The sequence below is a fragment of the Nocardia abscessus genome (assembly GCF_015477775.1).
Lineage (GTDB): Bacteria > Actinomycetota > Actinomycetes > Mycobacteriales > Mycobacteriaceae > Nocardia > Nocardia abscessus_A.
The window spans coordinates 115,344-171,219 of the sequence record NZ_JADLQO010000007.1 but is presented as its reverse complement, the minus strand read 5'-3'; the positions used below and the strand labels follow the sequence as shown (position 1 = coordinate 171,219).

Here is a 55,876-nt window from a genome sequence, read left to right as displayed (position 1 = left end):
CCCGGGTCGAGGCGGCCGGCGCCGATCTGGGTGGCCAGCCAGGTCAGATCGGCGGAGAAATCGGTGGCAGGATCTGCGAACAGGAAGAACGTGCGGATGGACCGGTCGTGCCGTCCGTCGGTGGCGACCAGCGCGTCGGGTGGGAAAACCGCGTCGGTGTCCGATGATCGACCAACGCTGACCAACGTGCCACCGGCCTGCACGGCGGCGAAGGCATCGACCAGTTGCTGTCCGCCGACGTTGTCGAGCACCGCGTACACGGGCCGGTCCACGCCGCCCGGATCGGTGTGGACCTCGTGCGCTCCCAACGACCGCAGGCCGTCCGACTGCGCGGGGTTCCGGCTGATCGCGACCACCTCGGCTCCGGCGCGAGCGGCCAGTTGCACCGCGTAGCGGCCGACGCCCCCGGACGCACCGGTGATCATCACCCGCCGACCCAGCAGCTGACCCATGCGGCGCAACACATGTAGTGCGCTCAGCCCGGCGACCGGGACGGTGCTGACGGCGGCGAAGTCGGCATCCTCGGGCACGATGCCGAGCCGAGTGGCCGAGACCGCCCGCTGCTCGGCCCAGCCCCCCGCTCCGCCGAGGGTGACCACCCTGGTCCCCTCGGCGGGCCCGGTTCCGTCGGCAGCCGCTTTCACGACCACGCCCGCCGCGTCCCAGCCGATCACCGTGCCGTCCGGTGTCCGAGGGCTGGTGGCGCCCTTGACCTCGCCATAGTTCAGCGAGACCGCCTCCACTCGCACCAGCGCCTCGCCCGGACCCGGTTCCGGTTCGGGCACCTCGGCCAGTGCGAGGTGCGCGGGGGCGGTGTGGTCGACAACAAGTGCACGCACAGTCAGATCTCCTCTCAAACGCCACAGTGTGGCAGTTGCTCCAGTGAAGCATATGCACTCTTTGTGCAAGAGGGCTAGTCTGAGTTCATGCCGATCGCCGACCGACCCGCGACGCTGCGCGAACGCAAGAAGCTGCGCACCCACCAGGCGTTGGCCGATACCGCTGTCGCACTGTTCAGCGAGCGCGGATTCGATAACACCCCGCTCGACGCGCTGCTGGACGCGGTGGAGGTCTCGCGGCGGACGTTCTTTCGCAACTTTCGTTCCAAGGAGGACGTGACACTCACCGCCGTCAAGCAGCTGTGGAGCGCTTACCTGGAGGTCCTGGACGAAACCGAGAAGTCCGGCCCGGTGACCGATGTCTTCCGCGACGCCATGCTGACCACCCTCGACCGCATGGACGCCGACTGGTACCGCCGCTTCCCCCGCACGCTCGAGCTGATCGAACAGTCCCCGGCCCTCAACGGGCACACGTTGCGCCACTGCGCCGAAATCCAGACCGAGATCACCCAGCGCCTCGGCACTCCCGGCAGTCTCGAACTGCGGCTGGTCATCGAATTCTGTGTGGCCACCTGGCGGTGCGCATTGGATGAGTGGCGACCCCGCTACGCTCCCGACGAACTCGCCGAGGCGACACGGCGGGCCTTCGCCGCCATGGACACCAGCCTGCACTTGCAGGTGTAGGCCGCCGCATCCTGGCCCCGTCACCTGGCACGCGGCCCGCAATGCGAGCGCGTGGCATCGAATCCGCCGATCACGCGTCCGGCCGGTTGCCGCACGCTGACCGCAGCGCGGTCGACAACCGAATCGAGCTAGAGGCCGCCGAGGCCGGACAGGGTTTCGAAGCCCAGATCGAGGCCACGCCACAGCGCATCGATCTCGGCGGTGACGGCCGACGCCGAGGCGGGATCCTGCAGGGCCAACCCGTTTCCGAAGATGATCACATTGGCCCCCGCGTCGGCCAGGCGCAGCAGTGGGCCGGTCCCGGCGCCTGGGCCGAGCACCAGGTCCAAGCCCTCGCCGAGGAAGTAGAAGCGCCACAGCGGCCCGAGGTCGCCGCCGTAGACCACCTTGGTCTGCTCGACGATCAGGGCGCCCTGCTGGGCGATCGCGTCGACGATGCGGAAATAGTCGGCCGCGTTGGCGGCAGTGCTGCCGACCGCCGCGACGGAATACGACAAATCGACGGTCAGATGCGCGTTGTAACCGGCCATCGCGACCCGGGCGGGGGACAGTTCGCAGCGGCGGGTGAGGTCGAAGTAGTGCGCCCAGTGCGGCTCGGCGGGCGCGCCGGTGAATTCGGCGTGCACGGTGCGCAGGAATCGCGACAGCAACTCGAGACTGATCCGGTGTGCCCATTCCGGGTCGTCGAACGACGCGGGGTCGCGCTGGAGCGGAAGCACGGCGGCTCGTTCGACCGCGTCGAGTCCGAGAGAGAACACACCGCGCTGATCCCGGTGGCCGACCAGGATCTCGGTGATCCGCCGGTGCCGGTCGACGGCCTGCTCCAGCCGCCGCAGCGACGAACCGGTCAGCGACCCGGTGTCGGACAGTTCTACGATCGCGGCTGTTTCGGCCGGTGCCAACGGTGTTGCGCAGGCCGCGCCGACCGGCGTCGCCGAAGCGGTCGCCGCAAAGGGGAGCGCGGCGAGGAATACCGCCGCAATCAGCGTCAGTATCGGAAGAGGACGCCGCGCAGAAGTGCTCGGCGCGAGGATGGCTGCCATGCTGGCTCCGGAGGTCGTGGAATCGCGTTCCGCGCCGGTACAGCCCGTCGTTGGGTGCGCTCGGCGACGCGCCGCCGCCGGTAAGGCGGTGGCACAAGGCGGGATTCGAGCCTAACCGAGCCGATCGCGGCCCGCAGCGCGGCCTCGGCGGTCAGCGTGTGGCGAAGCAGGAGCCCGAGGGCGCACCCGGCAGGCAGACCTCGGCGATGGCGGAGATGAGCAGCCATGCGCCGACTGCCAGCGAACCGACGGCGATGGTGCCGAACACCAGAACCCACAGGAGGCCGGGCAGCCGGGTGAGCCGGGCGAGCTGATCGGCGTCGGAGTCCACGTCGTGATAGCGGGCGCGCTGCTGCCGGGAACGGCCCCTTTGCAGTTCGATCACCGGACGCGTCCCGGCGAAAAGCAGGAACCACGCGCCCAGATAGGCGAATCCCGCTTGCAGCGTGTCGGTTCCGAACCAGGAGACGACGAAGACTACCGCGCCGAGACCGAGCACGGTGATGGCGCCGTAGATATTCCTGATCTTGATCAGCACCGCGGCGAGCAGGGCGATGGCCGTCCAGAGCATCAGCGTGATCCGGCTCGCGCCCAGCAGGGCGGCGAATCCGAGACCGAGCAGCGCCGGTGCCGGATAACCCGCCATCGTGGTGAGGATCATCCCGAGCCCGTAGGGTTTCCCGCTCGACACCGTGAGCCCCGAAGTGTCCGAATGCAATCGGATGCTGTTGAGCTTGCGGCCGGTGAGCAGCGCGACCATGGCGTGGCCGCCTTCGTGCGCGATGGTGACGATATTGCGGGTGAACCGCCAGATGGGTGTGTATCCCACCAGCACGAGCGCCGCCACCGCGGCCGCCGCCACCAGCCACCACGGCGGTTGCGCCTGCGTCGTCGTCAGACGATCGGCGATGGAAGCACCGCGCTCGAAGAATTCCGCTCTGTCCACCGCCGCACCTTAACCGCCCGCGCGCGACCACGCTCGCGGCCCGCGTTCCCGCTGCCGGTACCCGGCGCGGCAGGCGTCCGGCCCTCAGCTCTTGCGCAGGATTCCTTCGATGTTGCCGAAAACGCCGGAGGTGCTGTACGACATCGAGCCATCCGGTTGCAAGGTGACGGTCGAGGTGGAGCCGTTGTCGAAGCAGCCGGGGGAGTTGCCGGAGAGCCGCGCGACGAAGGACAGCTCGGTCTCGGCGGCGGCGGTGAGGGTTTCCGCCCGTTCGCAGCGCTGACCGCGCAGTTTGCCGGTGTTCGACGACTGGGCGATTTCCTCGCCGACGGCGCCGTCTCGGATGGTCAGCACGATGTCGAACGACGCCAAGGTGTCGCGGGCGACGCCTTTCCATTCGCCGAGGAAAGCCTCCGGAACACTGGTATCGGACGGGCTGCTGCTGGTGGTCGGATTCGTCTCATCGGCCTGCGCGGCGGCTGTCGTCGAAGGATCGTCGCTGGTTTGGGTGGTCTGTGTGATCGCCTCGGTCGAACCGTCGTTCTTCAGCTGGGCGCCGACCACGAACGCCGCGACGGCGACTGCGACGCAGACGACAAGTGCGCCTGCGATGAGCAGGGCGCGGCCTGGGCGGCGCGGCGGTGCAGCGGCGACCGAACCGAACCGGGGCGAACCCTGGTGCGTGGGTGGATACGTCTGTTGTCCCGTGAACGCGGGAGACGGCTGCGGCGAGCCCGGATGCCGTATCTGCGTGGGCACCGATCGTCCGTGGTCGTGCTGCGGGCTCGGAGGTGCGCTGGGAAGGGCCATCGTGTCGGCGGTGCGCCCCGGATCGGCGAATGCGGGGTGGTCTCGGCGGGGGAACGAGCCGGAGTCCAGGTTCAGCAACTCGACCGCGCGGCGGCTGACCTCCTCGACCACCGGGGCGGGCAACCAGCCGCCGCGCTCGGGGATGCCGAGTGCGGTGAGCTGGGTGAGCAGCTGGTCCGGAGTCGGGCGCGCCGCGGGGTCCTTGGTCAGACAGGCCGCCAGCAGGGGACGCAGTCGCTGCGGCACGTCGTCGAGTTGCGGCTCCTCGTACACCACCCGCCACAGCATCTGCACCGCGTCGCCGACGCCGAACGGTCCGTGGCCGGTCGCCGCGAACACGAGAACCCCGCCCAGGGCGAAGACGTCGACGGGCGGGCCGACCGGATCGCCGGTCACCTGCTCGGGACACATGAATCCCGGTGAGCCGATGACCTTTCCGGTGGTGGTGAGCTTGCTGTCATCGATCGCGCGCGCGATGCCGAAATCGATCACCTTCGGACCGTCGAGGGCCAGCAGGACGTTGGACGGCTTGAGGTCGCGGTGCACCACTCCGGCCCGATGCACGGCAGCCACTGCCTCGATCAGCCCGTGCGCCAGTACGACCAGCGCGTTCTCCGTGAACGGCCCGTACCGCTCGACGGCGTCGTCCAGCGCGAATCCGGCCACGTAACCGGTGGCCAGCCACGGCGGATCGGCGTCGACGTCGGCGTCGAGCACCGGTGCGGTGAACTGACCGCCGACCCGGCGCGCGGCGGCCACCTCGCGCCGGAAGCGCTGGCGGAATTCCACGTCGATCATGTCCGGACGGATGACCTTGACCGCGACGGTGCGCCCGCCCGCGTTCCGTCCGAGATAGACCCGGCCCATGCCACCCGCGCCGAGCACGCCGAGCAGACGGTAGTCACCGATCCGCGCCGGATCGTTCGTGCCGAGCGGTTGCATCGCGCAGCTGGCTCCCTTCCGATGGCGCCGACCGGATGGCGACGACCCTCCGAGAGGCTACCGATCGGGCGTGTTCGTGTCCGGGCCGCCCGCTGCCTCCGCTAACCAGCCATGCTCGGCACCGGTGCGGGCTGCTCCCGCCGCGCCCGCCTGGCCAGTAGATACGCCGCGATCGCCGCGGGAATGTTCATCAGGACCCCGTACACCGCGCCGGGCACGGCCATGGTGTCGTTGTGCAGCACCGAAGCGGCGACGGCGATCGCGAGCGCCGCGTTGTGCACGCCGATCTCCATGGCCGAGGCGATCGCCTGACCGGTTTCCACCCGCAACAGCCTGGGCAGGAAGTAGCCGATCGCCAGACTGAGCACGGCGAAAGACAGACAGATCGAGGCCAGCTTCCCGATGTGCTCGGTCAGCGTGTCCAGGTTCGAGCCCACCCCGGCCGCGATCACCAGCGCGAGCACCACGACGGAGAGGATCTTCACCGCGCCGCGCATCCGGCGCGACCACTCCGGGAACCGCCGGCGCACCACCATGCCGATCGCGACCGGCACGAGCACGATGGCGAACACCTGGGCGAACTTCTCCGGCCGCAGCCCGACCGAACCCTCGTCTTCCAGGAACAAGGCATAGGACAGCGCCACCACCACCGGCATCGTGAACACCGCGAGCACCGAATTGATCGCGGTGAGCGTGATGTTGAGCGCCACATTGCCTCCGGCGATGTGACTGAACAGGTTCGCCGACGCTCCGCCCGGCGACGCGGCGAGCAACAGCATGCCCGCGGCCAGCGCGCCTTCGAGTCCGAACAGGTAGATCATGCCCAGGCACAGCGCGGGAAGCACGATCATCTGGCACACCAGCGCGATCACCGCCGCTCTCGGATACCGCAGGACGCGCGCGAAATCCGCTGTCGTCAGGGTCAATCCGAGGCCGAACATCACCAAGGCCAATGCCAGCGGCAGCAGTACCGCGAAAGCCGTTGCACCCATGTGGGTCTCCTCTCCGCCGAGCGGCCGGACCGGCCGATTCCCGGGGACCGACGTTATCGACTCGCGGCGAGGGTGGCCAGCCCTGCTCAGGCAGTGACGGTCACACCCCTGGCCGCCGACTCTCGTGCTTTCGTCAGCAGGCGCAGGGTGGTGACGGCGTCACGCGGGTCGACGGGGACGGGTGCGCCGTCGAGGAGCGCGGCGGCCATCGCGGAGTAGAACGCGGGGTAGGCGCCGGGCGCGGTCGGCACGGGGGCGAAGTCCGGTTCCGCGCCCAGCACGCCCCAACGCTCGGCATCGACTGTGCCCCAAGTCGAACCGTCGTCCGGGCGGCGACCGGACCGTAGCGCGTCCTCCTGCGGGTCCAGCCCGTAGGTGACGTACCCGGCCTCCGATCCGAGTACCCGGAAGCGCGGTCCCAGATGCGGGGCGACCGCGCTCATCCACAGGTGGGAGCGCACACCGCCGGTGTGGGTGAGCGCGACGAACGCGTCGTCGTCGGTGGTGATCCCCGCACGCCGCCGGTCCAGCTCGCAATACACCGAAGCCACGGGTCCGAACAGGGTCACGGCTTGGTCCACCAGGTGGCTGCCGAGGTCGAGCAGGATGCCCGCGCCCTCCTCGTCCGTGCCGATCTCCCGCCAGCCGCCCTTCGGCACCGGACGCCACCGCTCGAACCGCGATTCGAAACGCCGCACCCGGCCCAGCTTTCCGGTCTCGACGAGTTCGCGCAGGGTCCGGAAATCGCCGTCCCAGCGCCGGTTCTGGAAGACCGACAGCGCCAGGCCGGAACGCTCCGCGCGCGCGACGAGGTCCTCGGCGTCGTCCACCGAGACCGCGAACGGCTTGTCGACCACCACCGGCAGCCCGGCCTCGAGCGCCTGCCCGGCCAGCGGGGCGTGCGTGCTGTTGGGTGTCGCGATCACGACCAGATCGATGCCGCCCGGTGTGGCGAACAGTTCCTCGGCATGCGACACCACGCGCACGCCGGGATGTTCGGCGCGGGCTCGTTCGGCGCGTTCCGCCGAGGAGGTCACCACGGCCGCCACCCGCATCCGCGGTTGCGCGGCGATCAGCGGAGCGTGGAAGACCGACCCGGCCAAGCCGTAGCCGACAACGGCGACCTCGAGAATGCTCATGGCCCCGACGCTACCGCGCCGTCGACCGGCCCCGAGGTCGCTGCGAACAACGGCGACGACGAGGCCCCGCGACCGATGGTCGCTGCCCGACTAGTCGGTCCGGCGAACGCAGGTAGGTGTCAGGCCAGAGGGTTCGGGCACTGCCTAGCAGGCCGGACGTGTTCATCCCGGTATCGCGGGCGGCGCCCGCCCCCTCTATCGGACCGCTCAGCGCCGTGGTGCGGCGGAGTACTCCTGTTCGGGCCGTCCGGTGCTGCCGTAACGCAGGCTCATGCGTACCGTGCCGCCGGCCACGAGTGCGGCCAGGTAGCGCTGCGCGGTGGCGCGGGAGACGCCGATGGCACCGGCTACCTCGCCTGCGGACAAGGGGGTGCCCGCGTCGATGATCGCTTGCAGGACAGCCTCTTTGGTCGGTGAGGACACCGTTTGCGACGGGCTTGCGGTGACGGCGGGACGCAACGCGTGCAGCGCGGCGGACACCCGGGCGTTGTCGACCTGCGGCGCCGCGAGGATGCGCCGGTACCGGGCGTAGGCGGCCAGCCGGGCGGCCAGTTCGGTGTGCGGAAACGGCTTGACGAGGTAGGCCAGCGCGCCGGCCGCGATGGCGGCGCGCACGGCGTCGCTTTCCGTCGACGCGGTGAGCATCATCGCGTCGCAATGGATCTCCCGCACGAAATCTATGCCGGATCCGTCCGGCAGATAGACGTCCACCAGCGCCAGGTCTATCTGCTCCGTCGCGACCAGTTCCCGCGCGGCGGCGAGGGTGTTGGCGGTGCCCGCCACCGTGAAACCCGGGATGGACGCCGCGATTCCGGCGTGCAGGTTCGCCACTCGGAAGTCGTCGTCGACAACAAGTACGGTCAAGGTCGGCGCGGCCATGACACCTCGCTCTCCACGAGCACTCCGGGGATGCGGGCGATGAATTCCGCGCCGGTGAGCGGCGGCTCGCCCCCGCCGGGACTCGACAGGCGAACGTCGCCGCCGTGCGAGCGGGCGATCTGGCGGATCAGGGCGAGGCCGACCCCGCGCCCACCGGGGACGCCGCGGTCGTCGCGGGTGGAGACCCCTTCGGTGAACAGCGTGTCCACCAGGTCGGGTGCCACCCCGTCGCCGCTGTCGGCGACAGTGATGTGCAGCGTCGAATCCTCCTGCACCAGCTCGACTTCCACTTGGCGGACCGGCCGGTCCCGGGTGCGGACGGCCTCTATGGCGTTGTCCAGCAGGTTGCCGAGCACGGTGGTCACGTCCACCGGATCGGTGAGCCCGCCCTCGACCCAGGTGTTGGGCCCGAGCACGAGCTCGACGCCGTTCTCCCTGGCGTGCGCGGCCTTGGCGGCCAGGAACGCTTGCAGGTACGCATCGTGAATGGCGTCGATGCCCGGCGTCGCCGGACCGAGCGGACCAGCCCCGATCAGCTCGTCGGCCGACCGCGCCGCCTCGTCCACCCGCCCGCTGTGCAGCAGGCCGCTGATCAGGTGCATCTTGTTGGAGAACTCGTGGCGCTGCGCGCGCAGCACCGTGCTCATCGACTGCACCGCGTCCAGCTGGCGGGTCAGCGATTCCACGTCCGTGCGGTCGCGCACCGTGAGCACCGCGCCGAGATCGCGCCCGTCCCGGCTGACCCGGCGCGCCGACACGATGACGATGTTCGCGCCGACCGTCGCCGAGGCGGGTTGTTCGTCGAGGTCGCGGAATACTTCGAGCACCCGTGGCGTCAACCCGACCTCGTCCACCGGACGCCCGATGTCCGGGGCGATGCTCAGCAGTCTGCGCGCCTCGTCGCTGACGAAGGTGGTGCGCCAGGACGCGTCGACGGCGAGCACGCCGCCGCCGATGCCGTGCAGCACCGCGGCCTGGCTACGGACCAGTTCGGCCAGTTCGCCCGGTTCCAGTCCGAGCGTGAGCCCGCGCCACCGGCGGGCGAGCAGGGCCGATCCGGCGATGCCGACCAGCAGCGCCACCGCGACCAGCCCGCCCGCGGTGCGCAGATCGCCGAGCAGTTGATCGTGCACCGCGTCGGTGGCGATGCCCACGCTGACCGCGCCGACCACCCGGTCGGAATCGGGAGTCAGCACCGGAACCTTCGCGCGCACCGAGTCTCCGAGGGTGCCGCGTTCCTCGGTGATCGACTCGCGGCCCGCGAGCGCCTCGGACGGATCGGTGCTGACGTGCTCGGCGAGCCTGCCCGAGTCCGGATGGGCCAAGCGGACGCCCGCGTCGTCGGTGATCACCACGAACAGCGCATCGTTACGCCGCGTCGCCTCCACCGCGAGCCGCTCCAGCGGACCGGCGGCGAGTTCCTGGCGCACGCCGGGATCATCGGCGATCGCGCCGGGCGCGTATCCGGCCACTTCGGCGCGCACCACAGGATCGGCGGCGACGGTGCGTGCGACGGCCAGGGCGCGCTGGCCGTAGGCGTCGCGTAGCCGCTGATCACTGAGGTAGCCGAAGACCGCGAACGCGACCCCGAGCGTCAGCGCGACGACCAGGATCTGCGACAGCAGAACCTGGGTCCGCAACCGCACGGCCCGCGCGCCCTCAGTGGCCATGGGCGCAGCATAGGCGCAGAACACCGCGCACGGGAGCGTGAGCAGAATGCGCAAAACCTGCGAATCCCGCGTTTGTGGCGGTTGTGCGCACAAGCTCCGGCGTGTGACCGGGGCCACGTACGTTCGCCCTACCCGATCTCGCAGGAGTAGGAAGCAATGACGCAATCACTCATCGAGCTGCGGAGCGCGACCAAGCGCTTCCCCGGCACCGGCGGTGGCATCCACACCGCCGTGCGCAATTTGGACCTCGCGGTGCGTCCCGGCGAATTCGTCGCCGTCGTCGGCCCGACCGGATGTGGCAAGTCCACGACGTTGTCGCTGGTGTCCGGGCTGGAGCCGGCTTCGGCAGGACGGACGCTGGTGCGCGGCAAGGACGTCGAGGGCATTCCGGACGGCATCGGCTACATGTTCCAGCAGGACGCGGTGCTGCCGTGGAAGAGCGTGCTGGACAACGTCGCGCTCGGCCCGCGGCTGCGCGGCGCGTCGCGAGCCGAGGCCCGCGCGAAGGCGTCGGGGTGGGTGCGCACCGTCGGTCTGGCCGGTTTCGAGAGCTACTACCCGCATCAGCTGTCCGGCGGCATGCGCAAGCGCGTGGCACTGGCGCAGACGCTGGTCAACGAGCCGGAGATCCTGCTCATGGACGAGCCGTTCAGCGCGCTGGACGTGCAGACCCGTCAGCTCATGCAGGACGAACTGCTGCGGGTGTGGGCGGGCACCAACGCGGCGGTCATCTTCGTCACGCACGATCTGGAGGAGGCGATCGTGCTCGCCGACCGGGTGGTCGTCATGACCGCGAGCCCGGCCACCGTATGCGGGGACTTCACCGTCGGCTTGACGCGGCCGCGCAGCGTCGAGGACGTCCGGCTGACGACCGAGTTCCGCGACATCTACAAGGAAATCTGGGAAACGCTGCGCGACCAGGTCGAGGCGGCCCGCGCGAAAGGAGCCTCCCGTGTCGCATGACGTACTGGCGCCCGACGCCGTCACCACGCCCGTGGTGGAGAACGAGACCGAAGAGCAGATCCTGGCCAGGGTGCGGACCGCCGCGCGGCGCGCACGGGTGCGCACCTGGGGCCTGCGTGCCGCGCTGGTGGCGCTGTGGCTGGGCGCCTGGGAGCTCACCGCCACGGTGTGGATCGACCCCTTCTTCTACTCCAAGCCATCGCTGATCTGGGCGCGGTTGGTCGAATGGTTCACCGAGGGAACGCAGTTCGGCTCGATCTGGTTGCAGATCTACACCACCGTGCAGGAGGCCGTGCTCGGCTTCGTGATCGGCACGGTGGCCGGCGTCGTGCTGGGCGTGTTGCTCGGCCGCAGCCGGTACTGGGCCGAAGTGCTCGCACCGTTCATCAAGGCGCTCAACGCCGTTCCGCGCATCGTGCTGGCCTCGCTGTTCATCATCTGGTTCGGTCTCGGTCTGAGCTCGAAGGTCGCCACGGTGGTGGTGCTGGTGTTCTTCGCGGTGTTCTTCAACGCGTTCACCGGTGCGCGTGAGGTCGACGGCAACGTGATGAACAATGCCCGCATTCTCGGCGCGAGTCGCAGGCAAGTGCTGGTGTCGATCGTTCTGCCCAGCGCGACCACCTGGATCCTGTCCAGCCTGCACACCGCCTTCGGCTTCGCGCTGATCGGCGCCGTCGTGGGCGAATACGCGGGCGCCAGTAAAGGTTTGGGTCTGCTGATCAGCAACGCGCAGGGCACTTTCGACTCGGCGGGCATCTACGCGGGCATGATCATCATCACCGTGATCGCGTTGATCGCCGAGTGGGGGATCGGCGTGGCGGAGAACCGATTGCTGAAATGGCGTCCGTCGCAGACGACCTCGAACCACGGGATCTGATCATGAGGTATCGCAAGCACCTGGCCCTGGTGGCCGTCGCGATCACGGCCTTGCTGCTGGCCACCGGATGCCGGGACTCCCGCACCATCCCGATGGCCGACGGCCGCCCGCAGATCACGATCATGGTGGGCGGGCTGGAAAAGGTCATCTATCTGCCCGCCGTGCTCACCCGGCAACTCGGCTTCTTCGAGCGCAACGACATCGACGTCGAGCTGCTCGGTGAGCAGTCCGGCGCCACCGCCGAAACCGCGTTGCTCACCGGTGATGTGCAGGGTGTGGTCGGGTTCTACGACCACACCATCGACCTGCAGGCCAAGGACCAGTGCATCCGCTCGGTGGTGCAGATGTCCGATGTGCCGGGTGAGGTCGAGCTGGTGTCGAAGGCGGAAGCGGACATCACCTCGGTCGCCGACCTGCGCGGCAAGAAGCTGGGCGTGACCTCGCTCGGTTCCTCGACCGACTTCCTGACCCAGGCGCTCACGGGCCAGGAGGGCATGTCCACCGCCGATTACACCCGGGTGAAAGTCGGTGCCGGACAGACGTTCATCGCGGGCATGAATCACGACGGCATCGACGCGGGCATGACCACCGATCCGACCGTGGCGCAGATGGTGAATTCCGGCGATGCGCGGATCCTGGTCGACATGCGCACCGAGGCGGGCACTCGCGCCGCACTCGGCGGGCTGTACCCGGCGACGTCGCTGTACATGAACTGCGCGACGATCGACGCCCACCCGGACATCGTGCGCAAACTCGCCGCCGCGTTCGTGCAGACGCTGCAATGGATCCGGACGCACACGCCCGAGGAGATCGCCGAGAAGATGCCGCCGCAGTACGCGAGCGCGGGCAAGGACCTCTACGTCCAGTCGATCCGCGACTCCATCGGCATGTTCAACGGCGACGGGTTGATGAAACCCGAGGGCGCGCAGAACGTGCTGGACATTCTCGGCAAGTACTCGAAGAACGTGCGTCCCGTGCGCGATCGCATCGACCTTTCCGAGACCTACACCACGAAGTTCGTGGAGGAGGCGTTGCGCGCGCCGCGACAGTAGCGCGCGAGCCGTCGCCACGTCCGAGCCGCCCGGGACCCAGATGCTCCCGGGCGGCTCACGGCTGGATGCCGCTGGTGCTGTCCGGCCGGATCAGCGGGTGACCGGAGCAATGGTGGAGACCGGTGCGTGCGGGGGTCGACCCGCCGCATCAGACGGTGAGCGGGGAAGCGCCCGTCGCGGGGGCGCGAGCAGGGCGGCACGGCTTCTCAACTGTGGAGACACCGCACCATAGACCGACATGAGAGGTGCTCCCAATAGCTGTTGTACGCCAGGGCAACCGAGGTGCGCGTGCATCATCTGATCGGGGCCGGCGGGCTGGTGTGCTTCCTGCTGCTGGCCTGGTTGCCCAGCACCGACCGCCGCGCCGCCGCCGGACGGCTGCCGCGGATCGCTGTCCTGCTGATAGTGCAAGTCGCGCTCGGTTTCCTCCTGCTGAAAACCGGGATCGGGGCCACCGTGATCCGCGCGGTCAGCGACACCTTCGCCCACATCCTCGGCTACGCCGCCCAGGGGACGGGTTTCGTCTTCGGTGACCTGCCCAGCGTCGGCAGCAGCGGACCCGCATTCCTGTTCGCGGTGCTGATGCCGATCGTGCTCGTTTCCGCCTTGATCGGCATCTTGCAGCACCTGCGGGTGCTGCCGTGGATCATCAAGTGCCTCGGCCTGCTGCTGGCGTGGGTGAGCGGCTTCGGCAAGATCGAATCCTTCAACGCCGTCGCCTCCGCCATCCTCGGTCAATCCGAGGTGTTCATCTCGCTGCGCGCCATGCTCGACGACATCCCGCCGCAGCGGATGTACACGCTGGCGGCTTCGGCGATGTCGACGGTCTCCGCGGGCATCCTCGGCGCCTACATGCTGCTCATCGACCCGAAGTACGTGATCGCCGCCATCATGCTGAACATGCTGGGCGCCTTCGTGGTGTGCTCGTTGATCAACCCCTACGCGGTCACTGCCGCCGACGATGCCCGACTGCTCGGCGAGGAGATCGCCGACAGCCGCAAACCGCAATCGTTCTTCGAGATGCTCACCGAGTACATCCTGGTGGGTTTCAAGGTCGCCTTCACCGTCGCGGCCATGCTGATCGGATTCATCGCTCTGCTGGCCATGATCAACGGAATCTTCGCCGCGCTGTTCCACGGCACCACGTTCCAGGACGTGATGGGGCACGTCTTCGCACCCGGCGCGTGGCTGACCGGCGTCCCCTGGGACGAGGCGGCGGCCGCGGGCCGATTCATGGGCACCAAGCTGGTCTCCAACGAGGTGGTCGCCATGCAGGAACTGAACAGCGACAAGGCCGGACTGTCCGAGCGCACGGTCGCGATCGTGTCCACCTACCTGGTGTCGTTCGCGAACTTCTCCACGATCGCCATCGTCACCGGCGCCGTTCGCAGCCTCAGCGAAAAACAGGGCACCGTCATCGCACGCAACGGGCTTCGCTTGCTCTACGGCGCGACCTTGGTCAGCTTCCTGTCCGCCACCATCGTCGGCCTGCTCACCTAGTGCCCTGCTGACGTAGGGCACTGCTGACGTAGGCCCAGCTGACGTAGGCCCTGCTGACGTAGGGCCGCCGGCCGAGACCCGCGGCCCTCGCGGATTCTCGTGCCCGCGCCCATTCGGTTCACCTGTCCGGATCTGTGGGTTACGTGTCCTTGCGGACTCGTCCCGGCGGCTCGAGACTGGGTTCATGCAGGAAAGCGGTGACGTCGTGGTCGCGGTATCGGACGGGGTGCTGATGCTCGACGTCGCTGGGCCGGTGCAGGTGCTGCACTGGGCCGGGCGCCGGATTCGCTTCGCCTCGCCCGACGGAACTCCGGTGCGCACCGACGTCGGCGTACCGCTCGGTGTCGACGGTGCGCTGGGCGAGCTGAGCGGCTCGGTCGACACGCTGCTGGTGCCGGGATATCCACCGGAGGACGACGTTCCGGCCGCGCTGGTGGACGCGGTGCGCGCGGTCGGCGGCGCGGCGCGGCGGGTGGCCTCGGTGTGCACCGGCGCGTTCGTACTGGCCGAGGCCGGTTTGCTGGACGGGCGGCGCGCCACCACGCATTGGCTGGCGTGTGCCGCGCTGGCCCAGCGGTTTCCGCTCGTCCGGGTCGACGCCGACGCCATCTATCTGCGCGACGGCCCGATCATCACCTCCGCGGGAGTCACCGCCGGCATCGATATGGCCCTGGCGCTGGTGGAGGAGGAGCACGGCGCCGAACTCGCGCGCTCGCTGGCGAAACATCTCGTCGTGTTCCTGCACCGGCCCGGCGGCCAATCGCAGTTCAGCGTGCGCACGAGCATTCCGACGCCGCGCACCGACGGTCTGCGTCAGGTGGTCGACGCTGTGGTCGCCGATCTGTGCGCCGACCACAGCCTGGCGGCCATGGCCGCCCGCGCCGCACTGAGCGAACGCCATCTCAGCCGCCTGTTCCGGCAGGAGATCGGCATGACGCCGGGGCGCTACGTCAAGCAGGCCCGGCTGGAGGCCGCACAGGCACTGCTCGAATCCGGCGACGAGCCGATGACGGCGGTCGCCCGGCGCAGCGGATTCGGCTCCGAGGAGACGATGCGCCGCACCTTCCTCGACCTGCTCGGCACCTCGCCGAGCGACTACCGCAGGCGCTTCCGCGCGCCCGCGAGCTGATCGCACCCTTCACTCACCAGGAGTACGACCATGTCCATGTCCCGTCGTGCCGCGCTGGGCGCGGGCATCGCCGCGAGCGCATACGTCGTCGCATCGAAACCGGCTGCGGCGCAGAATGTTTCACTGAACTTTCCGTCTACCTCATTGGCGGACAGGGCGAATCGACTCATCACCGCCGAACTCTCCCCGATGCTGCGCAACCACAGCCTGCGCGGCTTCCTCTTCGGACGTGCGGTCGCCGAGCGGCAAGGCCTGCGGCCCGGCGCCGACTACGACGAAGAGACCATGTATCTCATCTGCGCACTGCACGACATCGGCTTGGCCGGCAGCGCGGGCGGCGAGCAGAGGTTCGAGATCGACGGCGCCGATCGCGCCGCGCGATTCCTCGAGGACAACGGCGTCACCGACACCAGGGTGGACACGATCTGGGACGCGATCGCCGCGCACACCTCCGGTTTCACCGACTCGCCGGTCTGGCGCCGCCGCAGGCCGCCGGAAACGTGGATCGCGGTGGACGGGATCGGCATCGACGTGGGCGGCGCCCCCGCCGACCTGCCGCCGGGCTTCGCCGACCTGGTGCACGCCGCGTATCCGCGGCTGGGCGGTAGCCGCGCGCTCGGCGCGGCGATCGAAGCCCAGGCCTTGGCCGATCCGCGGAAGGCGCCGCCCGCGAGCCTCGCCGGTGTGATCATCCAGCAGCGTCACCCCGAACTCCCGACGCTCACCTGGGACGCGATCGTGGCGATGAGCGGCTGGGGCGATTGACGGTTCAGCCGTCGGCTTCCTCGGTCGCCCGCAGTTCGGCCTTCCATTCCCGGAAGCCTTCCTCGGTGCGGCCGCGACGCCAGTACCCGGAGATCGATGCCGCCCACTCGGCCGGGACACCGCGATCCTTGCGGACATAGCGGCGCAGATCCTGCATGACCGACTTGGCTTCACCGTGGATGAACACCTGGACCTGGCCGGGCGCCCACGGTGCCGCGCGGACGGTTTCGGCGAGTAATTCACCCGGGGCCCGGATCCCACGGTGCAGCCAGGTCAGCTCGATGCCGTCCGGCTGCTTCACGGGCAGCTCGTCGTCCGGACCGGCGATTTCGACGAATGCGAGGCCGGTCGCTTCGGCGGGCATCGCCTCGAGTGCCGCGGCGATGGCGGGCAGCGCCGCCTCGTCACCGGCCAGCAGATGCCAGTCGGCGTCCGGACGCGGAGCGTAGGCGCCGCCGGGACCGTACAGGTCGATGGTCGCGCCCGGCTGAACCTCGGCGGCCCATGGTCCCGCGATGCCCTCCGCGCCGTGGAAGACGAAATCCACCGCGATCTCCTCGGCGACCGGGTCCACCGATCGGACGGTGTATGTACGCAGGACCTCGTTCCCGTCCTGCGGGAAGATGAACTTCACATAGGAGTCGGTGAACTCGCTGGGCCGGAACGCGGCGAAGCCGGGGCCGCCGAGGTGCACCCGGATCAGGTGCGGGGTGAGCCATTCGGTGCGCTGCACCGTGAGGGTGGTGCGAGGACGTGCCAAGAGAACCTCCGATAAAGATAATTAGGATTGCCTTACTTACCCTACCTGCGTTCGGCTCGAGCTGCGGGCAACCGCTGACGGCGTGCCGCCCTGGCGAAAAGATGACCACCATGACGCAGTCCGTGCCCACACCGACCCACGCCGTGCAGCAGCGTTACCGCGACCCGCAACCGGTCGAACCTGCGCAGTGGAACCAAGTTTTGCAGGTGCTGCACGAGCACCGCTCGGTGCGCCGCTACCTGTCCGACCCGGTGCCCGACGCCACCCTGCGTCTGCTGATCTCCGCGGCGCAGTCCGCGCCGACCTCGTCGAATCTGCAGGTCTGGAGCGTCATCGCGGTCCGTGACCCGCAGCGCAAGGCGCGTCTGGCCGCGCTGGCGGGCGATCAGGCCCACATCGTGCAGGCGCCGGTGCTGCTGGTCTGGACGGCCGATTTCGCCCGCCTGCGCCAGCTCGCCGCCGACCGGAGCGCGCCGCTCGAGGGCGCGGACTACCTCGAGTCGAGCTACGTCGGATTCATCGACGCCGCGCTCGCGGCGCAGAACGCGGTCGTGGCGGCGGAATCGCTCGGGCTCGGCACCGTCTACATCGGTGCCCTGCGCAACAAGCCGGAAGAGGTCGCCGCCGAGCTCGGCCTGCCGCCGCAGGTGTTCGCCGTCTTCGGTTTGGTGGTCGGCCACCCCGACCCCGCCGAGGACGCCCGGGTGAAGCCGCGCCTGCCGCAGGAGGCCGTTTTGCACCGGGAGACCTACGACCTCGCCGCGCAGCGGGCGCACGTGGCCGAGTACGAGACCCGGATCGCGGAATTCTATGCCGAGCAACAGCTCTCGCATTCCTGGACCGAGCGTGTGTTGGCCAGGCTGGCCTCTGCGGCGGCGCTGGGCGGCAGGCACCGGCTGCGCGAGTCGCTGACCAACCACGGTTTCCGGCTGCACTGACCCGCGGCTCAGGCCGCGACCTTCTCGGTGAGCAGTTCGAACGACCGGACGCGGTCGTCGATGTCGTAGACCAACGTGTTGATCATCAGCTCGTCTGCTCGGGTGCGGCGCAGCAGGTCCGCGAGCTGCGCGCGCACCGTTTCCGGCGAGCCGAGCAACTGCCCGGCCCGGCGCTGCCGGATGAAGGCGCGCTCGTGCTCGGACGGGCGGAACGCGACCGCGTCCTCCGGCGTGGCCAGGGCCTGCGGCGTGCCGCGCACCAGGTTCAGGAAGGCCAGGTCACGCGGACCGGCGAGGACCTCGGCGCGCTCGTCGGTGTCGGCGCAGATCGCCGCGAGCGCCACCATCGCGTGCGGGCGCTCCAGGCGTTCGGAGGGCCGGAAGTGCTCGCGGTAGAGCGCAAGCGCGGGTTCGGTGTTGTCGGGGCTGATGTGATGCGCGAAGGCGAACGGCAGCCCGAGCACGGCGGCGACCTGGGCGCTGTAGCCGCTGGAACCCAGCAGCCAGATGTCCGGCTCCTCGCCGCGGCCCGGCGTCGCGGCGATGCCGCCGGGATCGGACCCGCGGAAGTAGCCGAGCAGTGCGGCCAGTTCCTGCGGGAACGACTCCGCCGACAGGCCGTCGGCGGTCCGCCGCAGCGCGCGGGCGGTCGCCTGGTCGGTGCCGGGCGCGCGTCCGATGCCCAGGTCGATCCGTCCGGGATGCAGCGCGTGCAGGGTGCCGAACTGCTCGGCGACCACGAGCGGTGCGTGGTTGGGCAGCATCACCCCGCCGGAGCCGACCCGGATGGTGGAGGTGGCGGCCGCCAGGTGGGCCAGCAGCACGCTCGGCGCCGAACTGGCGATGCCGGGCATGTTGTGGTGTTCGGCCACCCAGAAGCGGTGGTAGCCCAAAGCCTCGGTGCGCCTGGCCAATTCGGTGGTCGCCTCGAGCCCCTCGCCGACGGTGCGGCCGGACTGCACCGGCGCGAGATCCAGTACGGACAGCGGGACGTCGATCATGAAGCTCCTCCAGAGTGCCGATCTCCAGTCCCAACGCCCGGCGTCCCCGGTGTATTTCGCCGGCCGCCTCAACCGCGCGCGATCGCGCGGAACACCTCGATGATCTCCTGCTCGTCCTGGGTGGTCCCGTGGTCGCTGAGCTTGACGATGACGGTGCCGCTGGGCGGGTCCACGTAGACGTACTGGCCGTAGACGCCGACAGCGGTGAGATCGGCGCCGTCCCCACCGGTCGGGTGCCACCACTGCGCGCCATAGGGCCAATCGCCCACCCGGTGCGGGGCCGGGGTGCGGATGCGTTCGACCCATTCGGGCGGCACGATCTGCGCGTCGCCCACACGGCCGCCGTCCAGCACCAGCTGGCCGATCTTGGCGAAGTCACGGGCCGTCGCGTTCAGGCAGCAGAACCCCTTCTCCTGGCCGCCGGCGTGATCGAGATTCCACAGCGCGTCGTCCTCGGCGCCGATCGGGGCCCAGAGGTCGCGCTCCAACAGCTCACTCAGCGGCAAGCCCTCGACTCGTGCCAGCGCCATGCCCAGCAGTTGGGTGTCGACGCTGCGGTATTCACCCGCGCTGCCCGGCGGGAACCGCAGGCTATGGTGGTCCCGGACGAATCCGGCGAGATCCTCGGTGAGATACATCCGTGCGGTGCCGGTCAGCGGCATGTACTTGTTGTAGTTCTCCGAGACGTCGACACCGGAGGCCATGTCCAGCAGGTCGCGGATGGTGACGGTGTCGTACGCGCCGCCGGTGGTCAGCTCGGGCAGGATCTGCACCAGGCGGTCGTGTTCGCCGAGCTTTCCCGCGGCGATGGCTCGACCGGCCAGCAGTGACACGATGGACTTCACCACCGACCACGAGGACTGGCGGGTGGTGGCCGTGACGCCGTCGCGGTACCACTCGTGCGTGCGTGCCCCGCCGCGCAGGACCAGGAACGAATTGGTGTGCGTGGTGTCGAGGAAATCGGAGATCGAGAGGTACGAGCCCTTCCACGGCACCCGGTCGGGCAGCGGCCGCGGCGCGAGCGGCAGGGGACGCGGGGTGGGGGAGGCGGCCACCGTACGGCTCTGGAACAGCGCGCCCTGCGCGGAGGGCGGGTCGGTCATGAGTCGCAGCAGCGTCGGCGGCGACGGGATGTTCAGGACCGCCGTCGTCGCGAACGCCGCACCGACCAGGACGGCGACGATCGCGAGCAGGACAACGGTGGTGCGGATCGCATAGCGTGCTGCTCGCGAGCGCCCGGCGGGCATTTCGGTCATGACACATGCTTTCGGTAGGGACCCGATGATGGCATGCCAGAACGCCCATCCGACAGGTGCGGGTGACCTCGGTGCGTGGCCCGGGCACCACGCGTCGCACCGGGGCGGTAGCGTGACGAGCTGATCCAGGCCGGACGTGCGATGATCCGACGTCGCGTGTTCGGCGCACCGGCCGGCGACCGGCGTCCTCGCGTGTCGCCGCCCAGCGAGGGGAAGGACCGCAGTATGACAGCCTCCGACCGTCACCTTCAGGACGCCGGACCGTCGGCTCCGGCGGACAGCGGCGACTCGGAAGGCTATGCCCGGGGCCTGAGCCCGCGCACCATTCAGATGATCGCCATCGGCGGCGCGATCGGCACGGGCCTGTTCTATGGCGCGGGCGGCGCGATCGAGCAAGCGGGCCCCGGCCTCATCCTGGCTTACCTGGCGGCGGGCCTGGCCATCTTCGTGATCATGCGAGCGCTCGGCGAACTGCTGACCTACCGGCCGACCTCGGGCAGCTTCGCCGAGTACGCGCACGAATTCCTCGGTCGCTTCGCCGGTTTCGTCACCGGCTGGTCGTACTGGGCGGTGTGGGTGGCCACCTGCATGGCCGAGATCACCGTGGCGGGCAAGTACGTGCAGTACTGGTTCGACATCCCGGCGTGGATCACCGCGCTGGTCGTGCTCGCGGTGATGTTCGCCGCCAACCTGATCTCGGTGCGGCTGTTCGGTGAGGGCGAGTTCTGGTTCTCCGCCATCAAGGTGACCGCGATCATCGGCATGATCCTGCTCGGCATCGGCGTGCTGCTGATCGGATTCGGCCACGCGCCGAATCCCACCGTCACCAACCTGTGGGCCGACGGCGGCGTTTTCCCCAACGGCCTCGGTCAGTCGCTGCTGGTGCTGCAGATCGTGCTGTTCGCCTACGTTGGCGTGGAATTGGTCGGCGTCACCGCCGGGGAGGCGCGCGAGCCCCGCACGACCCTGCGCAAGGCGATCAACACGCTCCCGTTCCGGATCGGCCTGTTCTACGTCGGCGCGCTCGTGGTGATCATGTCCGTGTCCAGCTGGCGCAACTTCCACGCGGGCAAGAGCCCGTTCGTGGAGGTCTTCCAGCAGATCGGCATCCCCGGCGCGGCGGGCATCGTGAATTTCGTGCTGCTCACCGCGGCGCTGTCGTCGTGCAACTCGGGGATCTACTCGACCGGCCGGATGCTGCGCACCTTGTCGCTGCGCGGCGAGGCGCCCGCCCGGCTGACCCGGCTGAGCGCGAACGCGGTGCCCTGGGTCGGGATCACCGCGTCGGCGGCGGCGATGGTGATCGGCGTGGTCGTCAACATCATCTCCCCGGACAAGGCCTTCGCCTACATCACCTCGGTGTCGACCATCGGCATCATCTTCGTCTGGGGCGTCATCCTGGTCTGCCACCTGCTCTACCGCGCCAAGGTCGCCCGGGGTGAACTCCCCGCGAGCGACTACCGGCTGCCCGCCGCGCCGTACACGACCGTCCTCGCGCTGGCCTTCCTGGGCTTGGTGGTCGTGCTGCTGCTGTTCACCGACAGCGGGCGCACGGCGATCGTCGTCGGGTTGGTGTGGGCGGTGCTGGTGTCGGCCGGGTACTTCGCGCTGAACAAACTCGGCAGTCCCGGCACGGCGAATGATTCCGCCATCAGGTGACGGTCGGTTCCCGCTAGGCGGCGAGGAAGAGCGCGGTGGCGCCGACCGCCTCCACCACGCCGTAGAACCAGGTGGGATAGAAAGCCGTTCGCTCGTCGAGCACGGCGGACACCACCCGGCCGATCGCCATGCCCGCCAGCGCCGCGCCGACGGTGACCATGATTCCGCCGCGCAGGAATCCGAGGTCGGCGGCGGCCACCGCGAGTACGGCGGCCATCGCCACGCCGAAGCCGCCGTAGACGGCGCGCACTTCGTAGCGGGCGCTCGGTTCGGTGAGCTGGATGCCGAAGGGCCGGATCAGCGCGGCGGGCGCCGCGAGCGCGTACGCACCCATGCCCAGGAAGAACACGCCGACGATCCCGCATAGAGCCTGTGCCACTGCGACCTCCGAGTTCCGGTTCGGTTGAGAAGCCTCAGCTTGCGCTACTTCCGGTGCCGGACGCTTCCGAAAACCCGCTGCGTCCGGTCGTGTCGTCCGATCCACCGGCTCTCGCCCGACCCAGCTCATTCCGGGCCGCCACGAGCGCCGGCCGGACCGAGGGTCAGTCGGTCGCCGCCCGCCGCGGCATCATGGCCGCGGCGAGGACCATGACGACGGCCATCGCCGCGATCGCGACGAAGACCAGATGTATCGCCGAGGCCAGCGCCTCGGGCAGTGGGTGATCGGTGTGACCCACCCGCGCGTTCACGATCGCGCCGAACACCGCGACGCCCACCGCGCTCCCGATCGAGCGCGCGAACATGTTGGCGGAGGTGACCACGCCCCGCTCGGTCCATTCGGCGCTGGTCTGCGCCGCGATCAGGGTCGGAGTGGCGACCAAGCCCATGCCGATGCCGATCACGAAGCACGCCGCGGCGACCTGCCACAGCGCCGAGTGCTGCGTGATCAGCAGTGTGCTCACGGCGCCGATCGCGGCCAGACCGCTGCCGAGCAGGGCGGTCGCGCGAAAGCCGAAGCGCAGGTACACCTTTCCGGCCTGAGAGGCGGCCAGCGGCCAGCCCAGTGTGAGTGCGCCGACCGTCAGGCCCGCGACCAGCGCGCCGGTGCCGAGTACACCCTGGGTGAACGTCGGCACATAGGAGGTCGCTCCCAGCACGACGGCGCCGATCAGCACCGACACCAGACTGCTGGCGATCACCACCCGGCGGGTGAACACCCACAGCGGCAGGATCGGATTCCGCGCCCTGCGTTCGACCAGTCCGAACAGCACCAGCAGGACCGCGCCGCCCGCGAAGATCCCGATGCCGGCGGGCGAGGACCATGCCCACGCCTGGCCGCCCTCGAGCAGTCCGAGGATCAACGCGCCCGCTCCGACCGCCAGCAGAGCCGCACCCAGGTAGTCGACGCTCTGTCTGCGCCGCGGGGCGCTCTCGGCGAAGTTGCGCACCAGCATCCATCCGGCCAGCGCGCACAGCGGCAGGTTGATCAGGAAGATCCAGCGCCAGCTGACGTACTCGGCGAACAGGCCGCCCAGCAGCGGACCCGCCACACTCGACATGGCCCACACGCTGGCCAGATAGCCCTGCACCCTGGCACGCTCCGCCAGCGTGTACAGGTCGCCCGCGATGGTCATCGTCATCGGCTGGATCGCTCCGGCGCCGATTCCCTGCACGGCGCGGAAGACGATCAGCCCGAGCATGCTGGTCGCGACGCCGCACAGCAGCGAACCCAGCGCGAACATCGCGATGCCGAAGAGGATCACGGGTTTGCGGCCCACGGTGTCGGCGAGCTTGCCGTAGATCGGTACCGTCACCGCTTGCGCCAGCAGATAGATGGAGAACAACCAGGGGAACTGCGCGAAGCCGCCGAGACTGCCGGTGATGGTGAGCACCGCCGTGGCGATCACCGTCGAATCGAGGGCAACCAGCGCGGTCGCCAGCATCAGCGAGCCGAGCACGGCGCCGCGCTCGGATCGGAGCCCTACCGACGCCGTCACAGTCTCGGTCGCCACCGCGGCCCCTCTCGTTCGCTTGTCTAACCACCTCGAACGACCGTATCCGCTCCCCGACTATTCCCGCATGGAAATTTTTCGGCTCTGGTCCGGACCGGAGAGGGGCTGCTCACCGAGGCGGCGGTCGGTGAGCAGCCCCAGACGGCGCACCGGCGCTGCCGTATCCCGCAGCGGCCGGTGCGCCGGGTCAGTGGGGCAGATCCGCCCCGGTGCGCGGCGGCCGCGTCGCGAGGACGGCGAGCTCGTCGTCGGTGAGCAGCCGGGAGCGGATGAGGAAGCGCACGCCTTCGGGTGCTTCCAGGGAGAATCCGCCGCCTCGGCCGGGAACCACGTCGACGGTGAGGTGGGTGTGGCGCCAATAGTCGTACTGGTCGGCGCTCATCCAGAACGGGGTGTCCGCCGCCAGGTGCCCGAGCAGCACGTCCGACGCACCGACCCGGAATTCGCCGCGCGGGTAACACATCGGTGAGCTTCCGTCGCAGCAGCCGCCGGACTGGTGGAACATGACCGGGCCGTGCTGGGCGATCAGCCGGTGCAGCAGTGTCTCCGCCGCTCCGGTGAGCTCGACGCGATGGACCGGACCGCTCATCAGAAGAATCCGAGCTTGTCCGGCGAGTAGCTGACCAGCAGGTTCTTGGTCTGCTGGTAGTGGTCGAGCATCATCCGGTGGTTCTCGCGCCCGATGCCGGACTTCTTGTACCCGCCGAACGCCGCGTGCGCGGGGTAGGCGTGGTAGCAGTTGGTCCAGACCCGGCCCGCCTTGATCTGGCGGCCCAATCGGTAGGCGGCGTTGATGTCGCGGGTCCACACGCCGGCGCCGAGTCCGTAGAGGGTGTCGTTGGCGATCTTCAGCGCCTCGTCGATGGAGTCGAAGGTGGTCACCGACACGACCGGTCCGAAGATCTCCTCTTGGAAGATGCGCATGTCGTTGCGGCCGGAGAAGATCGTCGGCTCGACGTAGTAGCCGTCGGGGAACTCCTGCACCTTGCGCGGACCGCCGCCGGTGAGCACCTCGGCGCCTTCCTGGCGGCCGATGTCGATGTAGGACAGGATCTTCTCGTACTGGTCGTTGCTGGCCTGGGCGCCGATCATGGTGGCGTCGTCGAGCGGGTTACCGCTGCGGATGGCTTTGGTGCGTTCGATGCACCGGGCGATGAACTCGTCGTAGATCGAGGAGTGGATCAGCGCGCGGGACGGACAGGTGCACACCTCGCCCTGGTTGAGCGCGAACATCACGAAACCCTCCACGGCCTTGTCGAGGAAGGCGTCGTCGGCGGCCATGATGTCGGGCAGGAAGATGTTGGGGCTCTTGCCGCCCAGCTCGAGGGTGACCGGGATGATGTTCTCGCTGGCGTACTGCATGATCAGCCTGCCGGTGGTGGTCTCGCCGGTGAAGGCGACCTTGGCCACGCGCGGGCTGGCGGCCAGTGGCTTGCCCGCCTCGACGCCGAAACCGTTGACCACGTTCAGCACTCCGGGCGGCAGCAGATCGGCGATCAGTTCGACGACCTTCAGGATCGATGCCGGGGTCTGCTCGGCGGGCTTGAGCACCACCGCGTTTCCCGCCGCCAGCGCGGGCGCGAGTTTCCAGGTGGCCATCAGGATCGGGAAGTTCCAGGGGATGATCTGCCCGACGACGCCGAGGGGTTCGTGGAAGTGGTAGGCGATGGTGTCGGCGTCGATTTCGCTGATACCGCCCTCCTGGGCACGGACCGCGCCGGCGAAGTAGCGGAAGTGATCGACCGCCAGCGGCAGGTCGGCGGCCAGCGTTTCCCGGACCGGCTTGCCGTTTTCCCAGGTTTCGGCCACCGCGAGCGCCTCGAGGTTGTCCTCGATCCGGTCGGCGATCTTGTTCAGGATGTTCGCCCGCTCGGCCGCCGACGTGGCGCCCCACGCGTCGGCGGCCTGGTGCGCGGCGTCCAAGGCGAGTTCGATGTCGGCGGCCGACGAGCGCGCCACCTCGCAGAAGGTCTGTCCGTCCACCGGGGAGGGATTCTCGAAGTAGCGGCCCTCGACCGGGGCGGTCCACGCACCGCCGATGAAATTGTCGTAGCGCGTGGCGAATTCGACGACGCTGCCCTCGGCTCCCGGCTTCGCGTAGCTCATGGCGGGTAACTCCTCGCTGGTTGCGGACGTGATGCGCACGGCGGATCGACCGTGACGCGGGTCACTATGCCGGGCGAGGGTTGACGAAACGTTGAGGCGCGCGGCGGCCGCGGCGCGACCACCGAACGCGCGAAGGTGAATTCAGTCGCGCAGCGCGCCGTGCAGCCGGGCGGCTGCGAGCGCGCGACGAGCGTCGCCCGCCGGGAGCAGGCGAAGCGCGTGTTCGTGCACCTCGACGTCGTGCGGTGCGCGCTCGCCGTAGCGCAGAGCGTGTTCGACGTTTCCGCTGGTCAGTACCGCGGTGCGCACGCCGACCGCCAGATATTCGCGCCACTGTACGATCCCCGGCGTGTCCGAGCCGGGTAGCAGCGGCCCGCGATACAGCTCGACCGCCGTGGCGGTGTCGCCCGCCTCGAGCGCGGTGAGCACGTCCACGGCGTCGCAGGACAGTGGGCTCACCAGCTGATAGACCCGGCTGGTGATGTCGCCGCCGGTGGCGCGGCGCAGGTGGGACATCTCCGACTTGAGCGTGCTCGTGCCGACCGGCCGGTCGCCGTACACCGCGAAGTGCAGGCGTTCATGGGTGAAGCCCTCGGGCTCCAGCGCCAGCAGAGCCAGGATCTCCAGTTGCCTGGGGCGCAAGCGAACGGGTGCGCCGTCGCGGATCAGGCGGCCCGCGCCGAGACAGGTCAGCCGGACTCCTGGTGCGGCCATGCGATGGTGCAGCTTGGCTTCGATGGCGCTGACCAGGGTACGGGCGGTGGACATGGCCAGTGGGTGGGCGCGGTCCCAGGTGGTGGACAGGTCCAGCACGCCGAGTTGGCGACCGCCCGCGGCGCGGATCGGCGCGCAGTAGCAGACCCAGCCGTGCAGGGCGGCGACCAGATGTTCGGCCGAGAAGACGGTGTGCGGTCGTTCGGTGCGCAGCGCCAGCGACAGCGCGTTCGTGCCCATGTGCGCCTCGTCCCAGCGACCGCCCGGCGCGAAGTTCACCTGTTCGGCCCGGCGGCGCATCACCGGACCGCCGTGCGACCAGAGAATGGTCCCGGTCTCGTCGGTGATCGCCGCGACGTAGCCCGCGCCCTCGGTGATGTCGCGCAACTGGTCGGTCAGCTCGGATACCGGTGTGCGCAAGGGGGATTCGGCCCAGCGGGCGGACACGTCGGCTTCGGCGAGGGGCGCGTGGTCGCGCGCCGGATCGACGGTGCGCAGCGACCGAAGCCACGATTGCGCGACCTCACTGCGCAGCGTGGAGTCACCCTGTGGTGCTCCGGTGGGTATCCATCGGGACCACTCTTGCTCCAGTGCAGCGCGTTGCTGCGAGAGGGAACTGCGCTGTGCCATCTCGTGGATCCTGTGTCTTCGCTCCGATCGTCTCCGTGCCTCCCCATCATGCCCCAGCGCGCGGGCGGACAGTTCGTTTCGGCGTGCCGTCCACGGGGCTGGACGACTCGCGGTGGAGCCGACGGTCGGATCGCCGCGTCTCCCTCGGTCGAGTGCCGCGCCGAGCGTGCACGCGCCCAGGGAATCCCGGCGATGCGACCGGCGATCGGTGTGCGGTCGTCCATCGGCGGCCGCACACCGGACCGGCCGATTACGGCGTGGAGAACCCGATCAGCGCACCGATGCCCGCCCCGATCGGAATGGTGACCAGCGCGCCGACTCCGCCGAGGAAGAAGCCGATCACGGCGCCGATCCCCGCGCCGATGAGTGCGCCGATGCCCGCGTTGTACTGCTTGCGGGCCAGTGTCTCGTCCTCACCGACGAACTGGGTGAGGCGCTCGGACGCCGCGGGCGCGTTCACCGGCGTCACCGTGAGGGTGCGGCCCGCGTCGGTGATCGCGGGCGCCAGACCGTGCGTCGCGCCCGCGGCCTGGAAGGCCAGGGGCAGGGTCGCGATGACCTGTCCCGTGCCGCTGCGCAGCTCGACCGCCCTGGCGTCGGCGGTCAACGCGAAGGTGCCCGCGTCGAGTGTGGTGATCACCCCGGTGCCGTCGGCGGCGGGCGCCGAGGTGAACCCGATGCCCTGCTCGACTCCGTGCACGCTGACCTGCGCGGGCGCGGCGGGCTGGGCGTGCGCGACACCCGTCGCGATTCCGGTGGCTCCGACCGCGAGTAGGGCGGTGGCGGCGAATCTGTTGACTCTCATCGTATTTCCCCACATAGTCGTGTCGGCCACGAGTGCCGACGAATCCCCAAGATGCCGGTTCTCGGCCCCACCCATTCTGGCCGCAGGGCTTTCCCGAAGCAATCGTTCTGCGAATTTCACGGAAAATCGGTGGCGTCACCGCAAATCGGACGGATGCGAATTCTTCTCGGGCAACATCTGTTTCAACCGACGATAGGTCCAGGTTGCAGACTGTGTGCTGATTCGCTCAGGGGCACTGCTGAATTCGGTCTGATGAACAGACAAATACTCCGAAACGCCCTGGGTGTGAAATCGGAACGCGACGAGTTCGTCGGCCGAGTGCTGCGAAGGTGCTGGGGTTCACTGCGACTCGGATGGGTGAAGGGGGGAGATGTCCTCCGCTCACGGAGTGTCCCGGCGCGTGCGCGCAATTCGAGGCCGCCACGGTGTTGCGCAGCCGCGGTTGCCATGGGCTGTTCGGTGTCGCTGGGACTGTTTCGCTTCGGCGGCAGGTGACCTCCGGATCCGCGCTGTACGCCGAAGCGCACGCGATCGCCGTGTCCTGGCGCGGAGCCGGAGATCACCTGGCCGACCGTCCGGAGCGCTCGTCCTCAGAGCGCGCTTCCGGTGCCCGGCAGCATCCAGACGATGCCGGGCCAGATGCCGAACGGGCTGCCCCAGAATCCGTACGGATTGCCCCAGCCGCCGTAACCACCGTAGCCGCCCCAGCCGCCGTAACCACCCCAGCCGCCGTAACCGCCGTAGCCATGCCTGCCCCACCCGCCGTGGCGGTGCCAGCCACCGTGGATCTCCTCGGCCTGACTCGTCTGCGCGACGGCCGGCTGCTGCGCCATCGCGGGCGCCGCGACAGCGGCGACGGGTGTGAGTGCGAGCGCGGCGACCATCGCCACGCGGACAACGGCTCGCCGGGCGCGCCCGGTCTCGGGGTCGTGGATCATCGGTACTTCCTCACTTCGGTATGTCTTCGTCCGGTCGGTGACCGATTCGGAGGTCATCGACCCAATATCGCCATCACATATCGTACCGTTGAATAACGGCACGTTCAATGTGGTGCGATCGTGCGAGAATCCCGGCTGCCGTACCGACTCGTCGTCGGCGGCCGCCCTCGGTACCGTCGACTCATGGCTACCAGTGCCGATGTGCTGACCGACGCTTTCGAGCGGATCAAAGAAGTGGTGCACGAAGCCGTCGACGGATCGGCGGACGACGACCTCATGTACCGGGCCGATCCGGGCGCCAACTCGATCGCATGGCTGATCTGGCACCTGACCCGGGTGCAGGACGATCACCTCGCGGATGCGGCGGGTAGCGAACAGGTCTGGACCGCGCAGGGATGGTACGACCGGTTCGGCCTGCCCATCGACAAGTCGGCGACCGGCTACGGCGACGCCGCCGCCGACGTGGCGGTGATCCGTGCACCCGCCGAGTTGCTCACCGGCTACTTCGACGCGGTGCACGAGCAGACACTGCGTTTCCTCCGCACACTCGGCGACGGCGACCTGGACCGCGTCGTCGACACCCGCTGGGACCCGCCGGTCACGCTCGGGGTGCGACTGGTCAGCGTGATCTCCGACGATCTGCAGCACGCGGGTCAAGCCGCGTTCTTGCGCGGGGTGGTCGAGCGAACGAGATGACCGGCATCGGGAAGCCGGCATCGTGTGCGGTCCCCGCGCCGTGACGTAAGTTGATGCCGCGCATCCGCAATTTTCACAGAGAGTGCCGCCGTGGTTGAGACTGTTCTCGTCGGAATCGCCGTGCTCGTTCTCGTCGGGATCGTCGTCTTCGCGGTGGTGGGCGCCCACTGGTACGTATGGCGGCGACTCGTGCGAGACACGACCATCGCGGAGTCACGCGCGCGACGAATCGGCACCGCCGTCGTGGTGACGGGGCCGCTGCTGCTGCTGGGCGCGACGGTGGCCGAACTGCTGTCCGCTCCGTTCGCGGTGGTGCGGATCATCGCCTGGCCCGGCTATCTGTGGGGCGCGTTGTTCGTCTACCTGCTGCTGGCGTCGCTGGTCGGCGAACCGATCCGGTACCTGGCGCTGCGCCGGTTCGCTCGCGACCGCCCGGCGAGCGAACCCGCGGCGGCCACGGTCGCCCCCGAAACCGCTCCCGCGCCGAAACCGGCACCGCAGAACGATGATCTGGTCGAGGAGGCCGAATCCGCGAGCGCCGCACTGCCGCGCCGCGTCTTCGTATCCCGCGTGGTGGGCGGAGCCGCCGTCGCCGCCGCGGCGACCACGGTCGGCCTCGGCGCTTACGGGGTCCTGAACGGACCCACCGTCAAGCGCGTCACCGTGCCGTTGGCGAAGTTGCCGCGCGGGGCCGACGGCTTCCGGATCGCGGTGGTCAGCGACGTCCACCTGGGGCCGATCCTGGGGCGCGGTTTCGCCGAACGGGTCGTGCGGACGGTCAACGACACCCAGCCCGACCTCATCGCGGTGGTCGGCGACCTGGTGGACGGCAGCGTCGAGCACCTCCGCTCGGCTGTGGAGCCGCTGGCCGGGCTGCGCGCGCGGCACGGCGCGTTCTTCGTGACCGGCAACCACGAGTACTTCTCCGGCGCCGAGCAGTGGGTCGAGCATGTCCAGGAGCTCGGCATGCACCTGCTCGCGAATTCCCGTACCGAGCTGCCCGGATTCGACCTGGCGGGCGTGAACGACGTACAGGGTGAACGAACCGGGCAGGGCCCGGACTTCGGCAAGGCGCTCGGCGACCGCGACCGGTCCCGCACCGCCGTGCTGCTGGCGCACCAGCCGGTTCTGATCGATGACGCGGTGGCGCACGGCGTGGATCTCCAGCTGTCCGGCCACACCCACGGCGGCCAGATCTGGCCCGGCAATTACCTTGCGGGCTTGGCGAACCCGACCGTCGCCGGGTTGGAGCGGTACGGCGACACCCAGCTGTACGTGTCCAGGGGAGCCGGGGCGTGGGGTCCACCGGTGCGAGTGGGCGCACCGTCGGACATCACCGTCGTGGAGCTCGCATCGCTCCAGGCTTGATCCGCGGCCGCCCGGCCCGGCGCCTCCTCGCGCGGGTGTGCCGGGCGATGCCGCGAATCCGGCCGTCAGCCGAACAGCCCGCCCAGCACACCGCCGCTCTGGCCTGCTTCCTGTCCACCGCCGGTGCCCCCGAGGAAACCGCCCGGCGGCAGCTCCGACGGCTGCACGATGACGAATCCGCGTCCGGAGAACGACAGCGTCATCCCTTCGCCGGTGCTGCGGCCCATCAGCCGGCCCAGGCCGAAGGAATCGTTGCGTTTGATGCCGGTTTGCAGGCTCGATGACCAGGCCACCGCCGCTTGCGGGTCGGCGTAGGTCGGCTGGTCGACATCGAGCACCACCGGCGTGCCGTGCGTGGTGATGGCGATGCGGCCGCGGCCGGTGAAGACGCAGTTGAACAAGCCGGCGTTGCTGGCGAATCCGGCGGCGCCCTGCACCATCCGGATGTCGTAGCGCAGCGAGGAATCGAAGGCGAGCACGTTGGCGCCGTTGATGGTGAGGCCGTCGGTGCCGTCCAGGTCGATGGTGTGCACGTCGGCGGCGCCGTTGGCGACGAACAGGTCGCCACGCCCGGACACCTTCATCAGCGGAACGCCTTCACCGGTCAGCCGCTGCTGGATGGCCCGGCCGATCCCGCCCGCACCGAGCGCCTGGAACTGCAGATCGCCCTGGTAGGCGACCATCGATCCGGCACGGGCCATAACCTCGCCGTTCACGGCCACCTTGATCATCTTGCCGCCCTGCTTCTGGATGCCCGCGCCGGTGACTTCGGCGTGGCTGGGGGCGAACAGTTCGCTCTGCATCGGCAGCGCTCCTTGCTGAGGTGAGGGCATCGGTGGTGGCGGCGCCGCGGCGGCCGGTGCGGAGTAGGCCGGTTGCGGTGGATAGGCGGGCGGTGGCGTGGGCTGGAACGCCGGCGGCGGAGCAGGGTGATATGCCGGGGGCGGCGCAGGTCGATGCGCCGACGGGGGAGCCTGCGCGGGCGACGGAGCCGGTTCGTCATCGATGTTCACGCCGAAAGCCGTTGCGATACCGGCCAATCCATTGTCGTAACCCTGACCGACCGCGCGCACCTTCCAGCCACCGCCGCGGCGGTAGATCTCCACGCACACCACGGCGGTCTCGGTGCTGAGCCCGGTCATCGGGAAGGTCAGCGTGCCGGAGGGGGACGCGATGCTCGCGCGCAGCGAGCCCGCGGCCGCGAAGGTGGGCGGACCGTTGCCGTCCAGGCTCGCCGTGACGACGACGCGGTCCACGTCGCCGGGCAGCGCGCCGGTCTGGATGTCCACCACGTCACCGGCGCCCCGGCCGTGCCGATAGGTGACGCCCGGCGCGACCGGCTGGTTGAAGAACACGAAATCGGCGTCGGAGCGCACCCGCCCCGCTGAGTTCAGCAGCAGCGCCGAGACGTCGACCGGAGCCGAGCAGGTGACGGTCACCGTCAGCCGGTCGCCGGGCGCGGGGCGGTTCTCACCGCGAGCGAGGTCGGTCACGGCAGGCCGTCCGATCCGCGGTGGCGCCGTCGGGTTGACATGCGATTCACGGGCTCCAGTGTGTCGTGCGTCCGGAACGCGCGCCACAGGCATCCCCAAGCCATACGCCCACCAGGCATTTTGCGGTTCGCACCGCCTGTGCGCCGATCCCCTGATACGACGAAAGCCCGGCCGTATCGGCCGGGCTTCCGCTGCGCGGGGGTCAGAGGACTTCGGCGTACATGGTGCCGTCGAGGATGCCGAATTCGACCTGCCCGGGAAACAAGGGCAGGGCGCCGGTGGCGTGCTGGGTGTGGTTGAGCGCGATGGTCTCGGTGGCCCATCGGTGCAACGGCTCGGGTAGACGCAGGACCCGGTGGTCGGTGCAGCGGACGTACGGGTAGGTGAGCTCGCCGGGCCGGGCGAGCGGGTTGTGGATGTCGAGGGTCGCGATGTCCAGGACCAGTCCGGTGTGCTTGGCGGAGGCGACGGTCGGTGGCTGCAGTTCGATGTCGTCCATGACCGAAGACGGTAGCTCGAAGGATGCCCGATGCGGGTGATTCCGTGCGAATGTCCGTGAGATTTCATCGGAGGTGGGGGACGGCGAGGTTCATCGAATCGGGTGAACCCCACCGCTACCACCAGCGATCGCGGCCGGCTTGGGCATACCGGGGCCGCGCTGGATGTCCCGGAGCCACCGGGACTGCGCCGAGCCTAAGCGACGCTGAAGGTTCGCGGTGGCGTTTCCCGGAAATCGGCGGGGGTTGTCGCCCGGCTCGGATCGGGTGGCGACCCGCCGGTAACCGACGCCGGAATGTCCGGTTGGCCGTACTGCGGCTTACTATGCGTGCGACGTGAAAGAAGCTGTGCGCGTTGAGTATCCGGCACGGCTGTGGTGCTGTTCGATTTTTCCTTCAGGAGGGTGAAAGACGTGCTCTATGTAGTCATCGCGGCCATTGTCGTCACGTTGTTGGCCGTGTCGGCCGCGGCGATGGTGTGGGATCCGCGCCGTCGTGCCGAGTTGGACGAGTACGAGTACGACTACGAGCACGGCACCGGCGAGGACATGGCCGCGTCGGACGAGTACGCGCGCCAGCGCGGTGTCGAATGGCCGCGCAAGCAGAGCGTCTGATCTGCGCGAACGGCCGCCCGACGGGCGGCGGCGAATCCGGTGCCCAGCCGAATGCGGCTGGGCACCACGCATTTTCCAGCACTTCCGCCGTGGGCGGCGGGCCCGGTCAGTCAGTCCACGGTGAAATCACGCCATGCCGCGTGCAGGCCCTGCCCGCGCAGCGAGGTGCTGCGTCCGTCTCGGATCGGATGCAAGGTGATGATGCCGAAACCGATCTGCACCGTCTCCGGCAGCTGCGGCGCATGGGCGCGGTACACCGGGACGTCGTCGACGTACCAGCTCGCGGTGCCGGCCGCCCGGTCCAGGGTGACGGTGTAGCGGTGGAACTCGCCGGGCTTGATGTCGACTCCCGCCAGCGGGGCGTGCACCACGTGGGAGAAGGCCTCCTCCGCGGGGACGACGCCCGGCACGAGCAGCCGTTCGTGGATCGCGTACGCGTGCTTGCCGGTCGCGATCAGATCGAAGACCTGGGCGCTGCTCATATCGAGGACGTTGAACGCGGCGAACCCGTCGCGGTAGTCCTCACCGGTGGCGCCGATGTTCTCCGCGGCCATCTCCACGGCGAAAGTCCGTGGTCCGCCGGTGAGGTCGAACGTCTCGGTCGACACCAGCAGATGCTTCGGGTTGTCCAGGATCTGCACGTCGGCATGGGAGCGGGTGAAGGCGTCGATCTGGACCGACACGGTGCCCTCGCCGATTTCGGTGCGGGCGGCGGGGTCCGCGTAGCGCCAGGACCGGCCTTCGCCGAGGGGGACCTCCAGGAAGCGCCACCGGTCTTCGTTCAGATCCGGTCCGTTCAGGTCGTCGTAGGGCATTGTGGCAATTACCTCTCAGCCGAGTCGTGCTCGGCGGAATCCGATAGGTCGTGCTGGTGCGACCGGCGGCGCAGGCTGGTCACGACGCCGTTCGACGATCCCGACTTGTAGCCGACCCCGCCGAGCAGCAGACGTTCCTCGGTCAGCCGCGGACGTAACGCGGGGCCCATCGGCCACCAGTCGTCGAGCTCGACCAGCCCGGGCTCGATCAGGTCCAGATCGCCGAAATACGACGCGATCTGCTCGCGGGTGCGGTACCAGCCGGAACCCAAACCCATTTCGGTGAACCGCCGCTGTAGCTCGACGGCCATCTCGTGCGCCTCGCCGCCATCGGCCGGATCGTAGAAATGCGTGATCGCGACATACGATCCGACGGGCAGCGCATTGATGTATTGACGCATGATCCCGGCGGGATCGAGAGCGTCGTCGACGTGATGCAGGATGCCGCACAGGATCAGCGCCAACGGGCGGGTGAGATCGAGGTGCGGGGTGACCTCGGAGTGCGACAGCAGCGTGTCCGGCTCGGTCAGGTCCGCGGGCACGAAATGCGTGTACGCGTTGCGCTCGAGCAGTACGCGACCGTGGATGTTGCAGACCGGGTCGTTGTCGACGTACACCACGCGCGCTTCGGGATTCTGCTGTTGCGCGATCTCGTGGGTGTTGCCGACGGTCGGCAGGCCCGCGCCGATGTCGAGGAACTGATCGATGCCCGCGGTAGCGGCCAGGTATCGCACCACGCGGTGCAGCCAACGGCGATTCATGCGGGCGACGTCGCTCTGCCGCGGCGCGACTTCGGCGACTTTGTCGCGTACGTAGCGGTCGACCTCGTAGTTGTCCTTGCCGCCGAGGGTGGCGTCGTAGACGCGGGCGATACTCGCGCGGGTCGTGTCCACGCCGACCGGCGCGCGGACACCCGTCCGGGGGGCGGGATCGGACATGGAGACCTCTTTCTAGTTCCGTCGCCTGGCTCATCAGCCTAGAGTCCGCCGAATCGCCGGGCAATCCGTGCGGATGCCTTCGGCCAGTGCAGTTTTCGTGATCCGGGCTGCGGTCTCGTGACCCGCGGCCGGGCATCGAAACCGGTCGGTATGGATCGGTGATCGCGCGTGGTGACTCAGGACGCGGCGGGCCGGTGCAAGACATGTCCGGGCAACCAACCGCCCTGGACGTGCGTCACCCGCCACCAGTCGATGTGCACCTCCACCGCCTCGATCGGCGTCGACAAGAACGGTTCGATCCGCGGCTCCTTTCGTAACAGGGTGCGGAAGGTCTCCTCCCGCTCGTCGGTTTGCGTTCGCACCACGGCGGTGCCCAGCCCCTGTGCGAACGGGTTGAGGAAACCGTCGGGGACGACCTTGACCCCGATGCTCGGATTGGCTCGCAGGCCGTCCAGCGTCCGCCCGCCGGACTCGAGCACGAGCGTCAAGCGGAACGGATCTCCGCCCAGTTCGGCGAAGAACGCGTTCGAGCACCAGTTCACGCCGTCTTTCGACGTCGCGAGGTCGATGCTGGTGAAGCCGAGGACGCCGGTCAGCTTGTCGCGGATATCCTGATCGGTGATCTGCACGTCGTTCGATGTCATATCGCGCTCCGTGGTGGGGGACGGGTGCTGTGTTCTGCGGCCGACGCCGCCGAGGGTTCTGCGGCCGACGCCGCCGAGGATGAGACATTCGTCGACCCCACTGTCGACGCCATGGCGCTCGTCATCCGGCGTGGCCATTGTCGGGGGCGACTTTACGCACCCCCGCCCCGCCGCGCGCGAGATTGTGGACATGATATTGCGTTGTCACTCTTGCCAATCCATGCGTGCGCACGGAAGCTCCGGCACGCGCCCGCGTAGGGCCGGTTGTCCGGGTTCGTCCGAGTAGGATCTGCAGCCGACGTTCAGAGAGCTGTGATGGTGGAGGCACTACGCCCCGCGGCTAACCCCCGATCGGCCGGAGGCACGCATGAGCAACGACGACGACAGCGGCGATCCCGCGGATTTCCCTGCGGCAGAACGTGGTCCGACCGTTCTGCGGATCGCGCTCGGCAGCCGGTTGCGTCAGCTGCGCGAGGGATGCGGGATCACCAGGGAGGCCGCGGGCGACGCGATCCGCGGATCGCACGCCAAGATCAGTCGCCTGGAGCTGGGCCGCACCGGGTTCAAGGAACGTGATCTGCGCGACCTGCTCAGCCTCTACGGCGTTGTCGACCCCGCTGAACGCGAAACGTACTTCGAGCTGGCTCGCCGGGCCAACGACCCGGGCTGGTGGCAGCACTACAGCGATCTGCTCCCCGCGTGGTTCGAGACCTACATCGGCCTCGAGCAGGCAGCCACCACCATCCGCACCTATGAGGCCCAATTCGTTCCGGGTCTGCTGCAGACCGCCGATTACGCGCGCGCGGTGATCCAGCTCGGCAACTCCGACGAGACCGAACGCCGCGTCGCCATTCGCATGCGCCGCCAGGAGATCCTCAACCGAGTGGCCGCCCCGACGCTGTGGGCGGTCATCGACGAGAACGCGCTGCGCAGGCCGGTCGGCGGCATGGAGGTCCTGCGCGAGCAGGTCGAGCACCTGCTCGCGATGGCAGACCGTCCCAGCATCCGGATCCAGGTGCTGCCCTACTCCGCGGGCGGGCACTCGGCTGCGGGTGGTCCGTTCAGCATTCTTCGTTTCCCGGAGCCCGAGCTGGCCGACATCGTGTACACCGAGCAGCTCACCAGCTCGCTGTATTTCGACAAGCAGCGCGATGTCGAGCTGTACATGTCGGTCATGAACCGGCTCAGCGTGGAAGCGCTGTCGCCAGTCGACAGTGTGCGCTTCCTGTGGGATCTGCTCACCGGCATGCGATCGGGCGACTAGGACGCGCCAGTCGTCGGTCCGGCGTGCGGCCACGCCGTGCGGAGAGTTTGCCGATCGGGCCGGTAGTCGCTGGAATGCGGCGTCCAGCGCGTGTTCGCGAGGGCCGTCGGAAAACCGGGCGGTCGGCTCTATCTTGCTGCGCCGGACCGAATGTCGAAGGCTCTGAACGCAATCCTCGAGTTGGGGCTCGAAAGGCGTTGGTGGCAAGGGTAAGTCGTCGAGAAGTGGTCGTCGGTAGGTAACAGTTCGGTATCTCGACTACACGTCTGATGCTCATTTGTTATCAATCAGAATGCGTTCACCTCGAAATTCGAGGTTTTCGAGATCGGCGGCGCGCATGCACATGCACGCGCGCCTGTATGTACCGATGGACGATCACCGATGCGACGCGGCCGCCGGGATATGGCAGTATCCCTGTCGAGGTCGGGGTCTGAGGATCGGCTCGGGCACTGGCTGGTTCGGCCGCGGCGGCCCCAACGAGAGTTGGGGTCGCCGGCGGAGCCGTTACGAACCGCCCCGATGTCCGGATTGCCGAGAATTCACGGCGTCAGCACGATGCGGATCGGATCGCCTTCTTTGTTCTCCAACGCGTGCACCGCTCGCTCCGCTTCGGCAAGCGGGAGGACGGCACTCACCGACTTGGTGAAATCGAGGCGATGGGCGCGGCGCAGTCGCACCAGTTCGAGCACGTGATCCGGTTCGGAGCCGTAATGTCCGCGCAGCTGCTGCTGCCGGAAGCTGAAGATGGTGCCGTTCGTGATCGTGATCGGCTTGTCGGTCAGCCCGACCAGCACCAGGCGTCCTTCGTCGGCGAGGCAGCCGACCGCTTGTTCGCGCACGGGCGCCGCGCCCGCGAAGTCGAACGCGACATCGAGTCCGGCGCCTTCGGTCGCGGCGTACACCTTCTCGGGCAGGTCCGCGTCGGACGGATCGAGGGCGAGATCCGCACCGAATTCGAGCGCGCGCTGCCTAGCGGCGGGCAGCGGGTCGACGGCGATGATCGGCGCGGCGCCGATCAGCCGGAGCAACTGGACCCCGTGCGCGCCGAGGCCGCCCACACCCCACACGCCCGCCGACTCGGCGGCCCGGACCTGGCCGGTGCGCGTGATGGCGGCCCACGGCGTCGAGACCGCGTCGGGAATGAAACAGGCCTGTTCGAACGGAAGGTCGTCCGGGATGGGCACCACGGTCTCCACTGCCGCGAGCGCGTATTGCGCCCAGCCGCCGTCGTAGTCCACGCCGCGGGTGTAGGTCTTGCCCTCGCGGATCTCGCCCGCCTGCAACAACACCCGGTCACCCGGCTGGTGACCGCTGACCTCGGGCCCCAGGGTGTGCACCGTGCCCGCGACCTCATGGCCGAGGGTGACCGCATCGCCGGTCAGATACATCGGCGACAGCACGCCCTCGATGAGGTGGACATCCGACAGGCAGACACCGGCAGCCGCGACCTCGATCAGCACCTGGCCCGGTCCCGGAGTCGGTACCGGTACGTCCTCCAGGCGGAATCGCTGCCCGTCGGCGGCACGCGGATACAGTCGTCCAGCAAGCATGTCCTCGACTCCTCAGCAGACCGATCGGTTGACGTACGTGCTGCGCGAATCCTCCGGCGACCGGAATCCGCTAGGGCGTCCAGGTGATGCGGCCGCCTTCGAAATCCTGGGCTTTGCCGTTCTCGAAGTCGTATTCGTCGCTGGTCGGATAGCCGTAGCGGCCGGCTTCGCCGCCTGCGGCTTCCCAGGACTGGCGGATGGCTCCCCAGATGACGTGCGGGCCGGTGCGCGCGGACCAGTAGATGGCGCCGCCGCCGAAGAGGTTGTAGCGGCCGCTGCCCGCGCGCGCGGGGGATTCGTCGGTGATGGGGAACCCCAGCGGGCTGCTCTCCCAGCCGTAGGAGCCCCACTTGTCGCGGATCACGCCGCTGATCTGATGCGCCGCCGTGCCGAGGGACCAGTAGACGGAGCCGTTCTGGAAGACGCTGTAGCTCCCGGGTTTCGACGGTGTCGCCGCTTCCCGGGCCACGGGGTAGCCGAGCGCTCCGCCCTCGAAGCCCAGAGTGCCCCATTTGTCGCGGATCGCGCCGCCGACCTGATGGGCTCCGGTGTCGGGGTGGAAGTAGATGGAGGAGCCGCGCTCGAACGCTTGGTAACGGCCGCCGCGAGCGGCGGGCGACTCGGGCGTGACCGGGTCGCCGAAGAACGCCGGTCCGCCGGCCTGATCGTATTCGACCTCGATCGCTCCGCCGACGTCGTAGGGGCCGATCGGGCGTGCGGCCGCATCGGGGCCGATGCCGGTGAACAGGATGCCGAGCGCGGCCGCGACGGCGAAAGCGCCGCGGGTGCGCGAGCGGTGCGGGCGACGGTGCCGTGCCAAAGTGAACTCCTGTGCATCTCGGGTGGGATGGCGCTGAAGCTGTGGTCGGCGTGCGAAGATCAAATTACCCCCCGATGTCTCGGTTCGGAGGATTACGAGCTACTCGACTCGCGTGGTGTCGTGGGCGTCGCCGCACCTGCGCTGAACATCGGCGCGAGTAGCCCATCCCACTCGTGGGGGGCTCCGAACAACTGGCGGTGCTACCGTGCCCACGGTCGCACCTTCTCGGATACGGACCCGTCGGGGCAGGGTGCTCGCGCTCCCTGGCCCGGCGGTGTCGAAGACGTGAAGTCGTTGCCGGGCAGTAGGTTTCGTCGCCGTCAGCGCAGCACGTTCGCCGCCTCGGCGGCGATGGTGGCGGCGACGGCGCTCAGCGCGGGGGAGTCCAGGCGCCACTGCTGCCAGTACAGCGGGACGTCGATCACGACGCCGGGATCGATCGGGACCAGACGGCCGCTCGTTCGATCGTCGCGGGTCTGCAGGTCCGGCAGCATGCCCCAGCCGAGCCCGAGCCGGACCGCCTCGGCGAACCCGGTGGACGAGGGCACGTAATGGCGTGGTGGATCCAGCGGCTTGCGACTGCGTCTGCGCAGCAGACGATCCTGCAAGTCGTCTTTCCGGTCGAACAGCACGACCGGAGCCGCGGCATAGGACTTCGCGGTCGCACCGGCCGCGAACCAGGCGTCGGCGAACTGCGGGCTGGCCATCGGCCGATAGCGGATCGCGCCGAGACGATCGACCTTGCAGCCCTGCACCGGTTGCGCGGTCGACGTGATCGCCGCCATCACGGTGCCGTCTCGCAGCAGCCGGGTGGTGTGTTCCTCGTCCTCGCGGTGGATCTCGAAGCACACTCCGCGCGGTGCGCGGCCGAGTGCGGGCAGCACCCAGGTCTCCAGCGAGTCGGCGTTGACCGCGATCGGCACCCGGATCGGGCCGTCGGAGGGCTCGCCGCCGAGTTCGCGTGCGGCATCGGCGGTGAGCAATCGGATCTGCCTGGCCAGCCGGAGCACGGCCAGCCCGGATTCGGTGGCGCGCACCGGCTTCGTGCGCTGCACGAGGATCCGGCCCGCGGCGTCCTCCAGCGCCTTGATCCGTTGACTGATCGCCGAAGGCGTCACGCTCAACCGCCCCGCCGCGGCGTCGAACGTCCCCTCGGTGATCACGGCGTCGAGCGCGCGAAGCTGGTCGAGCTGGAGATCCATAGTAAGAAAGCGTAATGATAGTTAAGAATCTTTAGCTTGCCTGGGTATGATCCGCGGCCATAGCGTCGGTGGACGTGAGCATGTACTCCGCGGCGGTGGCGGCCGCGTCCGGTTTGGGCTTCGGCCTCTCGCTGATCGTGGCGATCGGCGCGCAGAACGCGTTCGTGCTGCGCCAGGGGATCAGCGGCAGGCACGTGCTCGCCGTGGTCGCGGTGTGCGCGGTGTCCGACATCGTGCTGATCGCGGCCGGGGTCGCCGGGTTCGGCGTGGTCGTCGAGTCCGCGCCGGAGGTGATCGTGGTGGCGCGCTACGCGGGCGCGGCGTTCCTGATCGGCTACGCGGTCCTGGCGGCCCGGCGGGCGATCGGCTCCGCCACGCTCAGCGCCGAAGCGGGGCGGGCCACCGCTGCGCTGGGCGCGACGGTGGCCACCGCCCTGGCGCTGACCTGGCTCAACCCGCACGTCTACCTGGACACCGTGGTGTTGCTCGGCTCCTTCGCAGGCACCTACGCGAGCCCGGATCGCTGGTTCCTCGGCGCGGGGGCGATGCTGGCCAGCGTGCTGTGGTTCACCGCGCTGGGCTTCGGGGCGCGACTGCTCGGCCCGCTGTTCGCCCGTCCGCTCGCCTGGCGGGTGCTCGACTCGGTGATCGCGGCGGTGCTGCTCGGTCTCGGGCTGGGATTGCTGTGCACGGGGTGAGAGCCGAAATCAGAGCTGTGCCTTGATCTTCGCGGCGAACTCGTAGCCGGCTTGCCACTGTGACCCCGACGGGGCGAGGATGACGCGTTCCGCACCCGCCTCCGCATACCCGGCCAATTGCTCCGCCGCATGGGCGGGATCGGTTGCCAAGGGTGGCGCCACGATCGTCACGGAGAGCGGCCCGCGATCGTATTCGGCGGCGAGCGCGGTCAATTCGGTCGCGCCTGCGCGGACTTGGCCCGGCTCGAGTCCGATGGCGATCCAGCCGTCGGCATACGCGGCCGCGCGTCGCCGAGCCCGCTCGCCGTCACCCGCGACCAGCACCGGCGGCATGGACGCGCCCGGCGCCAGGGTGACCTCGGTGCCGTCCGGGAGGACGGTCGGCCGCCCCGCGACCAGGTCGGGCAGCACGCGCAGCGCCTCGTCCGTGCGACGGCCGCGCTCGGCGAAGGGCATGCCCGCCGCGCGCCATCCGACGTCGCCGTGCGCCGGGTTGCCGGTGCCGACACCGAGGATCAGCCGGTCGCCGGAGACGTACTGCAGGGTCGCGATCTGCTTGGCGGCCCACGCGATCGGCCGCAGTGCGAGCAACAGCACCCCGAAACCGATGCGGATGCGGTCGGTCACGGCAGCGGCGGTGGCCAGCACCACGCCGCTGTCCAGTATCGGCGCGCTGGCCACGAGATGGTCGGTGGACCACACCGAGTCGAGGCCGATCTGCTCGGCGAGGCGGGCGGCGGCCCGCACGTCACCCAGGATGGGATGCGCGGGATCGGGCGTCGAGGTGGGCAGGATGGTGCCGATTTCCAAGGTCATGGTCTCGACGCTACGAAGCCGCGGCGCTCGCGCCAATGTTCCGGTCGCTCGAGTCGATGTCCCGGACGCTCACGGCCCGAAGTCGCTGCCGCACAGGTTGTTTCGTGCTCCTCCGGAGTGCTGGGCTCAGTCGGACGCGCGAGGGAGCAGCCTCTCTACCAGCGTCAGGGAGCGGGCCGCCGGGCCCGTCGCACCGAACGCCTGGGTGGTGGCGTAGACGCCTTCCATCACCAGCATCAACTGGTCGGCCAGCGCCTGCGGATCGGGAACCGCCGCGGTGGACGCGAGTTCGCCGACCAGCGCGCCGAACTCGGCGCGCACCCAGTTCTTCATCGCGACGGCGTGTTTGTGGCCGAGCAGGTCGTGATCCGGGAATTCCCCCAGCGCGATGAGGAAGGGGCAGCCGCGACAGGTCTCGGGGCGCACCTGCTCGGCCAGCGCCGCGAACAGCGCGAGGATGCGCTCGCGGGGGCCATCCCCGGTCGCCGCCGCGCGGAACCACTCCCGGTAGTGGCGGTCCTCCCGCTCGAGGTACGCGGCGACCAGCTCGTCCTTGGAGCCGAACAGGCGATAGAGGGTGGGCGGCGCGACGTTCGCCTCGGCCGCGACGCGATCCACGCCGGTCGCGCGAATTCCCTCTCGGTAGAACAGTTCCCGCGCGACGACCAGGACGTGCTCCTTGGTGTCGGCGGCAGCGCGACGTTTCGGTTCCACGGGAATACCGTAGCGCTTGTCAGCGATGTTAGGGAACGTTACCTACCATGAAAGCGGGACAACGAGATGACCGAATCGAATGGAAAGACCGCCCTGGTGACCGGCGCCTCGCGGGGGATAGGCCGGGCCATCGCCGAGCGGCTGGCCGCCGACGGCGCCGAGGTCGCGGTGCATTACGGCACCAACACCGAGGCGGCGGAAGAGACGGTGTCGGCGATCCGGCGCGCCGGTGGCCGGGCGTTTCCCGTGCGCGCCGAACTGGGCGTCGAAGGGGATATCGACCAGCTGTTCGGCGAGCTCGCCGCCGGTCTGGGCGACCGGCCGTTGGACATCCTGGTGAACAACGCCGCGATCATCGCCTACGACGCCACCGTCGAGCAGGCCACGCCCGAGCAGTTCGATCGGCTGTTCGCGGTCAACGTGCGGGCGCCGCTGTTCATCGTCCAGCGGGCGTTGCCGTTGCTCCGTGACGGCGGGCGCATCGTCAACATCTCTTCCGGCGTCACCTGGTTCGCCACGCCGGAAGTCGTCTACGGCATGACCAAGGGCGCGCTCAACGTGCTGAGCCGCTCGCTGGCGAACACCCTCGGCCCGCGCGGGATCACGGTGAACACGGTGTCGCCCGGCATCACCGACACCGACATGAACTCCTGGCTGCACACCAACGACGGCGCCATCGCGGGCGTCGCGGGCATGACCGCGCTGGAGCGGGTCGGCAGCGGCGCGGACATCGCCGACGCGGTGGCCTTCTTCGCCTCCGGCGACGGGCGCTGGGTCACCGGCCAGACGCTGGAGGTGAACGGCGGCTTGTTCCTGGGGCCGAAATCGCCGTCCTGGTGACAGCGGACACGACCGGGCGCGGGCGTGCCCGCGCCCCGGTTAGGGTGGGCGCATGGTCGAGTCCACGCGAATCGTGCTTGCTTCCCGGCCGGTGGGTGCGCCCACTCCGGAGAATTTCCGGACCGAGACCGCGGAACTCCCCGCTCCGGCCGAGGGCGAAGTTCTGCTGCGCACCCTGTACCTCTCGCTCGATCCGTACATGCGGGGCCGGATGAGTTCGGCGAAGTCCTACGCCGAACCGGTGGAGATCGGCGCAGTCATAGTCGGCGCCACCGTGGCCGAAGTAGTCGAGTCCCGCGACCCGTCGGTGGCGAAAGGCGATGTGGTGCTGGCCTATTCGGGGTGGCAGACGCACGACGTCGCCCCGGCCCGCGGCGTGCGCAAGCTCGATCCGGCCACGGCGCCGGTCTCGACGGCACTGGGCGTGCTCGGCATGCCGGGGTTCACCGCGTACGCGGGACTGCGCAAGATCGGCAAACCCCAGCCCGGTGAGACGCTCGTGGTCGCCGCGGCCACCGGACCGGTTGGCTCGGCCGTCGGCCAGATCGCCAAGATCGGCGGCACGCGCACGGTCGGCATCGCGGGCGGGCCGCGCAAAGTCGCCTACCTGAACGAACTCGGCTTCGACGTCGCGCTGGATCATCGCGCCCCCGATTTCGCCGAGCAGCTGGCGGCAGCGGTTCCCGACGGCGTCGACGTCTATTTCGAGAACGTCGGCGGCGCGGTGGCGGACGCGGTCTATCCGCTGCTGAACACTCACGCTCGGGTGCCGGTCTGCGGGCTGATCGCCAACTACAACGCGGCCGGCGCGCCGGAGGGCCCCGACCGGCTGCCCGCCTACTACGGCCGCATCCTCACCAAGAGCCTCATGGTGCGCGGATTCATCCAGACCGAGTTCGTCCGCGAGTTGTACCCGGACTTCCTGCGCGAGATGGGGCAGTGGGTCGCCGACGGGCACGTGCGGTATCTCGAGGACGTCGTATCCGGTTTGGACGCCGCTCCCGAGGCGTTCATCGGCATGCTGGAGGGCCGTAACTTCGGCAAGGTGGTGGTGCGCGTCGCGGAGTGATCAGCTCGCGACCGCGCCGCCGCCGATGCCGAGATACACCACCATCAGGATGAACAGGAACCAGCCCGCGCCCTGCCAGATGGGCCAGGTCCGCCCGCGACGCCACTGGACGTAGGTTTCCACGAAAGCGCCGATGCCGCCGATCAGCAGCACCACCGACGGCCCGAGCACGATGGCGACCTGCGCCGCGTCGTCACACAGCAGCCGGTCCTCGCCCGCGCACTGCCGCTGGGCGGCCCACAGCAGGATCAGCAGGAAGACCAATGCGGCGGTGGCGAGCACCGAGGCCACGTAGGCCGCCGCGCGGCGGAAGCCACGTGGATCGTGCCAGCGCTTCTCGACGTCTTCGACCATGTCCACCGCCTCGCCGTCCGTGGCCGCCGGGTCTCCCGGACGTGATTGCCCAACGGCGGCGGCTCAAACGCCGCCCGTCCGGGCTCAGGGTTTGCGCCCGATTCCCGCCCAGTACCAGGCGGACCGCGGCTCGGCCGGGGTGGCATCGGAGTCCGGACGCCAGGCGGCGATCGGTACTACGCCCGGCTCGACGAGTTCGGTTCCAGCGAAGAAGGATTCGGTGTCCGCGCGGCTACGCGGCTGGAATCCGATGCCGGCGCGCTGGGCGGCGGCCGCCGCGCGCGCCATGGCCCGCGGGTCGAAATCGGCGGTCGAATGGGTGAGCACGAGATAGCTGCCGGACGGCGCCGCGTCCAGCAGCCGCCCGACGGCACCGTACGGGTCGTCGGTGTCGCGGAAGAACATCATGATCGCGACCAGCATGATCGCTATCGGCCGGTCCTGGTCGAAGGTTTCGGCCAGGGCGGGCGCGTCCAGGATGGATTGCGGATCGCGCAGATCGGCATCGACGAAAGCGATCCTGCCCTGTGGGGTGCCCGCCATCAGGGCTCTGGCGTGGGCGAGCACGAGCGGGTCGTTGTCGACGTAGACCACGCGCGCGGCCGGATCGATCCGCTGGGCCACCTCGTGGGTGTTGCCCGCGGCAGGGAGGCCGGTGCCGATGTCGAGGAACTGATCGATACCCGCCTCGCGGGCCAGATGACGTACCGCGCGGCCGAGGAAGGCGCGATTGGCGCGGGCCATGTCACGGATGCCGGGGATGTGCATGGCGATCGTGTCACCGAGCGCGCGATCGGCGGGGTAGTTGTCCTTGCCGCCGAGCCAGTAGTCGTAGACCCGCGCCTCGTGCGCGAGGCTCGTATCGAGCTTGGTCGACGACCCGGCGCGTACCCGCGCGTGACCGTCCGGCATGGCGACTCCCTTCCGCTGCGGCACCGGGCACGACCGGCGCCGCCCTCCTGTCGCCTCCCGAATGACGACCCAGCGCTACGATTTACGCGTCAAGAATAGGGTGGCGCACCCGGGAGCAGGCGGTTATTCGACCGGATCGTCGGTTTCCGGAGAACTAGTCAGCGGCGGCGAACCTGGCCGAGATCTCCTGCGCGGTGACCTTCGCGAGTTCGACGAAGAACGGCACGCGCTCGGGGATCATCAGCGTCGTGGGGCCGCGCAGACCGAGCGCGAACCGGCAGTGGCCCGCCGGGGTGAGGATGGGCAGGCCGATGGTGCGGAAGCCGGGATCGAGTTCCTCGTCGTTGTAGGCGTATCCGCGCTCCCGGGTGGTGACCAGTTCGGCGCGCAGCTCGGCGGGCCCGGACACCGAGCGCGCGGTTCCCTCGTCGTAGGGAAGCTCGCGTAACTGCTCGTCGGTGGCTTCGGACCAGGCGAGCAGGGCCTTGCCCAGTGCGCTGGCGTGCAGGGGCAGTCGCACGCCCTGCAGCTTGTGCCCGTCGGTCTCCCGCCACCGGCTGGTGCCCAGCAGTACGGCGTGGATGCCGTGGCGGGTGGCGACCGAGCAACTGGCTCCTGTGGTGCCCGCGAGCTGTTCCAGATACGGTTCGGCGAGGTAGATCCGGTGCTGGCGATAGGCGATCTGCCCCCACTCGGCCAGCGCGCCGCCCATGCGATACCGGCTGGATTCGGCGCTCTTCTCCAGGAAGCCCGCCTGGACGAGCGTGGCCAGTAGCCGGTGCGTGGTGCTGACCGCCAGACCCTGTTGCCGCGCCACCTCCGAGACACCGCGCTCCCGGCCGTCGCGGAAGCAGTCCAAGACCGACAGGGCGCGGGTGACGGTCTGCACGCCGGAGGGTTCCACGGATGTGACCGTAACACAGAATTGCCGACCAAAAGGTTTGTGCTTTCCGCTATCTGGAAACTACTGCTGACTACGGACTGATTCCCGCCCCGGTGTTGCCCGCTGTAAGTGATTGATAGCGGTCGAAACTCAGGCAGTACACGGAACTCGATATGTCAAGCTTTCCGATCTGCGGAAAGCATTACCTCGTGACCCTGCGTTGGCGTCCCTACTCTGCGAGGGCATTGATCGACAATTCGGACAAGGAGTCCTCACGATGTCCCGCAGGCGGCAAGCCCTCATGCGCATCGCGCTAGCGATCGTTCCCCTCGTCGCGCTGGTCGCCGCGTGTGGTTCGGACACCGATCGCGACACCGGCGCAGGCGCCTCTTTCGTGCTCAAGGTCGCCGACCCGGGGAACTCCGGCCCGCTGGCGGTCGGCAAGCGCGACGGAACCTTCGACGCGGCGCTGGCGCCGCTCGGCGCGAAGATCGAGTGGGTCACCACCACCCCCGGATTCAGCTCCAACCTGAAGTTGTTCAACACCAAGGAACTCGACGTATCGGGTGCGGCGTTCAGCCCGGTCGTCGGCGCCCTGTCCAAGGACGTCGGTGTCCGGATCGTCGCGGTGCAGGATCCGGCGGGCAAGGATCAGAGCGGCATCATCGTGACCCCCGAATCGGGCGTGCGCTCGGTCGCCGACCTGGTCGGCAAGCGCGTCGCGGTGAACCCCGCGGCCAAGGGCGAATACATCCTGCTCAAGGCGCTCGCGCAGGCAGGCGTCCCGGCCGACAAGGTGACCCGGGTTCCGCTGCAGCAGAAGGACGCCGCTTCGGCGTTCGCGACCGGCAAGGTGGACGGCTGGGCATCGTTCCTGGTGCCCTACCAGGAAGCCAAGGCCAACGGCGGCGTCGAGATCGCCACGGAGAAGAGCATCGGCTCCAACGACAACACCGTCGTCGTGTTCCGCACCGAGGTGCTCGATCAGCGCCCGGATGTGGCGGCGAAGTATCTCGAAGTGCTGCAGGGACTCACGGCGAAGCAGCGCGCCACCCCCGCCGAGTTCGAGAACGTCTTCGAGAAGACCGGCCCGCGCGCGCTGTCGGGCGCGCGGCTCACCGACGCCCACCGGGTGGGCGGCGAGGCCACCGTGCCGCACCTGCCGAACGAGGCCGACGCCACCGCGCTGGCCGACGTGGTGAACACCTTCTTCGACAACGGCGTCATCACCCGCAAGATCACCGCCGCCGACATCTTCTACGACCTGAAGTCCAAGCTGACGCCCGAGCAGCTGGCATCGGTGAAGGCGGGCAGCTGAGATGGCGGTGATCGCCGCGGCGGGGCTGGTGCCCACCGAACTCGCACCGCCCCGTAGCCGCGTCGGAAAACCCAGGCCCACCTGGTTTTCGGTGCCGTTGCGGTTCCTGCTTCCCGCACTGATCGTCGCGGGCTGGTGGACCGGTTCCGCGACCGGGGCGCTGTCGGAGCGCGTGCTGGCGGGCCCGCCCGCGGTGTGGACGGCGTTCACCGAGCTGCTCGGCACCGGTCAGCTGCTCGACTTCGCGGTCGCATCGTTCGCGCGCGCCGCCTTCGGCGTCGGCATCGGGGTGGCCGTCGGGCTGACGCTCGGACTGCTGTCCGGGCTGTCCGGCCTCGGTGAGGAACTGGTCGATTCGACGATGCAGATCCTGCGCGCGGTGCCGTTCCTCGCGCTGGTGCCGCTGTTCATCGCCTGGTTCGGCATCGACGAGCTGTACAAGGTGCTGCTCATCGCCGTCGCGACGGTGGCGCCGATGTACGCCTACACCTACCTCGGCGTCCGCAACGTCGATCGCAAGATGGTCGAGGCCGCACGCAGTTTCGGGCTTACCGGCCCACGGCTGGTGCTGGAGGTCATCCTGCCCTCTGCGCTGCCCGGCGTGCTCATGGCGCTGCGGGTGTGCCTGTCGATCAGCATCACCGGTCTCATCGCGGCCGAGCAGGTCGGCACCAGGGAAGGCGTCGGCTACCTGGTCACCCTGGCGCAGGAGTACAACCGCACCGACTACATGGTGCTGTGCGTCGTGCTGTACGCGCTGCTCGGCTTGGTCTTCGACGGGCTGGTGCGGTTGGCGGAGCGATTCGCGATGCCCTGGCGCGGACAGGTGGCGATCCGATGACCGCCGTCACCGAACCCGAACCCGAGGTCACCACCGCGCCCGCGGTGAGCGAGCCGGTCGCCGTCTCGATCACCGGCCTGCGCAAGGCGTTCGGCGACAAGACCGTACTCGACGGCGTCGACCTGACCATCCGGCGCGGCGAGTTCGTCGTCCTGCTCGGCCCGAGCGGCACCGGCAAGACCACGCTGCTGCGCCTGCTCACCGGACTCGAAGCGCCGGACGCCGGGGAGGTGCTCGTCCCGGGCCGACGGACCACCGTGTACCAGGAGCCGCGGCTGATTCCCTCGAAACGGGTACTGGCGAACGTCATCGTCGGGCAGCGCCGTTCCCGGCAGAACCGCGAAGCGGGGTTGCGCGCCCTGGCCGAGGTCAACCTCGACGGCAAAGCGCGGCAGTGGCCCGCCACGCTCTCCGGTGGTGAGGCGCAGCGCGCGGCGCTGGCGCGCGCTCTGGTGCGCGAACCCGAACTGCTGCTGCTCGACGAGCCGTTCGCGGCGCTGGACGCCCTGACCCGCCTGCAGATGCAGGATCTGGTCGGCGACCTGGTGGCCCGGCACCGTCCGGCGGTGCTCATGGTGACCCACGACGTCGACGAGGCGATCCGCCTGGCCGACCGCGTGCTGATCCTGGACCGCGGGCGTTTCGCCGTGGACGTCGACATCGACGTGGCTCGCCCGCGCGGCCGCGCCGACCCCGAAACCTTGCACTACCAATCCCTTTTCCTCGCCCAGCTCGGCGTGGGTGGTCCCGCGCCCGCTCCAAGGAGTGCCTCATGACCGACACCCTCTGGTACACCCGCTGCCCGGTCCCGACCGCGAGCGGGCTCGCGCACAGCCTCGGCTGGCTCGGCGACACCGCCGCGCGGGCCGGGCTGGAGTTCGGCGTCCTGCAGGACGCGGGGCCGGAGCTGGCCGGCCACCATTTCCTGCACGACCTGTCCGGACTGATCCGCGAGGGCGGCAACGTTCCGGCCCTGGCCGCGCGGGCGCAGGGCTCGCCGACCCGTCTGATCGGCTTGACCTGGATCGATGAGGCGCAAGCCATCCTGGTCGGTCCGCAGTCCTCGGTCGGCGGCCCCGCCGAGCTGGCCGGTCTGCGCATCGGCGTCCCGGCATGGGCGCAGGATCAGGCGCGCAGCTTCCCCCGCGCGATGGCCCTGCACGGCTTCGCGAACGCACTGCGGCTCGGTGGCCACACTCTGGCCGACGTGCACGTGGTCGAGATCGGCGTCGAACGGAACCCACAGGTGCGCACGGAGATCCAAGCGAACCGCCGGGTGGTCACCTGGGGTGTGGCGGAGTTGTTGCGCGGCGAGGTGGACGCCATCTACGTCAAGGGCGCCCGCGCCCAGGAAGTCGCCAGGGAGCACGGCCTGCGCGTCGCGGTGGATCTGGACGCCACCGACGCCAAGCGGTTGCGGGTCAACAACGGAACGCCACGTCCGATCACCGTGCACGCCGACTTGCTCCAGTCGCGTCCGGAAGTGGTGGTCGAGTTCCTCGCGCAGAGCCTGCGCGCGGCCGACTGGGCCGCGGGCGACCTGCAAGGAGTCCGGGACGTGCTGCAGCGGGAAACGCTGTCCGGGCCGGAGGGTGTCGTCGCCGCGTACGGCGAGAACTTCCACCGGGGCCTGCACCCCTCGCTGTCGGACGAGCGGATCGAGCTGATCGGCGTGCAGAAGCAATTCCTCTACACGCACGGTTTCCTGGCCGCCGAGTTCGACCTGGACTCCTGGGTCGCGCACGAGCCGCTGGCCAGGGCGAGGGAACTCGTCGCGTCCGGGAAGGTCCCCGCATGACGGAATTCCTGTGGCGCCTGCCTTCCCGTGGAGACGGCCGCCATGCCCGCCCCGAACAGCGCAACCGCGGCGGATTCGGCGGACCCGCGCCGCTCACGCCCGCGACGGACCTGCGATCGGGACGATTCGGTCCGTTCGACGACCTCGCCCAGATCATCGATGCCGCCGAACTCGCCGGGCTGGACGGGGTGCTCGCGCCCTACGATCCGGAGGGCGAGGAATCGTGGATCGTGGCGGGCGGCGCGCTGCGCGGCACCCGGTACTCCCGTGTCGTGGTCGAATTCCAGCCCGCTTTCGGCACTCCGGTCTACGCCGCGAAGATCTCGGCCACCTTGCAACGCCTGTCCGGCGGCCGCCTCGCCTGGCAGTTGGCGGTCGACACCGATCCCGCCGACGCACGGTCCCGGGGTGATCGCGTCACCGGCGACGACCGCTACGCCAGGGCCGCGGAGTTCCTCACCGTCGCCCGTGGCGTATGGAACGACGCTCCGGTGCCTTCGGCGGGATTCGCGGGCACCGGGTTCCACTACGCGGGCACGCATTACGACGTGATCGACGGCGGCTTCCGCGGCATCCTGTCCGGACTGCCGTTCCCCACGGTCTACCTGACCGGTGCTTCCGTCGCGGCGCTCGAGCTGTCGGCCGAGCACGGGGACGTGCACGTCTTCACCGAGACCGCGGCCGGCGTCGGCACCGCGATCGCCGCCTTGCGCGAGCGCGCGACGGCGGCGGGGCGGACGGTGCGCGCCGGACTGGAGCTGCCGGTCATCGCGCGGGAAACCGAAGACGAGGCGTGGGCGCGCGCCGAACGCCAGTGGCGGGAGGTGTACCCGGACGGCCCCGGCGTACGGGAGCACGATCTGGGCGACGGCCGCTGGGCGGGGTTCGGCGATCTCGGATACGCCGCGAACATCGGACTCGTCGGCAGCTACGCCCAGGTGGCGCAACGTCTTTCGGCCTACGTCGAGGCAGGCGTCGACAGCGTGGTGCTCTCGGGGCGCCCGCACATCGAGGAACTGCACCGCGCGGGCGAGCACCTCTTGTTCCTCGCCGACCCGATCGGCCGCACCCTGACCGCTCAGGAGGCAAACGCATGACCATCGACATCTACTGGCGCATCGGCATGGAGGGCGACCACGCGTCGCTGCGCACGCCGCGCCGATATAACCGCGGCCACGCCAACGGTTACGGACCGGGCAATATCGCTCCCGCCATCCGGGCCGGTGCACTCGACGGCTACGGCTACATCGACCACATGGCGGCAGTCGCGAAGGCCTCCGAATCGGCCGGTTTCCTCGGCGGCCTGCTGCCGTCGTTCCCGGTGACCGACGACCCGTGGGCGGTCGCCGCGGCGCTGGCCAGGGAGACCACCACCTACCGCTTCATGGTCGCCTTCCAGCCCGGCTTCCTGCACCCGGTGCAGGCGGCGCGCATGTCGGCGAGCTTGCAGCGCGCGACCGGCGGCCGGCTGGTCTACAACATCATCAGCGGGGGCGGCGGACCCGCCCAGTTGTGGTGGGGCGACAAGGTCTCGCACGACGATCGTTACGCGCGGACCAGCGAGTTCCTCGACGTGTTGCGCGGCGTGTGGGACGGCCGACCCTACGACCACGACGGCCGGTTCTTCCGGACCGAGGGCGCCGCGCTCGCACCGGGCATTGCCGGGCAGCCGTTCCCCGAGGTGTACTTCTCGGGGTCCTCGGCCGCCGCGGTGCAGGCCGCGGGCAGGCACGCCGACTACTACCTGTCCTGGCTGGAGCCCTTCGGCGACCTGCGCGCCAAGTTCGACGGCGTGCGCGCGCACGCCGAAACAATCGGTCGCACACCGAAATTCGCGGTGCGCATCGACGTGGTGGCCCGGCACACCGAGGAAGCGGCCTGGGCGGAGATCGAGAAGGGCTGGGCATTCGTCGACCGCGGCGCGGCCGAGCGCGCCGCCAAGGGTGATTCGGTGGGCGCCGCCCGCATCCAGGGCTGGGTGCCCGAGACCATCACCGGATATCGCGACCTGGAAGTACAGCCCAACGTCTGGTGCGGGTTCAGCCTGATCCGCGGCGGGCCGGCCTTCGGCCTGGTCGGCAGCTACGAGCAGGTCGCGCAGCGGCTCGACGAACTGATCGACCTCGGCGTCGACGCGTTCATCCTCGCGGGCAACCCGCACCTGGAGGAGGCCTACCGCGTCGGCGAAGAGGTGCTTCCCTTGCTCGGCCGATCCCGGCTCACCGCGTCCGCCGCCGCGGCATCCCTCACCCCCGCTCGATGATTCAGGAGAGATCATGACCACCACCGAGACCCGGTTGCCGGAGTCCGTCACCGCTTTCGTCACCGCCGCGACACGCGACGCCGAGAAGGCATTCCGAGTGTTCCGGGAGACCGGCACCGTGTCCGGCAACGGCACCGTCAACTTCGTGGAACGGGTGCCGGGCGAGGAGATCGCCGTCGCCCTGAACGAACCGGGGCCCTGGGCCGAGGACCGCACCGTCGCGCCGGTGGTCGCCACTTTCGACGGGCAGGTGCTGTCCGGAACGGGCGCCGCCGGATTCGTCACCGGCTACGCGAAGGTGTTCCGCGCTCATCCGGAGATCACCTCCGTGGTGCACATCCACACGCCGTGGCTGGGCGGGTGGGCGCAGACCCACCGCACGCTGCCGATCCGCTACGCGGCCTCGCAGCGTCTCACCCTGTCCAGGGCGATCCCGCCGCACATCGACCGCAGCGTCGGCGCGGGCGATTTCATCCTGTCCAAGCTGGTCGACGATCCGGACCTGGTCGCGATCTTCGAGGCCAACGGCGGAGCCAATGTGATCGGACGCTCGGGGCTGCTGGAGCTGGCGAAGTTCGTCGTGCTGCTCGAAGAGGGCGCGCAGTACCAGGCCATCGCCGAAACCCTGGGCGGCTCGGTCGAATTCGATCCGTCCAACCTCGCGGTGCAGTGGAGCCGCAGTGGGCTCGCCGACGAGGCCCGTCGCCGCGGCCTGATCTGACCGGCACCTGTAGCGAAACCGAGGAGCGATCATGACCATTCGTGTCGGCTATTTCCCGCACAACAACTCCCTGTTCGTCCTGCGCCACCGCGGCATCTTGGAAAAGCAGCTGCCCGACGTGGAATGGGTCGATCTGCGCGACCTGCCGCGCCCTGCGCCGGTCGACCCGAGGACGGGTCTGCCGTCGCTGCATTCCGATCACTTGTTCACCGGCGGCTACGACTTCATCGGCACCGGCTTCACACCTCCGCTGACCGCGCTGGCCAACGGCCGCGACATCGTCTACGTCGGCATCTCCGGACCACGGGTGGAGAACGGCCGCCTGGTCACCAAGGCCGATTCCGGCATCGAGACGGTGCTGGATCTGAAGGGCAAGCGCGTCGGCATCGCCCACGGTTCCTGGCAGACCACACTCGCGTTGCTCGCGCTGGACCGCGCGGGCCTGGCGTGGAAGGACATCGAGCCGGTGGACACCGACGTGCACGACGGCGGCCCCGCGCTGCTGCGTGGCGACCTGGACGCCTGGGTGGGCGCGTATCCGGGTCTGGCCTCGATCGAGACGGCCGCCGAGCTGCGGACCCTCGTGGACACCGAGTCCCTGTTCAGCCATCCCTCGCTGTGGTTCACCCGTCGGGACTTCGCCGAGGGGAACCGGGCGGAGCTGACGGCGATCATCATCGCGTTGCAGCAGTCCGACGCGTGGATCGAGGAGAACCCGCGTGCGGCCGCCCAGTACTTCGTGGACGACGTGGTCGCTCGCGGGGGCACCGCGAGCCTGGACGCGTGGGAAGCCGCCCTGAGCGGCAGGCCCTTCGGTGTCGAACCCGTTTCCGAGGATTTCCTGGACGAACAGCAGCACGCGGCGGACCTGCTGGCCGCCAACGGCTTGTTGCCGAGGACGGTCCGCGTCCGGGACGCCGTCCTGCCGTGGATCGGCGAGACGGTGACCGCGAAATCGGGCGTAGCGGTCTGATCGGATGAAACGACGGGCCGGGGTGTCGTAGCGACGCCCCGGCCCGTCGCGTATTCGACGAAAGTCAGCGTGGTGAAATGTCCGGTCGTCCGCCGTGTTTTTCGGTGGAGCGCAGCTCGAACCAATACGCCGCGACAACGGTGGCGTAACCGGCAACGACGGCCGTCGCTGTGACGATCAATAGGGTGATGAGCAGTGGAATCAAGAAAGCGGTGTGCATTGTGCCCTCCCGGTCACGGTGATCTCAGCGGAAGGTTCGGCGCCGCACTGCACCGACATCATGTCAGCCCCTGCACTAAGTCAAATCGTAGAAGTCGCAGCCTTGCCCGGCACGGTTGCACGCTGTGAGTTGAATCATGCGCGCCCCGGTGTGTCGCCGGGAATACACCCGCGCCGTGCGGTCTAATTGATCTTGTCACGCGTTTTCCGGCAATACGCCACGGGACCGCCGGATCGGCGGCCGTGCGCGTCGCAGTGCCCGTGGCGCGCCGAAGTCCTCGGTAGCGCAGTTCTTTCTCTCGAATCTGTCTCCATTGTCATCTCGGCATGCGAAAAGGAGCCCGAACGTGAGCATGATTCTCGCCGCGCTGCACGACACCGTGATCGCGCAGCAGTTCGAAAATCCGACCGCGGAAGAGCCGCCGCTCGCGGACAAACTGATGCAGATGGGCCGCTACTTCACCTGGTTGGTCCAGCTGTCCGGGATCACGGCGATCACCTACGGCGGTGGCAGGTTCGCGTGGGAGAAATGGAACGGCGGCACACTGCAGTCGCCGAAGATGGTCG

Annotated in this window: 57 protein-coding genes (2 of these 57 only partly in view); 25 read left to right on the top strand and 32 right to left on the bottom strand. The window is 69.2% G+C overall.

Going from position 1 to position 55,876, the window contains the following annotated elements:
- Positions 1-839: the 5' portion of a zinc-binding dehydrogenase gene (locus tag IU450_RS40955; protein WP_195151248.1), read on the bottom strand. The gene continues 97 nt to the left of window position 1, outside the view; the window shows 839 of its 936 coding nt (coding positions 1-839); it begins with the start codon at positions 837-839; its stop codon lies beyond the left edge, outside the window.
- A gap of 87 nt (positions 840-926) precedes the next feature.
- Between IU450_RS40955 and IU450_RS19820 the strand changes: the two genes are divergently transcribed.
- Positions 927-1,523: a TetR family transcriptional regulator gene (locus tag IU450_RS19820; RefSeq protein ID WP_195151247.1), complete on the top strand. Its 597-nt coding sequence runs from the start codon at positions 927-929 to the stop codon at positions 1,521-1,523.
- 128 nt (positions 1,524-1,651) lie between these two features.
- On the opposite strand, the gene IU450_RS19815 is transcribed toward IU450_RS19820, so the two are convergent.
- The 7 genes from IU450_RS19815 to IU450_RS19785 all read right to left on the bottom strand — a co-directional run bounded on the left by IU450_RS19815 (position 1,652) and on the right by IU450_RS19785 (position 9,944).
- Complete coding sequence (locus tag IU450_RS19815) at positions 1,652-2,566, bottom strand: DUF5995 family protein (protein ID WP_195151246.1); 915 nt, start codon at positions 2,564-2,566, stop codon at positions 1,652-1,654.
- Between the two features lie 151 nt (positions 2,567-2,717).
- Complete coding sequence (locus tag IU450_RS19810) at positions 2,718-3,512, bottom strand: M50 family metallopeptidase (protein WP_195151245.1); 795 nt, start codon at positions 3,510-3,512, stop codon at positions 2,718-2,720.
- Between the two features lie 84 nt (positions 3,513-3,596).
- Positions 3,597-5,264, bottom strand: coding sequence for a serine/threonine-protein kinase (locus IU450_RS19805; RefSeq protein WP_195151244.1), 1,668 nt, complete (start codon positions 5,262-5,264; stop codon positions 3,597-3,599).
- 101 nt (positions 5,265-5,365) lie between these two features.
- Entirely contained in the window at positions 5,366-6,256 is an 891-nt protein-coding gene (locus IU450_RS19800; RefSeq protein ID WP_195151243.1) for a bile acid:sodium symporter family protein, read from the bottom strand.
- A gap of 86 nt (positions 6,257-6,342) precedes the next feature.
- Entirely contained in the window at positions 6,343-7,395 is a 1,053-nt protein-coding gene (locus IU450_RS19795; RefSeq protein ID WP_195151242.1) for a Gfo/Idh/MocA family oxidoreductase, read from the bottom strand.
- A 207-nt stretch (positions 7,396-7,602) separates the two neighbouring features.
- Positions 7,603-8,274 (bottom strand): response regulator, encoded by a 672-nt coding sequence (locus IU450_RS19790; RefSeq protein WP_195151241.1) that lies wholly within the window; start codon positions 8,272-8,274, stop codon positions 7,603-7,605.
- Positions 8,256-9,944, bottom strand: coding sequence for an ATP-binding protein (locus IU450_RS19785; protein WP_195151240.1), 1,689 nt, complete (start codon positions 9,942-9,944; stop codon positions 8,256-8,258). Before IU450_RS19785 ends, IU450_RS19790 begins: the two co-directional genes overlap by 19 nt.
- A 156-nt stretch (positions 9,945-10,100) precedes the next feature.
- On the opposite strand from IU450_RS19785, the gene IU450_RS19780 reads away from it, so the two are divergent.
- From IU450_RS19780 to IU450_RS19755, 6 genes are all read left to right on the top strand, one after another.
- Positions 10,101-10,907 (top strand): ABC transporter ATP-binding protein, encoded by an 807-nt coding sequence (locus IU450_RS19780; protein WP_195151239.1) that lies wholly within the window; start codon positions 10,101-10,103, stop codon positions 10,905-10,907.
- Complete coding sequence (locus tag IU450_RS19775; RefSeq protein WP_195151238.1) at positions 10,897-11,784, top strand: ABC transporter permease; 888 nt, start codon at positions 10,897-10,899, stop codon at positions 11,782-11,784. The genes IU450_RS19780 and IU450_RS19775 overlap by 11 nt, the downstream gene beginning before the upstream one ends.
- Positions 11,785-11,786: 2 nt before the next feature.
- A complete protein-coding gene (locus IU450_RS19770; RefSeq protein WP_195151237.1) occupies positions 11,787-12,836 on the top strand; it encodes an ABC transporter substrate-binding protein in 1,050 nt (349 codons plus the stop codon).
- Positions 12,837-13,118: 282 nt separating this feature from the next.
- Entirely contained in the window at positions 13,119-14,336 is a 1,218-nt protein-coding gene (locus IU450_RS19765) for a NupC/NupG family nucleoside CNT transporter (RefSeq protein WP_416382886.1), read from the top strand.
- A gap of 184 nt (positions 14,337-14,520) precedes the next feature.
- On the top strand, positions 14,521-15,465 hold the full coding sequence (locus tag IU450_RS19760) for a GlxA family transcriptional regulator (protein WP_195151236.1): 945 nt from the start codon (positions 14,521-14,523) through the stop codon (positions 15,463-15,465).
- Positions 15,466-15,495: 30 nt separating this feature from the next.
- Entirely contained in the window at positions 15,496-16,230 is a 735-nt protein-coding gene (locus tag IU450_RS19755; RefSeq protein ID WP_195151235.1) for an HD domain-containing protein, read from the top strand.
- Between the two features lie 4 nt (positions 16,231-16,234).
- On the opposite strand, the gene IU450_RS19750 is transcribed toward IU450_RS19755, so the two are convergent.
- Positions 16,235-16,990 carry a siderophore-interacting protein gene (locus tag IU450_RS19750; protein WP_195151234.1) on the bottom strand — a complete coding sequence of 252 codons (756 nt, stop codon included), beginning with the start codon at positions 16,988-16,990 and terminating at the stop codon, positions 16,235-16,237.
- A gap of 110 nt (positions 16,991-17,100) precedes the next feature.
- Between IU450_RS19750 and IU450_RS19745 the strand changes: the two genes are divergently transcribed.
- Positions 17,101-17,928, top strand: coding sequence for an NADPH-dependent oxidoreductase (locus IU450_RS19745; RefSeq protein ID WP_195151233.1), 828 nt, complete (start codon positions 17,101-17,103; stop codon positions 17,926-17,928).
- 8 nt (positions 17,929-17,936) lie between these two features.
- Here the strand turns inward: IU450_RS19745 and IU450_RS19740 are convergent, their stop codons facing one another.
- Together IU450_RS19740 and IU450_RS19735 are read right to left on the bottom strand one after the other, a co-directional pair.
- On the bottom strand, positions 17,937-18,929 hold the full coding sequence (locus IU450_RS19740) for an LLM class flavin-dependent oxidoreductase (RefSeq protein WP_195151232.1): 993 nt from the start codon (positions 18,927-18,929) through the stop codon (positions 17,937-17,939).
- A 68-nt stretch (positions 18,930-18,997) separates the two neighbouring features.
- Complete coding sequence (locus IU450_RS19735; protein ID WP_228834823.1) at positions 18,998-20,185, bottom strand: serine hydrolase domain-containing protein; 1,188 nt, start codon at positions 20,183-20,185, stop codon at positions 18,998-19,000.
- 225 nt (positions 20,186-20,410) lie between these two features.
- Between IU450_RS19735 and IU450_RS19730 the strand changes: the two genes are divergently transcribed.
- Positions 20,411-21,844 carry an amino acid permease gene (locus IU450_RS19730; protein WP_195151231.1) on the top strand — a complete coding sequence of 478 codons (1,434 nt, stop codon included), beginning with the start codon at positions 20,411-20,413 and terminating at the stop codon, positions 21,842-21,844.
- Between the two features lie 13 nt (positions 21,845-21,857).
- Here the strand turns inward: IU450_RS19730 and IU450_RS39780 are convergent, their stop codons facing one another.
- From IU450_RS39780 to IU450_RS19695, 7 genes are all read right to left on the bottom strand, one after another.
- Positions 21,858-22,223, bottom strand: coding sequence for a DUF4345 family protein (locus IU450_RS39780; protein WP_324197736.1), 366 nt, complete (start codon positions 22,221-22,223; stop codon positions 21,858-21,860).
- A 163-nt stretch (positions 22,224-22,386) separates the two neighbouring features.
- Entirely contained in the window at positions 22,387-23,796 is a 1,410-nt protein-coding gene (locus tag IU450_RS19720) for an MDR family MFS transporter (protein ID WP_195151229.1), read from the bottom strand.
- A 187-nt stretch (positions 23,797-23,983) separates the two neighbouring features.
- Positions 23,984-24,385, bottom strand: a complete 402-nt coding sequence (locus IU450_RS19715; RefSeq protein WP_195151228.1) for a DUF779 domain-containing protein — start codon at positions 24,383-24,385, stop codon at positions 23,984-23,986.
- Complete coding sequence (locus IU450_RS19710) at positions 24,385-25,902, bottom strand: aldehyde dehydrogenase family protein (RefSeq protein ID WP_195151227.1); 1,518 nt, start codon at positions 25,900-25,902, stop codon at positions 24,385-24,387. Before IU450_RS19710 ends, IU450_RS19715 begins: the two co-directional genes overlap by 1 nt.
- Before the next feature lie 141 nt (positions 25,903-26,043).
- Positions 26,044-27,246 carry a transcriptional regulator gene (locus IU450_RS19705; RefSeq protein ID WP_195151226.1) on the bottom strand — a complete coding sequence of 401 codons (1,203 nt, stop codon included), beginning with the start codon at positions 27,244-27,246 and terminating at the stop codon, positions 26,044-26,046.
- Between the two features lie 250 nt (positions 27,247-27,496).
- A complete protein-coding gene (locus IU450_RS19700) occupies positions 27,497-28,051 on the bottom strand; it encodes a hypothetical protein (RefSeq protein WP_195151225.1) in 555 nt (184 codons plus the stop codon).
- A gap of 590 nt (positions 28,052-28,641) precedes the next feature.
- Complete coding sequence (locus tag IU450_RS19695) at positions 28,642-29,046, bottom strand: hypothetical protein (RefSeq protein WP_195151224.1); 405 nt, start codon at positions 29,044-29,046, stop codon at positions 28,642-28,644.
- A 126-nt stretch (positions 29,047-29,172) separates the two neighbouring features.
- Between IU450_RS19695 and IU450_RS19690 the strand changes: the two genes are divergently transcribed.
- Positions 29,173-29,685 carry a mycothiol transferase gene (locus IU450_RS19690; RefSeq protein WP_195151223.1) on the top strand — a complete coding sequence of 171 codons (513 nt, stop codon included), beginning with the start codon at positions 29,173-29,175 and terminating at the stop codon, positions 29,683-29,685.
- Positions 29,686-29,775: 90 nt separating this feature from the next.
- Entirely contained in the window at positions 29,776-31,053 is a 1,278-nt protein-coding gene (locus IU450_RS19685; protein ID WP_195151222.1) for a metallophosphoesterase, read from the top strand.
- Between the two features lie 65 nt (positions 31,054-31,118).
- On the opposite strand, the gene IU450_RS19680 is transcribed toward IU450_RS19685, so the two are convergent.
- A complete protein-coding gene (locus tag IU450_RS19680; protein WP_324197735.1) occupies positions 31,119-32,546 on the bottom strand; it encodes an AIM24 family protein in 1,428 nt (475 codons plus the stop codon).
- A gap of 202 nt (positions 32,547-32,748) precedes the next feature.
- Positions 32,749-33,045 (bottom strand): hypothetical protein, encoded by a 297-nt coding sequence (locus IU450_RS19675; RefSeq protein WP_043704450.1) that lies wholly within the window; start codon positions 33,043-33,045, stop codon positions 32,749-32,751.
- Between the two features lie 411 nt (positions 33,046-33,456).
- Between IU450_RS19675 and IU450_RS19670 the strand changes: the two genes are divergently transcribed.
- The gene (locus tag IU450_RS19670; protein WP_195151220.1) at positions 33,457-33,657 is read left to right on the top strand and encodes a hypothetical protein; all 201 of its coding nucleotides are present in this window, start codon (positions 33,457-33,459) and stop codon (positions 33,655-33,657) included.
- A gap of 110 nt (positions 33,658-33,767) precedes the next feature.
- Here the strand turns inward: IU450_RS19670 and IU450_RS19665 are convergent, their stop codons facing one another.
- The 3 genes from IU450_RS19665 to IU450_RS19655 form a co-directional block, all read right to left on the bottom strand.
- The gene (locus tag IU450_RS19665; protein WP_195151219.1) at positions 33,768-34,472 is read right to left on the bottom strand and encodes a DUF6081 family protein; all 705 of its coding nucleotides are present in this window, start codon (positions 34,470-34,472) and stop codon (positions 33,768-33,770) included.
- A gap of 8 nt (positions 34,473-34,480) precedes the next feature.
- On the bottom strand, positions 34,481-35,410 hold the full coding sequence (locus IU450_RS19660) for an SAM-dependent methyltransferase (protein WP_195151218.1): 930 nt from the start codon (positions 35,408-35,410) through the stop codon (positions 34,481-34,483).
- Positions 35,411-35,586: 176 nt separating this feature from the next.
- Positions 35,587-36,192 carry a hypothetical protein gene (locus IU450_RS19655; protein WP_195151217.1) on the bottom strand — a complete coding sequence of 202 codons (606 nt, stop codon included), beginning with the start codon at positions 36,190-36,192 and terminating at the stop codon, positions 35,587-35,589.
- Positions 36,193-36,421: 229 nt separating this feature from the next.
- On the opposite strand from IU450_RS19655, the gene IU450_RS19650 reads away from it, so the two are divergent.
- The gene (locus tag IU450_RS19650) at positions 36,422-37,318 is read left to right on the top strand and encodes a helix-turn-helix domain-containing protein (protein WP_195151216.1); all 897 of its coding nucleotides are present in this window, start codon (positions 36,422-36,424) and stop codon (positions 37,316-37,318) included.
- 539 nt (positions 37,319-37,857) lie between these two features.
- Here the strand turns inward: IU450_RS19650 and IU450_RS19645 are convergent.
- The 3 genes from IU450_RS19645 to IU450_RS19635 all read right to left on the bottom strand — a co-directional run bounded on the left by IU450_RS19645 (position 37,858) and on the right by IU450_RS19635 (position 40,890).
- On the bottom strand, positions 37,858-38,868 hold the full coding sequence (locus IU450_RS19645) for a zinc-binding dehydrogenase (RefSeq protein WP_195151215.1): 1,011 nt from the start codon (positions 38,866-38,868) through the stop codon (positions 37,858-37,860).
- A gap of 70 nt (positions 38,869-38,938) precedes the next feature.
- Positions 38,939-39,688, bottom strand: a complete 750-nt coding sequence (locus IU450_RS19640; protein ID WP_195151214.1) for an LGFP repeat-containing protein — start codon at positions 39,686-39,688, stop codon at positions 38,939-38,941.
- Positions 39,689-40,008: 320 nt separating this feature from the next.
- A complete protein-coding gene (locus tag IU450_RS19635; protein ID WP_195151213.1) occupies positions 40,009-40,890 on the bottom strand; it encodes a LysR family transcriptional regulator ArgP in 882 nt (293 codons plus the stop codon).
- 80 nt (positions 40,891-40,970) lie between these two features.
- Here IU450_RS19635 and IU450_RS19630 point away from each other — a divergent pair, with 80 nt between their 5' ends.
- Positions 40,971-41,588, top strand: coding sequence for a LysE/ArgO family amino acid transporter (locus tag IU450_RS19630; RefSeq protein WP_195151381.1), 618 nt, complete (start codon positions 40,971-40,973; stop codon positions 41,586-41,588).
- 9 nt (positions 41,589-41,597) lie between these two features.
- On the opposite strand, the gene IU450_RS19625 is transcribed toward IU450_RS19630, so the two are convergent.
- Together IU450_RS19625 and IU450_RS19620 are read right to left on the bottom strand one after the other, a co-directional pair.
- Positions 41,598-42,404 (bottom strand): LLM class flavin-dependent oxidoreductase, encoded by an 807-nt coding sequence (locus IU450_RS19625; protein ID WP_195151212.1) that lies wholly within the window; start codon positions 42,402-42,404, stop codon positions 41,598-41,600.
- 126 nt (positions 42,405-42,530) lie between these two features.
- Positions 42,531-43,118 carry a TetR/AcrR family transcriptional regulator gene (locus IU450_RS19620; protein WP_195151211.1) on the bottom strand — a complete coding sequence of 196 codons (588 nt, stop codon included), beginning with the start codon at positions 43,116-43,118 and terminating at the stop codon, positions 42,531-42,533.
- Between the two features lie 66 nt (positions 43,119-43,184).
- On the opposite strand from IU450_RS19620, the gene IU450_RS19615 reads away from it, so the two are divergent.
- Both IU450_RS19615 and IU450_RS19610 read left to right on the top strand, forming a co-directional pair.
- On the top strand, positions 43,185-43,958 hold the full coding sequence (locus IU450_RS19615) for an SDR family NAD(P)-dependent oxidoreductase (protein WP_195151210.1): 774 nt from the start codon (positions 43,185-43,187) through the stop codon (positions 43,956-43,958).
- A gap of 52 nt (positions 43,959-44,010) precedes the next feature.
- A complete protein-coding gene (locus IU450_RS19610) occupies positions 44,011-45,027 on the top strand; it encodes an NADP-dependent oxidoreductase (RefSeq protein WP_195151209.1) in 1,017 nt (338 codons plus the stop codon).
- On the opposite strand, the gene IU450_RS19605 is transcribed toward IU450_RS19610, so the two are convergent.
- From IU450_RS19605 to IU450_RS19595, 3 genes are all read right to left on the bottom strand, one after another.
- On the bottom strand, positions 45,028-45,381 hold the full coding sequence (locus IU450_RS19605; RefSeq protein ID WP_195151208.1) for a hypothetical protein: 354 nt from the start codon (positions 45,379-45,381) through the stop codon (positions 45,028-45,030).
- Between the two features lie 84 nt (positions 45,382-45,465).
- Positions 45,466-46,293, bottom strand: coding sequence for an SAM-dependent methyltransferase (locus IU450_RS19600; RefSeq protein ID WP_195151207.1), 828 nt, complete (start codon positions 46,291-46,293; stop codon positions 45,466-45,468).
- Between the two features lie 154 nt (positions 46,294-46,447).
- Complete coding sequence (locus tag IU450_RS19595) at positions 46,448-47,197, bottom strand: IclR family transcriptional regulator (RefSeq protein ID WP_195151206.1); 750 nt, start codon at positions 47,195-47,197, stop codon at positions 46,448-46,450.
- A 256-nt stretch (positions 47,198-47,453) separates the two neighbouring features.
- Here IU450_RS19595 and IU450_RS19590 point away from each other — a divergent pair, with 256 nt between their 5' ends.
- The 8 genes from IU450_RS19590 to IU450_RS19555 are packed head-to-tail and all read left to right on the top strand — an operon-like array spanning position 47,454 to position 55,090.
- Positions 47,454-48,494 (top strand): NrtA/SsuA/CpmA family ABC transporter substrate-binding protein, encoded by a 1,041-nt coding sequence (locus IU450_RS19590; protein ID WP_195151205.1) that lies wholly within the window; start codon positions 47,454-47,456, stop codon positions 48,492-48,494.
- Between the two features lies 1 nt (position 48,495).
- Positions 48,496-49,335 carry an ABC transporter permease gene (locus IU450_RS19585; protein ID WP_195151204.1) on the top strand — a complete coding sequence of 280 codons (840 nt, stop codon included), beginning with the start codon at positions 48,496-48,498 and terminating at the stop codon, positions 49,333-49,335.
- Positions 49,332-50,111 (top strand): ABC transporter ATP-binding protein, encoded by a 780-nt coding sequence (locus IU450_RS19580; RefSeq protein WP_195151203.1) that lies wholly within the window; start codon positions 49,332-49,334, stop codon positions 50,109-50,111. Before IU450_RS19585 ends, IU450_RS19580 begins: the two co-directional genes overlap by 4 nt.
- Positions 50,108-51,133, top strand: coding sequence for an ABC transporter substrate-binding protein (locus IU450_RS19575; protein ID WP_195151202.1), 1,026 nt, complete (start codon positions 50,108-50,110; stop codon positions 51,131-51,133). The genes IU450_RS19580 and IU450_RS19575 overlap by 4 nt, the downstream gene beginning before the upstream one ends.
- Positions 51,130-52,230 (top strand): LLM class flavin-dependent oxidoreductase, encoded by a 1,101-nt coding sequence (locus IU450_RS19570; protein ID WP_195151201.1) that lies wholly within the window; start codon positions 51,130-51,132, stop codon positions 52,228-52,230. Before IU450_RS19575 ends, IU450_RS19570 begins: the two co-directional genes overlap by 4 nt.
- Positions 52,227-53,396 carry an LLM class flavin-dependent oxidoreductase gene (locus tag IU450_RS19565; RefSeq protein ID WP_195151200.1) on the top strand — a complete coding sequence of 390 codons (1,170 nt, stop codon included), beginning with the start codon at positions 52,227-52,229 and terminating at the stop codon, positions 53,394-53,396. Before IU450_RS19570 ends, IU450_RS19565 begins: the two co-directional genes overlap by 4 nt.
- Before the next feature lie 13 nt (positions 53,397-53,409).
- Positions 53,410-54,117, top strand: a complete 708-nt coding sequence (locus tag IU450_RS19560; protein ID WP_195151199.1) for a class II aldolase/adducin family protein — start codon at positions 53,410-53,412, stop codon at positions 54,115-54,117.
- Positions 54,118-54,148: 31 nt separating this feature from the next.
- Complete coding sequence (locus IU450_RS19555) at positions 54,149-55,090, top strand: ABC transporter substrate-binding protein (protein ID WP_195151198.1); 942 nt, start codon at positions 54,149-54,151, stop codon at positions 55,088-55,090.
- A 64-nt stretch (positions 55,091-55,154) separates the two neighbouring features.
- Here IU450_RS19555 and IU450_RS19550 read toward each other — a convergent pair whose 3' ends face one another.
- A complete protein-coding gene (locus IU450_RS19550) occupies positions 55,155-55,310 on the bottom strand; it encodes a hypothetical protein (protein ID WP_157230090.1) in 156 nt (51 codons plus the stop codon).
- 352 nt (positions 55,311-55,662) lie between these two features.
- Between IU450_RS19550 and IU450_RS19545 the strand changes: the two genes are divergently transcribed.
- Positions 55,663-55,876: the 5' portion of a hypothetical protein gene (locus tag IU450_RS19545; RefSeq protein ID WP_181721668.1), read on the top strand. The gene runs 68 nt beyond the window's last position; only the first 214 of its 282 coding nucleotides appear in the window; it begins with the start codon at positions 55,663-55,665; the stop codon falls past the right edge of the window.

Excerpts from the sequence above, each read along its gene's own strand:
- IU450_RS19820 (WP_195151247.1), top strand. The coding sequence starts at position 927 with ATGCCGATCGCCGACCGACCCGCGACGCTGCGCGAACGCAAGAAGCTG.
- IU450_RS19815 (WP_195151246.1), bottom strand. The coding sequence starts at position 2,566 with ATGGCAGCCATCCTCGCGCCGAGCACTTCTGCGCGGCGTCCTCTTCCG.
- IU450_RS19805 (WP_195151244.1), bottom strand. The coding sequence starts at position 5,264 with ATGCAACCGCTCGGCACGAACGATCCGGCGCGGATCGGTGACTACCGT.
- IU450_RS19800 (WP_195151243.1), bottom strand. The coding sequence starts at position 6,256 with ATGGGTGCAACGGCTTTCGCGGTACTGCTGCCGCTGGCATTGGCCTTG.
- IU450_RS19795 (WP_195151242.1), bottom strand. The coding sequence starts at position 7,395 with ATGAGCATTCTCGAGGTCGCCGTTGTCGGCTACGGCTTGGCCGGGTCG.
- IU450_RS19790 (WP_195151241.1), bottom strand. The coding sequence starts at position 8,274 with ATGGCCGCGCCGACCTTGACCGTACTTGTTGTCGACGACGACTTCCGA.
- IU450_RS19785 (WP_195151240.1), bottom strand. The coding sequence starts at position 9,944 with ATGGCCACTGAGGGCGCGCGGGCCGTGCGGTTGCGGACCCAGGTTCTG.
- IU450_RS19780 (WP_195151239.1), top strand. The coding sequence starts at position 10,101 with ATGACGCAATCACTCATCGAGCTGCGGAGCGCGACCAAGCGCTTCCCC.
- IU450_RS19770 (WP_195151237.1), top strand. The coding sequence starts at position 11,787 with ATGAGGTATCGCAAGCACCTGGCCCTGGTGGCCGTCGCGATCACGGCC.
- IU450_RS19760 (WP_195151236.1), top strand. The coding sequence starts at position 14,521 with ATGCAGGAAAGCGGTGACGTCGTGGTCGCGGTATCGGACGGGGTGCTG.
- IU450_RS19755 (WP_195151235.1), top strand. The coding sequence starts at position 15,496 with ATGTCCATGTCCCGTCGTGCCGCGCTGGGCGCGGGCATCGCCGCGAGC.
- IU450_RS19745 (WP_195151233.1), top strand. The coding sequence starts at position 17,101 with ATGACGCAGTCCGTGCCCACACCGACCCACGCCGTGCAGCAGCGTTAC.
- IU450_RS19740 (WP_195151232.1), bottom strand. The coding sequence starts at position 18,929 with ATGATCGACGTCCCGCTGTCCGTACTGGATCTCGCGCCGGTGCAGTCC.
- IU450_RS19735 (WP_228834823.1), bottom strand. The coding sequence starts at position 20,185 with ATGACCGAAATGCCCGCCGGGCGCTCGCGAGCAGCACGCTATGCGATC.
- IU450_RS19730 (WP_195151231.1), top strand. The coding sequence starts at position 20,411 with ATGACAGCCTCCGACCGTCACCTTCAGGACGCCGGACCGTCGGCTCCG.
- IU450_RS19715 (WP_195151228.1), bottom strand. The coding sequence starts at position 24,385 with ATGAGCGGTCCGGTCCATCGCGTCGAGCTCACCGGAGCGGCGGAGACA.
- IU450_RS19710 (WP_195151227.1), bottom strand. The coding sequence starts at position 25,902 with ATGAGCTACGCGAAGCCGGGAGCCGAGGGCAGCGTCGTCGAATTCGCC.
- IU450_RS19705 (WP_195151226.1), bottom strand. The coding sequence starts at position 27,246 with ATGGCACAGCGCAGTTCCCTCTCGCAGCAACGCGCTGCACTGGAGCAA.
- IU450_RS19700 (WP_195151225.1), bottom strand. The coding sequence starts at position 28,051 with ATGAGAGTCAACAGATTCGCCGCCACCGCCCTACTCGCGGTCGGAGCC.
- IU450_RS19695 (WP_195151224.1), bottom strand. The coding sequence starts at position 29,046 with ATGACCTCCGAATCGGTCACCGACCGGACGAAGACATACCGAAGTGAG.
- IU450_RS19690 (WP_195151223.1), top strand. The coding sequence starts at position 29,173 with ATGGCTACCAGTGCCGATGTGCTGACCGACGCTTTCGAGCGGATCAAA.
- IU450_RS19675 (WP_043704450.1), bottom strand. The coding sequence starts at position 33,045 with ATGGACGACATCGAACTGCAGCCACCGACCGTCGCCTCCGCCAAGCAC.
- IU450_RS19665 (WP_195151219.1), bottom strand. The coding sequence starts at position 34,472 with ATGCCCTACGACGACCTGAACGGACCGGATCTGAACGAAGACCGGTGG.
- IU450_RS19660 (WP_195151218.1), bottom strand. The coding sequence starts at position 35,410 with ATGTCCGATCCCGCCCCCCGGACGGGTGTCCGCGCGCCGGTCGGCGTG.
- IU450_RS19655 (WP_195151217.1), bottom strand. The coding sequence starts at position 36,192 with ATGGCCACGCCGGATGACGAGCGCCATGGCGTCGACAGTGGGGTCGAC.
- IU450_RS19650 (WP_195151216.1), top strand. The coding sequence starts at position 36,422 with ATGAGCAACGACGACGACAGCGGCGATCCCGCGGATTTCCCTGCGGCA.
- IU450_RS19645 (WP_195151215.1), bottom strand. The coding sequence starts at position 38,868 with ATGCTTGCTGGACGACTGTATCCGCGTGCCGCCGACGGGCAGCGATTC.
- IU450_RS19635 (WP_195151213.1), bottom strand. The coding sequence starts at position 40,890 with ATGGATCTCCAGCTCGACCAGCTTCGCGCGCTCGACGCCGTGATCACC.
- IU450_RS19630 (WP_195151381.1), top strand. The coding sequence starts at position 40,971 with ATGTACTCCGCGGCGGTGGCGGCCGCGTCCGGTTTGGGCTTCGGCCTC.
- IU450_RS19625 (WP_195151212.1), bottom strand. The coding sequence starts at position 42,404 with ATGACCTTGGAAATCGGCACCATCCTGCCCACCTCGACGCCCGATCCC.
- IU450_RS19615 (WP_195151210.1), top strand. The coding sequence starts at position 43,185 with ATGACCGAATCGAATGGAAAGACCGCCCTGGTGACCGGCGCCTCGCGG.
- IU450_RS19610 (WP_195151209.1), top strand. The coding sequence starts at position 44,011 with ATGGTCGAGTCCACGCGAATCGTGCTTGCTTCCCGGCCGGTGGGTGCG.
- IU450_RS19605 (WP_195151208.1), bottom strand. The coding sequence starts at position 45,381 with ATGGTCGAAGACGTCGAGAAGCGCTGGCACGATCCACGTGGCTTCCGC.
- IU450_RS19600 (WP_195151207.1), bottom strand. The coding sequence starts at position 46,293 with ATGCCGGACGGTCACGCGCGGGTACGCGCCGGGTCGTCGACCAAGCTC.
- IU450_RS19590 (WP_195151205.1), top strand. The coding sequence starts at position 47,454 with ATGTCCCGCAGGCGGCAAGCCCTCATGCGCATCGCGCTAGCGATCGTT.
- IU450_RS19585 (WP_195151204.1), top strand. The coding sequence starts at position 48,496 with ATGGCGGTGATCGCCGCGGCGGGGCTGGTGCCCACCGAACTCGCACCG.
- IU450_RS19580 (WP_195151203.1), top strand. The coding sequence starts at position 49,332 with ATGACCGCCGTCACCGAACCCGAACCCGAGGTCACCACCGCGCCCGCG.
- IU450_RS19575 (WP_195151202.1), top strand. The coding sequence starts at position 50,108 with ATGACCGACACCCTCTGGTACACCCGCTGCCCGGTCCCGACCGCGAGC.
- IU450_RS19570 (WP_195151201.1), top strand. The coding sequence starts at position 51,130 with ATGACGGAATTCCTGTGGCGCCTGCCTTCCCGTGGAGACGGCCGCCAT.
- IU450_RS19565 (WP_195151200.1), top strand. The coding sequence starts at position 52,227 with ATGACCATCGACATCTACTGGCGCATCGGCATGGAGGGCGACCACGCG.
- IU450_RS19560 (WP_195151199.1), top strand. The coding sequence starts at position 53,410 with ATGACCACCACCGAGACCCGGTTGCCGGAGTCCGTCACCGCTTTCGTC.
- IU450_RS19555 (WP_195151198.1), top strand. The coding sequence starts at position 54,149 with ATGACCATTCGTGTCGGCTATTTCCCGCACAACAACTCCCTGTTCGTC.
- IU450_RS19550 (WP_157230090.1), bottom strand. The coding sequence starts at position 55,310 with ATGCACACCGCTTTCTTGATTCCACTGCTCATCACCCTATTGATCGTC.